52 protein-coding genes and 1 tRNA gene (2 of these 53 only partly in view) are annotated in these 55,749 nt (G+C 60.9%); 40 read left to right on the forward strand and 13 right to left on the reverse strand.

Annotated elements, in window-relative coordinates; translation table 11 throughout:
* Positions 1-9 carry the final stretch of a hypothetical protein gene (locus tag ACP6KB_RS00775; RefSeq protein ID WP_442111337.1) on the forward strand. The gene continues 885 nt to the left of window position 1, outside the view, so the window shows 9 of its 894 coding nt (coding positions 886-894); its start codon lies beyond the left edge, outside the window; the stop codon is at positions 7-9.
* 202 nt (positions 10-211) lie between these two features.
* On the opposite strand, the gene ACP6KB_RS00780 is transcribed toward ACP6KB_RS00775, so the two are convergent.
* Positions 212-288 (reverse strand) — tRNA-Arg (locus ACP6KB_RS00780).
* A 261-nt stretch (positions 289-549) separates the two neighbouring features.
* On the opposite strand from ACP6KB_RS00780, the gene gabD reads away from it, so the two are divergent.
* The 3 genes from gabD (at position 550) to ACP6KB_RS00795 (ending at position 4,805) form a co-directional block, all read left to right on the forward strand.
* On the forward strand, positions 550-1,992 hold the full coding sequence (gabD, locus tag ACP6KB_RS00785; RefSeq protein WP_133216358.1) for an NADP-dependent succinate-semialdehyde dehydrogenase: 1,443 nt from the start codon (positions 550-552) through the stop codon (positions 1,990-1,992).
* Positions 1,993-2,175: 183 nt separating this feature from the next.
* Positions 2,176-3,456, forward strand: a complete 1,281-nt coding sequence (gene gabT / locus ACP6KB_RS00790) for a 4-aminobutyrate--2-oxoglutarate transaminase (RefSeq protein WP_133216359.1) — start codon at positions 2,176-2,178, stop codon at positions 3,454-3,456.
* Between the two features lie 140 nt (positions 3,457-3,596).
* Positions 3,597-4,805: an HDOD domain-containing protein gene (locus tag ACP6KB_RS00795; protein WP_442111339.1), complete on the forward strand. Its 1,209-nt coding sequence runs from the start codon at positions 3,597-3,599 to the stop codon at positions 4,803-4,805.
* A 69-nt stretch (positions 4,806-4,874) separates the two neighbouring features.
* On the opposite strand, the gene ACP6KB_RS00800 is transcribed toward ACP6KB_RS00795, so the two are convergent.
* Positions 4,875-5,864 (reverse strand): GGDEF domain-containing protein, encoded by a 990-nt coding sequence (locus ACP6KB_RS00800; RefSeq protein ID WP_442111341.1) that lies wholly within the window; start codon positions 5,862-5,864, stop codon positions 4,875-4,877.
* 135 nt (positions 5,865-5,999) lie between these two features.
* A complete protein-coding gene (desA, locus tag ACP6KB_RS00805; RefSeq protein ID WP_442111343.1) occupies positions 6,000-7,184 on the reverse strand; it encodes a delta-9 fatty acid desaturase DesA in 1,185 nt (394 codons plus the stop codon).
* Between the two features lie 253 nt (positions 7,185-7,437).
* Between desA and ACP6KB_RS00810 the strand changes: the two genes are divergently transcribed.
* The 14 genes from ACP6KB_RS00810 to ACP6KB_RS00875 all read left to right on the forward strand — a co-directional run bounded on the left by ACP6KB_RS00810 (position 7,438) and on the right by ACP6KB_RS00875 (position 22,177).
* Positions 7,438-8,400, forward strand: a complete 963-nt coding sequence (locus ACP6KB_RS00810) for an IS30-like element ISPsme1 family transposase (protein ID WP_442107591.1) — start codon at positions 7,438-7,440, stop codon at positions 8,398-8,400.
* A 33-nt stretch (positions 8,401-8,433) separates the two neighbouring features.
* A complete protein-coding gene (dibA, locus tag ACP6KB_RS00815) occupies positions 8,434-10,293 on the forward strand; it encodes a phosphodiesterase DibA (protein WP_442114238.1) in 1,860 nt (619 codons plus the stop codon).
* 225 nt (positions 10,294-10,518) lie between these two features.
* Complete coding sequence (oscA, locus tag ACP6KB_RS00820; protein ID WP_442111345.1) at positions 10,519-10,701, forward strand: sulfur starvation response protein OscA; 183 nt, start codon at positions 10,519-10,521, stop codon at positions 10,699-10,701.
* 77 nt (positions 10,702-10,778) lie between these two features.
* Positions 10,779-11,786 (forward strand): sulfate ABC transporter substrate-binding protein, encoded by a 1,008-nt coding sequence (locus ACP6KB_RS00825; protein WP_442111347.1) that lies wholly within the window; start codon positions 10,779-10,781, stop codon positions 11,784-11,786.
* A gap of 87 nt (positions 11,787-11,873) precedes the next feature.
* On the forward strand, positions 11,874-12,692 hold the full coding sequence (cysT, locus tag ACP6KB_RS00830) for a sulfate ABC transporter permease subunit CysT (protein ID WP_133216366.1): 819 nt from the start codon (positions 11,874-11,876) through the stop codon (positions 12,690-12,692).
* A 14-nt stretch (positions 12,693-12,706) separates the two neighbouring features.
* A complete protein-coding gene (gene cysW / locus ACP6KB_RS00835; RefSeq protein WP_442111349.1) occupies positions 12,707-13,579 on the forward strand; it encodes a sulfate ABC transporter permease subunit CysW in 873 nt (290 codons plus the stop codon).
* Positions 13,580-13,582: 3 nt separating this feature from the next.
* A complete protein-coding gene (locus tag ACP6KB_RS00840; RefSeq protein WP_442111351.1) occupies positions 13,583-14,572 on the forward strand; it encodes a sulfate/molybdate ABC transporter ATP-binding protein in 990 nt (329 codons plus the stop codon).
* A gap of 261 nt (positions 14,573-14,833) precedes the next feature.
* Complete coding sequence (locus ACP6KB_RS00845; protein WP_442111353.1) at positions 14,834-17,176, forward strand: TonB-dependent receptor; 2,343 nt, start codon at positions 14,834-14,836, stop codon at positions 17,174-17,176.
* A 245-nt stretch (positions 17,177-17,421) separates the two neighbouring features.
* The gene (locus tag ACP6KB_RS00850; RefSeq protein WP_442111355.1) at positions 17,422-18,225 is read left to right on the forward strand and encodes an energy transducer TonB; all 804 of its coding nucleotides are present in this window, start codon (positions 17,422-17,424) and stop codon (positions 18,223-18,225) included.
* 27 nt (positions 18,226-18,252) lie between these two features.
* On the forward strand, positions 18,253-18,975 hold the full coding sequence (locus ACP6KB_RS00855; RefSeq protein ID WP_442111357.1) for a MotA/TolQ/ExbB proton channel family protein: 723 nt from the start codon (positions 18,253-18,255) through the stop codon (positions 18,973-18,975).
* A gap of 1 nt (position 18,976) precedes the next feature.
* Positions 18,977-19,378 (forward strand): ExbD/TolR family protein, encoded by a 402-nt coding sequence (locus ACP6KB_RS00860; protein WP_442111359.1) that lies wholly within the window; start codon positions 18,977-18,979, stop codon positions 19,376-19,378.
* A 285-nt stretch (positions 19,379-19,663) separates the two neighbouring features.
* Entirely contained in the window at positions 19,664-20,245 is a 582-nt protein-coding gene (locus ACP6KB_RS00865) for an alpha/beta hydrolase (RefSeq protein WP_442111361.1), read from the forward strand.
* A 65-nt stretch (positions 20,246-20,310) separates the two neighbouring features.
* Positions 20,311-21,246 (forward strand): sigma 54-interacting transcriptional regulator, encoded by a 936-nt coding sequence (locus ACP6KB_RS00870; RefSeq protein WP_442111363.1) that lies wholly within the window; start codon positions 20,311-20,313, stop codon positions 21,244-21,246.
* Between the two features lie 145 nt (positions 21,247-21,391).
* The gene (locus tag ACP6KB_RS00875; protein WP_442111365.1) at positions 21,392-22,177 is read left to right on the forward strand and encodes a MetQ/NlpA family ABC transporter substrate-binding protein; all 786 of its coding nucleotides are present in this window, start codon (positions 21,392-21,394) and stop codon (positions 22,175-22,177) included.
* A gap of 88 nt (positions 22,178-22,265) precedes the next feature.
* On the opposite strand, the gene ACP6KB_RS00880 is transcribed toward ACP6KB_RS00875, so the two are convergent.
* On the reverse strand, positions 22,266-24,629 hold the full coding sequence (locus ACP6KB_RS00880; RefSeq protein ID WP_442111367.1) for a penicillin acylase family protein: 2,364 nt from the start codon (positions 24,627-24,629) through the stop codon (positions 22,266-22,268).
* Positions 24,630-24,770: 141 nt separating this feature from the next.
* Positions 24,771-25,340, reverse strand: coding sequence for a DUF6436 domain-containing protein (locus tag ACP6KB_RS00885; protein WP_442111369.1), 570 nt, complete (start codon positions 25,338-25,340; stop codon positions 24,771-24,773).
* Between the two features lie 97 nt (positions 25,341-25,437).
* On the opposite strand from ACP6KB_RS00885, the gene ACP6KB_RS00890 reads away from it, so the two are divergent.
* Complete coding sequence (locus ACP6KB_RS00890; protein ID WP_442111371.1) at positions 25,438-26,379, forward strand: alpha/beta hydrolase; 942 nt, start codon at positions 25,438-25,440, stop codon at positions 26,377-26,379.
* Here ACP6KB_RS00890 and ACP6KB_RS00895 read toward each other — a convergent pair whose 3' ends face one another.
* The gene (locus ACP6KB_RS00895) at positions 26,380-27,129 is read right to left on the reverse strand and encodes a DUF2059 domain-containing protein (protein ID WP_442111373.1); all 750 of its coding nucleotides are present in this window, start codon (positions 27,127-27,129) and stop codon (positions 26,380-26,382) included.
* Between the two features lie 113 nt (positions 27,130-27,242).
* Here ACP6KB_RS00895 and ACP6KB_RS00900 point away from each other — a divergent pair, with 113 nt between their 5' ends.
* Both ACP6KB_RS00900 and ACP6KB_RS00905 read left to right on the forward strand, forming a co-directional pair.
* On the forward strand, positions 27,243-27,875 hold the full coding sequence (locus ACP6KB_RS00900; RefSeq protein WP_442111375.1) for a 2OG-Fe(II) oxygenase: 633 nt from the start codon (positions 27,243-27,245) through the stop codon (positions 27,873-27,875).
* The gene (locus ACP6KB_RS00905; RefSeq protein WP_442111377.1) at positions 27,856-28,359 is read left to right on the forward strand and encodes a DUF523 domain-containing protein; all 504 of its coding nucleotides are present in this window, start codon (positions 27,856-27,858) and stop codon (positions 28,357-28,359) included. Before ACP6KB_RS00900 ends, ACP6KB_RS00905 begins: the two co-directional genes overlap by 20 nt.
* A gap of 67 nt (positions 28,360-28,426) precedes the next feature.
* On the opposite strand, the gene ACP6KB_RS00910 is transcribed toward ACP6KB_RS00905, so the two are convergent.
* On the reverse strand, positions 28,427-29,194 hold the full coding sequence (locus ACP6KB_RS00910) for a transporter substrate-binding domain-containing protein (RefSeq protein WP_442111379.1): 768 nt from the start codon (positions 29,192-29,194) through the stop codon (positions 28,427-28,429).
* A gap of 239 nt (positions 29,195-29,433) precedes the next feature.
* Between ACP6KB_RS00910 and ACP6KB_RS00915 the strand changes: the two genes are divergently transcribed.
* Positions 29,434-29,910 (forward strand): DUF4399 domain-containing protein, encoded by a 477-nt coding sequence (locus ACP6KB_RS00915; protein WP_442111381.1) that lies wholly within the window; start codon positions 29,434-29,436, stop codon positions 29,908-29,910.
* An 82-nt stretch (positions 29,911-29,992) separates the two neighbouring features.
* Here the strand turns inward: ACP6KB_RS00915 and serA are convergent, their stop codons facing one another.
* Positions 29,993-31,222, reverse strand: coding sequence for a phosphoglycerate dehydrogenase (serA, locus tag ACP6KB_RS00920; protein WP_442111383.1), 1,230 nt, complete (start codon positions 31,220-31,222; stop codon positions 29,993-29,995).
* 172 nt (positions 31,223-31,394) lie between these two features.
* Between serA and ACP6KB_RS00925 the strand changes: the two genes are divergently transcribed.
* The 4 genes from ACP6KB_RS00925 (at position 31,395) to ACP6KB_RS00940 (ending at position 35,584) form a co-directional block, all read left to right on the forward strand.
* Positions 31,395-32,792: an FAD-binding oxidoreductase gene (locus ACP6KB_RS00925; protein WP_442111385.1), complete on the forward strand. Its 1,398-nt coding sequence runs from the start codon at positions 31,395-31,397 to the stop codon at positions 32,790-32,792.
* A gap of 41 nt (positions 32,793-32,833) precedes the next feature.
* A complete protein-coding gene (locus ACP6KB_RS00930; protein ID WP_442111387.1) occupies positions 32,834-33,499 on the forward strand; it encodes a fumarylacetoacetate hydrolase family protein in 666 nt (221 codons plus the stop codon).
* A 150-nt stretch (positions 33,500-33,649) separates the two neighbouring features.
* A complete protein-coding gene (locus ACP6KB_RS00935) occupies positions 33,650-34,582 on the forward strand; it encodes an SdiA-regulated domain-containing protein (protein ID WP_442111389.1) in 933 nt (310 codons plus the stop codon).
* A 90-nt stretch (positions 34,583-34,672) separates the two neighbouring features.
* Positions 34,673-35,584, forward strand: a complete 912-nt coding sequence (locus tag ACP6KB_RS00940; RefSeq protein WP_442111391.1) for an SdiA-regulated domain-containing protein — start codon at positions 34,673-34,675, stop codon at positions 35,582-35,584.
* Between the two features lie 68 nt (positions 35,585-35,652).
* Here ACP6KB_RS00940 and rpiA read toward each other — a convergent pair whose 3' ends face one another.
* The gene (rpiA, locus tag ACP6KB_RS00945; RefSeq protein ID WP_133216391.1) at positions 35,653-36,324 is read right to left on the reverse strand and encodes a ribose-5-phosphate isomerase RpiA; all 672 of its coding nucleotides are present in this window, start codon (positions 36,322-36,324) and stop codon (positions 35,653-35,655) included.
* 135 nt (positions 36,325-36,459) lie between these two features.
* Here rpiA and ilvA point away from each other — a divergent pair, with 135 nt between their 5' ends.
* Together ilvA and ACP6KB_RS00955 are read left to right on the forward strand one after the other, a co-directional pair.
* Positions 36,460-37,974 (forward strand): threonine ammonia-lyase, biosynthetic, encoded by a 1,515-nt coding sequence (ilvA, locus tag ACP6KB_RS00950; RefSeq protein WP_442111393.1) that lies wholly within the window; start codon positions 36,460-36,462, stop codon positions 37,972-37,974.
* Between the two features lie 38 nt (positions 37,975-38,012).
* Positions 38,013-38,441: a DUF2269 domain-containing protein gene (locus ACP6KB_RS00955; RefSeq protein ID WP_442111395.1), complete on the forward strand. Its 429-nt coding sequence runs from the start codon at positions 38,013-38,015 to the stop codon at positions 38,439-38,441.
* A gap of 89 nt (positions 38,442-38,530) precedes the next feature.
* Here the strand turns inward: ACP6KB_RS00955 and ACP6KB_RS00960 are convergent, their stop codons facing one another.
* Positions 38,531-39,187: an HAD family hydrolase gene (locus ACP6KB_RS00960; protein ID WP_442111397.1), complete on the reverse strand. Its 657-nt coding sequence runs from the start codon at positions 39,185-39,187 to the stop codon at positions 38,531-38,533.
* A 140-nt stretch (positions 39,188-39,327) separates the two neighbouring features.
* On the opposite strand from ACP6KB_RS00960, the gene ACP6KB_RS00965 reads away from it, so the two are divergent.
* Positions 39,328-39,807 (forward strand): RNA pyrophosphohydrolase, encoded by a 480-nt coding sequence (locus ACP6KB_RS00965; RefSeq protein WP_010222140.1) that lies wholly within the window; start codon positions 39,328-39,330, stop codon positions 39,805-39,807.
* Between the two features lie 22 nt (positions 39,808-39,829).
* On the forward strand, positions 39,830-42,109 hold the full coding sequence (gene ptsP / locus ACP6KB_RS00970; protein WP_442111400.1) for a phosphoenolpyruvate--protein phosphotransferase: 2,280 nt from the start codon (positions 39,830-39,832) through the stop codon (positions 42,107-42,109).
* Positions 42,110-42,204: 95 nt separating this feature from the next.
* On the opposite strand, the gene ACP6KB_RS00975 is transcribed toward ptsP, so the two are convergent.
* A complete protein-coding gene (locus tag ACP6KB_RS00975; RefSeq protein ID WP_442111402.1) occupies positions 42,205-42,951 on the reverse strand; it encodes an NRDE family protein in 747 nt (248 codons plus the stop codon).
* Positions 42,952-43,080: 129 nt separating this feature from the next.
* On the opposite strand from ACP6KB_RS00975, the gene ACP6KB_RS00980 reads away from it, so the two are divergent.
* Genes ACP6KB_RS00980 through ACP6KB_RS00990 form a run of 3 tightly spaced genes read left to right on the forward strand, consistent with a single transcriptional unit; the run spans position 43,081 to position 45,708 of the window.
* Complete coding sequence (locus tag ACP6KB_RS00980) at positions 43,081-43,863, forward strand: sulfite exporter TauE/SafE family protein (protein WP_442111404.1); 783 nt, start codon at positions 43,081-43,083, stop codon at positions 43,861-43,863.
* 14 nt (positions 43,864-43,877) lie between these two features.
* Positions 43,878-44,687 (forward strand): prolipoprotein diacylglyceryl transferase, encoded by an 810-nt coding sequence (lgt, locus tag ACP6KB_RS00985; RefSeq protein WP_128323223.1) that lies wholly within the window; start codon positions 43,878-43,880, stop codon positions 44,685-44,687.
* A gap of 49 nt (positions 44,688-44,736) precedes the next feature.
* The gene (locus ACP6KB_RS00990) at positions 44,737-45,708 is read left to right on the forward strand and encodes a thymidylate synthase (RefSeq protein WP_442111406.1); all 972 of its coding nucleotides are present in this window, start codon (positions 44,737-44,739) and stop codon (positions 45,706-45,708) included.
* Positions 45,709-45,828: 120 nt separating this feature from the next.
* Here the strand turns inward: ACP6KB_RS00990 and cadR are convergent, their stop codons facing one another.
* The gene (gene cadR, locus ACP6KB_RS00995) at positions 45,829-46,272 is read right to left on the reverse strand and encodes a Cd(II)/Pb(II)-responsive transcriptional regulator (RefSeq protein ID WP_442111408.1); all 444 of its coding nucleotides are present in this window, start codon (positions 46,270-46,272) and stop codon (positions 45,829-45,831) included.
* An 82-nt stretch (positions 46,273-46,354) separates the two neighbouring features.
* Between cadR and ACP6KB_RS01000 the strand changes: the two genes are divergently transcribed.
* The 7 genes from ACP6KB_RS01000 to ACP6KB_RS01030 all read left to right on the forward strand — a co-directional run bounded on the left by ACP6KB_RS01000 (position 46,355) and on the right by ACP6KB_RS01030 (position 55,207).
* The gene (locus ACP6KB_RS01000) at positions 46,355-48,598 is read left to right on the forward strand and encodes a heavy metal translocating P-type ATPase (RefSeq protein ID WP_442111410.1); all 2,244 of its coding nucleotides are present in this window, start codon (positions 46,355-46,357) and stop codon (positions 48,596-48,598) included.
* A 7-nt stretch (positions 48,599-48,605) separates the two neighbouring features.
* On the forward strand, positions 48,606-49,469 hold the full coding sequence (locus ACP6KB_RS01005) for a LysR family transcriptional regulator (protein WP_442111412.1): 864 nt from the start codon (positions 48,606-48,608) through the stop codon (positions 49,467-49,469).
* 116 nt (positions 49,470-49,585) lie between these two features.
* Positions 49,586-50,650 carry a putative 2-aminoethylphosphonate ABC transporter ATP-binding protein gene (locus ACP6KB_RS01010; protein WP_442111414.1) on the forward strand — a complete coding sequence of 355 codons (1,065 nt, stop codon included), beginning with the start codon at positions 49,586-49,588 and terminating at the stop codon, positions 50,648-50,650.
* A 1-nt stretch (position 50,651) separates the two neighbouring features.
* The gene (locus ACP6KB_RS01015; RefSeq protein WP_442111416.1) at positions 50,652-52,376 is read left to right on the forward strand and encodes a putative 2-aminoethylphosphonate ABC transporter permease subunit; all 1,725 of its coding nucleotides are present in this window, start codon (positions 50,652-50,654) and stop codon (positions 52,374-52,376) included.
* Positions 52,377-52,417: 41 nt separating this feature from the next.
* Positions 52,418-53,443 (forward strand): putative 2-aminoethylphosphonate ABC transporter substrate-binding protein, encoded by a 1,026-nt coding sequence (locus ACP6KB_RS01020; protein ID WP_442111418.1) that lies wholly within the window; start codon positions 52,418-52,420, stop codon positions 53,441-53,443.
* Positions 53,444-53,514: 71 nt separating this feature from the next.
* On the forward strand, positions 53,515-54,642 hold the full coding sequence (locus ACP6KB_RS01025) for a TIGR03364 family FAD-dependent oxidoreductase (protein ID WP_442111420.1): 1,128 nt from the start codon (positions 53,515-53,517) through the stop codon (positions 54,640-54,642).
* A gap of 10 nt (positions 54,643-54,652) precedes the next feature.
* Positions 54,653-55,207 carry a phosphonate degradation HD-domain oxygenase gene (locus ACP6KB_RS01030; protein WP_442111422.1) on the forward strand — a complete coding sequence of 185 codons (555 nt, stop codon included), beginning with the start codon at positions 54,653-54,655 and terminating at the stop codon, positions 55,205-55,207.
* A gap of 43 nt (positions 55,208-55,250) precedes the next feature.
* Here the strand turns inward: ACP6KB_RS01030 and ACP6KB_RS01035 are convergent, their stop codons facing one another.
* Positions 55,251-55,749, reverse strand: the final stretch of a protein-coding gene (locus ACP6KB_RS01035; protein ID WP_442111424.1) for a GTPase/DUF3482 domain-containing protein. It continues 866 nt past the right edge of the window; 499 of the gene's 1,365 nt are visible here — the last part of the coding sequence; its start codon lies off the right edge, out of view; its stop codon occupies positions 55,251-55,253.

Raw genomic sequence — 55,749 nt, forward strand, 5'->3', positions numbered from 1 at the left:
CTGGAATAGGCTTTCGGTGGGTGGGGGATGCAGTCTTGCACCACCTGTGGGAGCGGGCTTGCCCCGCGATGGCGGTGTGTCAGCCAACATCGCATCGCGGGGCAAGTCGGGTCGCCGCACCGCCGCTCCCACAGGATGATCAAGACAGTTGCTCCCACGGAGCAAGGCATAAAAAAAGGCCCAGGTTTTCACCTGGGCCTTTTCATCTATATGGCGCACTCGGCGGGATTCGAACCCACGACCCCTGCCTTCGGAGGGCAGTACTCTATCCAGCTGAGCTACGAGTGCAACGCGGGCGCCATGATACCCATCTAGACTGACGGCGTCCATCGCCACAAATGGCTGTGTTCGATTTTGCACACATAGGGACCTGGGAGTGACGCTGATCTGAAAAGAGGCGCCGTATAGCGCTTTTTGTTCTTTTTTTCGAACACCCTATTGTCCTTTTCTGTCGTAGCTCCTAGGATTCGTTTGAGATTTCAAACGCTCTCCTTTTTCTACAATCAATAATTCGCGCCGTGTCTGTACGGTGCCGTTAAGGAAGCCGACATGCAGCTTAAAGATGCCCAGTTGTTCCGCCAGCAAGCCTTCATTGATGGCGTGTGGTTGGACGCGGACAACGGTCAGACCATCAAGGTCAACAACCCGGCCACCGGCGAGATCATCGGCACTGTGCCGAAGATGGGTGCTGCCGAAACCCGTCGTGCTATCGAAGCCGCCGACAAGGCGCTGCCAGCCTGGCGCGCGCTGACCGCCAAAGAACGTGCGGGCAAGCTGCGTCGTTGGTTCGAATTGATGATTGAGCATCAGGACGACCTGGCGCGTCTGATGACCACCGAACAAGGCAAGCCTCTGGCCGAAGCCAAGGGCGAGATCGTTTACGCTGCTTCCTTCATCGAGTGGTTCGCTGAAGAAGCCAAGCGCGTTTACGGCGACACTATTCCTGGCCACCAGCCAGACAAGCGCCTGATCGTGATCAAGCAGCCTATCGGCGTTACCGCGGCCATCACCCCGTGGAACTTCCCGGCGGCGATGATCACCCGTAAAGCCGGCCCGGCCCTGGCCGCTGGCTGCACCATGGTGCTCAAGCCTGCTTCGCAAACCCCGTACTCGGCCCTGGCCCTGGTTGAGCTGGCCACCCGCGCCGGTATCCCGGCTGGCGTGCTGAGCGTGGTCACCGGTAGCGCTGGCGACATCGGCAGCGAGCTGACCGGCAACCCGATCGTGCGCAAGCTGTCGTTCACCGGCTCGACCGAAATCGGTCGCCAGCTGATGGCCGAATGCGCCAAAGACATCAAGAAGGTTTCCCTGGAGCTGGGCGGTAACGCGCCGTTCATCGTGTTCGACGACGCTGACCTGGATAAGGCCGTTGAAGGCGCGATCATCTCCAAGTACCGCAACAACGGCCAGACCTGCGTCTGCGCCAACCGTATCTACGTGCAAGACGGCGTTTACGATGCCTTCGCCGAGAAGCTCAAGGCAGCTGTTGCCAAGCTGAAAATCGGTAACGGCCTGGAAGACGGCACCACCACCGGTCCGCTGATCGATGGCAAAGCGGTCGCCAAGGTTCAGGAACACATCGCTGACGCTGTTGAAAAAGGCGCTCAGGTACTGACTGGCGGCAAGCTGATCGAAGGCAACTTCTTCGAGCCGACCGTACTGGTCAACGTGCCGAACAACGCTGCAGTGGCCAAGGAAGAAACCTTCGGCCCACTGGCTCCGCTGTTCCGTTTCAAGGACGAGGCAGAAGTGATTGCCATGTCCAACGACACCGAGTTTGGTCTGGCCTCGTACTTCTATGCCCGCGACATGAGCCGTGTGTTCCGTGTTGCTGAAGCGCTGGAGTACGGCATGGTCGGTATCAACACCGGTCTGATCTCCAACGAAGTCTCGCCGTTCGGCGGTATCAAGGCCTCGGGCCTGGGCCGCGAAGGTTCCAAGTACGGCATTGAGGACTACCTGGAAATCAAATACCTGTGCATCAGCATCTGATCGCAGCGTAAGGCTTTACCTCTGCCAGCGGGGCGCGAGAGCGACGTCTCGCTGGCCTTTTTTACACCGTACACCCAGTGGCCTGGGCCCCTGCAGCAGTCGATCAACGCATGCTGCCTGCAGTTGAATACCGGCCACCTGACTTGAATCGCGCCACCTTGTGTGTGGCGAATTGAGGACACTATGAGCAAGACCAACGAATCTTTGATGCAACGCCGTGTCGCCGCCGTTCCACGTGGTGTTGGCCAGATCCACCCGATCTTCGCCGACTCGGCAAAGAACGCCACCGTTACCGACGTTGAAGGCCGCGAGTTCATCGACTTCGCTGGCGGTATCGCGGTACTGAACACCGGTCACGTGCATCCAAAGGTTATCGCTGCCGTTGAAGCCCAACTGCACAAACTGACCCACACCTGCTTCCAGGTGCTGGCGTACGAACCGTACGTAGAAGTCTGCGAGAAGATCAACGCTCGCGTTCCAGGCGACTTCGCCAAGAAAACCCTGCTGGTTACCACCGGTTCCGAAGCTGTTGAAAACGCCATCAAGATCGCGCGTGCCGCTACCGGCCGTGCTGGCGTGATCGCCTTCACCGGCGCTTACCACGGCCGTACCATGATGACCCTGGGTCTGACCGGTAAAGTCGTTCCTTACTCGGCCGGCATGGGCCTGATGCCAGGCGGTATCTTCCGTGCGCTGTACCCGAACGCACTGCACGGCGTGAGCATTGACGATTCGATCGCTTCGATCGAGCGTATCTTCAAGAACGACGCTGAAGCCCGTGACATCGCGGCAATCATCCTCGAGCCAGTACAGGGCGAAGGTGGTTTCTACGTTGCTCCTAAAGAGTTCATGCAGCGTCTGCGCGCCCTGTGCGACCAGCACGGCATTCTGCTGATCGCTGACGAAGTACAGACTGGCGCTGGCCGTACCGGCACCTTCTTCGCCATGGAGCAGATGGGCGTTGCCCCAGACCTGACCACCTTCGCTAAATCCATCGCGGGTGGTTTCCCACTGGCCGGTGTGTGCGGCAAGGCTGAATACATGGACGCCATCGCACCAGGCGGCCTGGGCGGCACCTACGCCGGTAGCCCGATCGCTTGCGCCGCAGCCCTGGCTGTAATGGAAGTGTTCGAAGAAGAGAAACTGCTGGAGCGCAGCCAGGCTGTTGGCGAGCGTCTGGTCGCTGGCCTGAAGAAGATCCAGGACAAGCACCCGATCATCGGTGAAGTGCGTGCTCTGGGCTCGATGATCGCTGTTGAAGTCGTCGAGAAAGCCGGTTCCCTGACCCCTAACGCTGCAGCAGTAGCGTCGGTTGTGGCCAAGGCTCGCGACAAGGGCCTGATCCTGCTGTCGTGCGGCACCTACGGCAACGTCCTGCGTATCCTGGTTCCGCTGACCTCGCCTGATGAGCAACTGGACAAAGGTCTGGCCATCATCGAAGAGTGCTTCGCAGAACTTGCGTAAACTGTGACGCACTAGAAGAAAAACCCGCTTCGGCGGGTTTTTTTTCGACTTCAGGAAGGCAACAAGGCTAAGGTTGCCAGTAAGGAGACACCTTGGAAGGTGCGCGGGATTGCGTGTCGTGAATTATTGGAGAGGCAAGTATGAGCACTACCAACCCACCTACAGCACCTTGCGTGTTGATTGCCGAGGGCGATCCCTGGGTACGGGAGATGCTCAGTCAAATGCTGCTCAGCGTGCGTTGCGACGCGCGTGTGCAGGTGTGTGCCGATGGCTCGCAGGCACTGGCGGCGTTGTCGTGCCAACCTGATTTGATCATTGCTGCTCGCGAGTTGCCGGGCGGTGATGGCCTGGACTTGCTGCGCAAGGTGCGGGCCAAAGGCCGCGAGTCGGTGCTGCCGTTCATTCTGATGAGCAACCGCAGTGACAGCGCCAGTGTGCGTGAAGCGTTGCCATACGCGCCTACGGCGTACTTGAGCAAACCGTTGAACATGGACTCCCTGCGCCACCGTCTGGAGGAGTTGCTGGTCAAGGTCGGTGAGCAGATCGCCTGCCCGGTGCCACCGCTGCAGCCGGGTATGACCTTGTCGCGTTTTCTTGAAGGGCGTCGGGCCACCGCCGATGGTGGTCCGTTGTTGGCTGACGTGCAGCAAGCCATTAAACGCAGCCTGAACCCGCAAGGGCTCAACCTGAAAACCCTGGAAGAAGAAATCCGCAACGACCCGCAGATTACGGCGGTGTTGATTGCCGCTGCCAACAGCGCGGCGCTGCACCGTGACGGCGCGGTGCAAACCTTGTTGCAGGCGTTGAACAAGCTGGGCACCACGCAAAGCATGAACCTGATTCTGGGCTTGGCACTCAAGCGCAGCGCCAAGCTCAGTGACCCGCTGCTGGCGCAACGGGCCGAGCATTTCTGGACACTGTCGCTGCATGCCGCCGAATATGCGCGCACCCTGGCGCGCATGCTGGAACTGGATCAGGAGCGTTGTTACTGCGCCGGGTTGCTGCATTGTCTGGGAGATCTGGCGCTGCTGCGCTGCCTGCAGGAGTGGCGGTTGTCCGGTGGGGAACTGGATGAGGACAGTGTCGAGTTGTCGCTCAATGAGTTTGGCGCGGCGTTCGGTTCGGCGCTGCGCACGCGCTGGCGTTTGCCGCTGGAACTGCGCGAGCTGATTGCTGCGATCTACCAGTTGGGCGGCGGGGTGTATTCGCGTGAAGCGTTGGTGATGAACCTGGCCGGGCAACTGGCGCGCTTGCCGGCTGAGCAGGGGCTCGAAGCGCTGGCTGACAGTCGCACTGCGCGGTTGCTCAAGGTGGGGATGGCGGAGTTGGGTAAGTTGCGTAAGGGGTGAGATCGCATCGCGGGGCAAGCCCGCTCCCACCAGTCTGTAGGAGCGGGCTTGCCTCGCGATAAGGCCCGATCAGCCAACCACAATCTGATTCTTGCCTTGACGCTTGGCCTGATACATCGCCGCATCCGCGCGCGCAAACAGGCTGTCGAGCGCCTCATCCGCCTCGGTAATGCCCGTCAGCCCCTGGCTCACGGTGACGCTGAAAGACTGGTCGTCATGGCTGAATCCCAAGCGCTGAATCTCGCGCTGCAAGCGTTCGGCAATCTGCTGGGCAATCTGCGGTGTACACCCCGGAAATACGGCGGCGAACTCTTCACCGCCAATCCGCCCGAACAGGTCGCCACGGCGCAGTACGGCTTTGCCGGTGTCAGCAATGCGCTGCAAAACGTAATCGCCTTCCTGGTGCCCGTAGGTGTCGTTGATCTGTTTGAAATCATCGATATCCAGTAGCAAGAAGGCGAGCGGCGTCTGCTCACGCCGCGCGCTGTCGAACGCTTCCTGGGCGCAGTCGAAGAAGTGTCGGCGGTTGCTGCTCTGGGTCAGAACGTCGGTGGTGGCCAGGTGTTGTAACTCACCTTCGAGGCGTTTCTTCTCGGTGATGTCTTCCGCCATGCCGACCACGATGACCCGATGGTTGTTGTCGGCCTGTTGGTTGATGAAGCACTTGTCGCTGAGCCAGCGCACTTTGCCGTCGGCATCGATGATGCGGTACTCGCGGTCTTCTACTGCACCTTTGACCAGCACCTCAGCCAGGCTGCGTTCGGCGTAGTCCAGGTCGTCGGGGTAGATGCTGTCGCGCCACTCGTTGTAGTCCGCCAGCAGCAGGCCAGCCGGGCGGCCAAAAATGCGCTCATACGCGGGGCTGACATACAGCACCTGGCGCGATTCCCAATCGAACGCCCAGAGCACGGCGTTGACGCTGTCGAGCAACGAGCTGAACAGCTGTTCACGCTCGCTCAGGCGTGCAACTTCGCCTTGCGCGTGCATCAGCGCGAGGAGGGTTTGGGCCGCTTCCGGTGGCTCATTACAGGGTGGGGACGTCGGTTTCTTATTGACCATTTGCGCGGAACTTCTCACACAGAGGCGGGCGGCCACGACCCGGCCCGCCACGCGGGCGTTGTGCCAGTCAGAGTAAGAATAGGCGGTGAAGTTCCAGGCGGCGCGCCCCGGGGTAGAGCGCGCCGATCAACGGCATCAGTTCAGGGCGGGGCGCAGCGAGTAGGTTTTCAGCTGGGCGGCGAAGTCGCGCAGCGACTGGATGCCACTGGCTTCGGCTTCATGTACCCACTCTTTGATGGCCGCCAGCATGTCGTGGCCATTGGAGCTGGTACGCAACCAGATTTGCTGCAGGGCCAGGCGTTTTTCGTAGATGGTTTTCAGCGCCTGGCTGTGTTCCAGCATGGTTTGAATACGCAGGTGATGGCGGTCTTCAAGCAGGCTGGTTTCCCGCGACAACAAGCGTTTGGCGCGGCGGAACTGATGGCGCACCGAGTCATCGACGCGTGCCAGTTCCTGTTTGACCAGCGGCGCGATGACCAGCTTGCGGTACTGGGCCATGATCTGGAAGCGGTTGTTGAGGATCGCCATGGCGGTGTCCATGTCCAGCTGGCCTTTGCCTTCGACCCGGTGGGCGATAGGCGCAACACGCTGGACCTTGGCCAGGCGCAGGAAGCAGAACAGCTTGATCCAGGCCCAGCCCATGTCGAACTCCCAGCGCTTGACCGACAGCTTGGCCGAGTTCGGGTAGGTGTGATGGTTGTTATGCAGCTCTTCGCCGCCAACGATGATGCCCCACGGCACGAGGTTGGTGGCAGCGTCGCGGCACTCGAAATTGCGATAGCCGACGGCATGGCCAAGGCCATTGATGACGCCAGCGGCCCAGAACGGAATCCACATCATCTGCACGGCCCAGATGGTGATGCCAGCGGTGCCGAACAGCAGCAGGTCGATCACCGCCATCAGGGCAATACCGCCGAGTTTGTAGCGCGAGTAGAGGTTGCGCTCGATCCAGTCTTCCGGGCAGTTCTTGCCGTAAATCCGCAGGGTTTCCGGATTCTGCGCTTCTTCGCGGTACAGCTCGGCGCCTTTGCGCAGGACGGTGGACAGGCCCAGGATGACCGGGCTGTGCGGGTCGTCGACGGTTTCGCACTTGGCGTGGTGCTTGCGGTGGATGGCCGTCCACTCGCGGGTGTTCTGCGCGGTGGTCAGCCACAGCCAGAAACGGAAAAAGTGCTTGAGCCCGGCGTTCAATTCCAGCGAGCGGTGGGCGGAATAACGGTGCAGGTAGACCGTGACACTGACGATGGTCACGTGAGTCATGACCAGGGTAACTGCCAGCAGTTGCCAGGCCGACAAGTTCAGCAAACCTTGGTACCACATAGGCGAAAGGGCCCTCTAGAACATAAGGAACAGCGGCAGCATTATCCCTGTACACACACAAATAAAACCAGTCGGCCTTTTAGATAGGAGGTCACGGGATATTTCTACCCTATAATCCCCCAATATTTTTTGTGGGCTTGTCTGTAGCTTATGTCTGCCTGAATTCATAGAATAAGTGCAACGTTTGAAACGATAGGCAGAGAGTCAGCCACCGGTAGAATCCAGGCTCTCACACCGAAGGATTCAAGCGCAGATGACTACGCATTACCGGCAGCTGACTCAGGGCCAACGTTACCAGATTGAGGCCGGTCTGAGCGCCGGAAAAAGCCAGGCAAGCATCGCGAAACAGGTTGGCGTACATCCCTCGACGATCAGTCGTGAGGTTCGCCGCAACAGCTCCCAGAAGACCTACAAAGCGGTTGCTGCGACCCATGAAAGTGATGCCCGTCGAGCGCAGGCGCGCAAGCACTGCAAGCCATTAACGTGGTTCAGCCATTATCTGCCGCTCTGGCTAAAACACGGTATGAGCCCGGAGCAGATTGCTCAGCGCCTGAAGCAAGAGCAGCCGGAGCGCGCGGTCAGTCACGAGTGGATTTATCGGTTTATCGCCACCGACAAACACGCAGGTGGCGAGTTATACAAGTATTTGCGGCACCGCAGGAAGCTGTACCGAAAACGCTACGGAAGCCACGACCGGCGCGGACAGTTGCGTAATCGCGTATCGATAACCGAGCGCCCTGCTGAGGTCGAAGCCCGCGAGCGTCTAGGTGATTGGGAGGGTGACACGGTGCATGGCGTAGGCGGCAATCTGGTCACGCTGGTTGATCGTAAAAGCGGCTACCTGAGCGCCTATCCGGTCAAGCGCAGGACGCGCCGGCAGGTAACGCGGGCGATCAATCTGTTGCTCAAGGGGCATGCTGTTCACACGCTGACGCTGGATAACGGGAAGGAGTTTGCCGGGCATGAACGCATTGCGCATCGGAGCCAGTGCCAAGTCTTTTTTGCAGAACCCTATTCATCCTGGCAGCGAGGCACTAATGAAAATACCAACGGCCTGCTCCGGCAGTATTTTCCCAAGGGCGGCGACTTCAGCAAGCTGACCGTCGAGGCGGTCAGTCGCGTGGTAACGAAGATCAATTTACGCCCGCGAAAACGCCTGGGCTGGAAGACGCCGTACGAAGTTTATGCAGGGGCGAGCGTTGCACTTATGTGTTGAATTCAGGCTGCTTCAATCCGAGACGCCATGCGCATGGCTGCGCTGTACCTGGTTTTGTCTGTGCTGTGGCTGGCACTCTCTGATCAAATATTGAGCAGCCTTTTCGATAATCCCCAGCAGCTGGCGCGTTGGCAATTGCTCAGTGCCTATGTCTGGGTGCTGTGCAGCGCCATGCTGATTTTCACTTCCCGCGCGCGTTTGTTGAATTTCATCGGTGTTGGCGCGCGTCTGCGGCGCGAAGACCGCGAACGCCTGCGCATGGCCGCAGCGGTTTTCGACAGCACCCTCGAAGGCGTGCTGGTAACCGATCGGGACGGTGTGATCGTGCATGTGAACCGGGCGTTCATGCGCATCACCGGCTACGAGCAGGATGAAGTCATCGGCCAGCGACCGAACAAGTTCAAGTCCGGGCGCCATGGCCCTGAGTTCTATCAGCAGATCTACGCGGCCCTGGACGAGAAGGGTGAGTGGAGCGGTGAGATCTGGAACCGGCGCAAAAGCGGCGAGGTGTACCCGCAATGGCAGACCATTTGCTCGATCCGCGATGACAGCGGTGAGGTCAGTCACTATGTCGCGGTGTTCAGCGACATCAGCGTGATCAAGCACACCGAGCGCGAGCTGGCCTACCTGGCCCATCATGACCCGCTCACCGACCTGCCCAACCGTCTGCTGTTCAACGACCGCGCCGAGCAGGCGCTGGCCGCCGCTCAGGCCAACAAGCGTGGTTGTGCCTTGTTGCTGCTGGACCTGGATCACTTCCAGAGCATCAACGATGGCCTTGGCCACAATGTTGGTGACCAATTGCTCAAGGCGGTGGGCGAGCGCCTCAAGGATTTGCTGGACAATGGCATGACCCTGGCGCGGCTGGGTGGCGACGAATTTGCCGTGTTGACCGAGCAATGCCCGCAAGTCGGCCACGCTGCGGCGCTGGCGCAAAACATTATCGACGCCATGAAGCAGCCCTTCGAGATCGATAACCAGCGCTTGTTCGTGGGTGTCAGCATTGGCATCAGCCTGTTCCCCAGCGATGCCCTCAGTGCTGAGCAGTTGCTGCGCAATGCCGACTCTGCGTTGTTCACGGCCAAGGCTTCAGGGCGCGCGGTCTACGCCCTGTATACCGAAGAAATGACGGCACACGCCCAGCAGCGGGTTGAAACGGCGGCTGAGTTGCGTCGGGCGTTGGAGCAGGAAGAATTGCGGGTTTACTACCAGCCGGTACACGACCTCAGCAACGGCACCATGATCGGTGTCGAAGCCTTGGTGCGCTGGCAGCATCCGGAGCGCGGGCTGGTGCCGCCGGGTGAGTTCATTCCAATTGCCGAGCGCACCGGGCTGATTGCCGATATCGATAGCTGGGTGTTGCATCAGGCCTGCGCGCAGATGGTGCAGTGGCAGGCTGAAGGGCGGTCGTTGCAGTACGTGGCGGTGAACATCTCCAGCCGCCTGTTTGGCCATCGTGAGTTGTTCCAGAAGGTTGCCAAGGTGCTGCACGACACCGGGCTGGACCCGGCGATGCTGGAGCTGGAAGTGACCGAAAGTGCGGTGATGGACGACCCGGAAATCGCCCTGGAACAGCTGCACCGTTTGCGTGAGCTGGGGCTACGCCTGGCCATCGATGACTTTGGGACGGGCTATTCGTCGCTGCTGCGACTCAAGCGTTTGCCGGTGCAGAAACTCAAGATCGACCAGGGTTTTGTCGCCGGTTTGCCGTGGGACGAAGACGATGTGGCGATTGTTCGGGTGATCATCGCCCTGGGCAACAGCATGGGCATGCAGGTACTTGCCGAAGGCATCGAGCAGGCGGAGCAAGCGCGGTTCTTGCTCGAACATGGCTGCCAGCTGGGTCAGGGCTACTGGTTCGGGCGGCCGGTTCCGGTGCATCAGCTGGGCTGATCACCACACAACGGTAGGAGCGGGCTTGCCCCGCGATAGCGGTTTGTCAGGTACACCGCTATCGCGGGGCAAGCCCGCTCCCACAGTAGTAGGTTTTGGTTATATAAAAATTCTTAAATAGTATTTTTAAGAATATTCAAGCCCCCCTAAGATTGCTCTCAAGCCAGGTGCAGTCTTTCCCCTTCGCGCAACTGCACGGCACCTTTTATTCACAGGAGCACGAGCATGAGCGCATCTCTGCGTAGCGTTGACGGTCAGGACGAAGCAACCATTCTGCGCGAAATCCAGAGCGCCTTGCGCGACCTGCGTTTTGGCGCGGTGGAGATCACCGTGCACAACGCTCAGGTTGTGCAGATCGAACGCAAGGAAAAGTTCCGCCTGCAGAACCCAGGCCACAAGCCCGCCTGACCCTCTGTTGGAGCGGGCTTGCCCCGCGATGAATACGCCACCGAATTAGAAAAAAATAGCCAATCGGGAGCTTCACCATGTCCATCCGCCGTTATGCCCTGGCAGCACTCGCCAGCGCCGTTTTTGCCGGTTCCGCCATCGCCAAGGACTACGAGTTGTTGAACGTGTCCTACGATCCGACCCGCGAGCTGTACCAGCAATACAACGCCGAGTTCATCAAACACTGGCAGCAGGCTCACCCGGACGACAAGGTGAAGATCCAGCAGTCCCACGGTGGCTCGGGCAAGCAGGCCCGGGCGGTGATCGACGGTCTGCGCGCCGACGTGGTGACCCTGGCCCTGGCCGGTGACATCGACGAAGTGGCCAAGCTCGGCAAAACCCTGCCGGACAACTGGCAGGCCCGCCTGCCGGACGCCAGCACGCCGTACACCTCGACCATCGTGTTCCTGGTGCGCAAAGGCAACCCCAAAGGCATCAAGGACTGGGGCGATCTGGTCAAAAATGACGTATCGGTAATTACCCCGAACCCGAAAACCTCCGGCGGTGCGCGCTGGAACTTCCTCGCCGCCTGGGCCTATGGCCTGAAAACCGGTGGCAGTGAAGCCAAGGCCCAGGAGTACGTGAAGGAACTGTTCAAGCGTGTACCGGTGCTGGATACCGGTGCCCGTGGCTCGACCATTACCTTCGTCAACAACGGTCAGGGTGACGTGTTGCTGGCCTGGGAAAACGAAGCCTTCCTGGCCCTCAAGGAAGAGGGTGGTGCCGACAAATTCGACATCGTTGTGCCGTCGCTGTCGATTCTCGCCGAGCCGCCAGTGGCCGTGGTCGACAAGAATGCGCAAAAGAAAGGCAACGAGAAAATCGCCGAGGAATACCTCAAGTACCTGTACAGCCCAGCCGGGCAGAAGATCGCGGCAGAGAACTTCTACCGTCCACGTGATGAGAAAGTGGCCGCCGAATACGCCAAACAGTTCCCGAAACTGGACCTGGTAACTATCGACAAAGACTTCGGTGGCTGGAAGACTGCGCAGCCCAAGTTCTTTAACGATGGTGGTGTGTTCGACCAGATCTACACGGCTCAGTAATTTGCAGCCGTCAGGATAATCGCCGTTCAGTAGCCAGCATGGGCCCGGGATTTGTCCCGGGCTTCGTGCGTTCAACCAGGGACCTTTATGTCACGTCGTATCTCCCCCGTCATACCCGGCTTCGGGCTGACGCTGGGCTACACCTTGGTGTACCTCAGTCTGATTGTGCTCATACCGCTGGCGGCCATGTTCATACATGCCTCCCAGCTCACCTGGGAGCAGTTCTGGGCCATTGTCAGTGCGCCGCGTGTCCTCGCCGCATTGAAACTGAGCTTCGGTACTGCCCTTTTCGCCGCCATCATCAACGGTATCATCGGCACACTGCTGGCCTGGGTGCTGGTGCGCTACACCTTCCCGGGGCGCAAGATCATCGAGGCGATGATCGACCTGCCGTTCGCCCTGCCTACCGCGGTAGCGGGTATCGCCCTGACGGCGTTGTATGCGCCAGCGGGTCTGGTCGGGCAGTTCGCAACCGATCTGGGCTTCAAGATCGCCTACACCCCCCTGGGTATTACCCTGGCGTTGACCTTCGTGACGCTGCCCTTTGTGGTGCGGACCGTGCAGCCGGTACTGGCCGACATCCCCCGGGAAGTCGAAGAAGCCGCCGCCTGCCTGGGCGCCAAGCCGCTGCAGGTGTTCCGCTATGTGCTGTTGCCAGCCCTGTTGCCGGCCTGGCTGACCGGTTTTGCCCTGGCCTTCGCTCGGGGGGTGGGCGAGTACGGTTCGGTGATTTTCATCGCCGGTAACATGCCGATGAAAACCGAGATCCTGCCGCTGCTGATCATGGTCAAGCTCGACCAATACGACTACACCGGCGCTACTGCCATCGGCGTGTTGATGCTGGTGGTTTCCTTCATCCTGTTGCTGCTGATCAACCTGCTGCAGCGGCGCATTGAAACCCCTTGAAGGAGGCCAAAACCATGTCTGCAACGTCTATTGGTGCGGCCGCTTCGGCCAACGCTGCCCGCCGCGGCAGTGCTACTTCACGGCGAATTCTGATCAGCCTTGCCTGGCTGATCTTTGCCTTGTTTCTGTTGTTGCCGCTGGTCATCGTGGTGTCTCAGGGCCTGAAAATGGGCCTGGGCACTTTCTTTGAGGCGATCTTCGAGCCCGATGCCCTGTCGGCCCTGAAGCTGACCCTGGTTGCCGTGGCCATCTCGGTGCCGCTGAACCTGGTGTTTGGTGTCAGCGCAGCCTGGTGTGTGAGCAAGTACAACTTCCGCGGCAAAAGTATTCTGGTGACGCTGATCGACTTGCCGTTCTCGGTGTCGCCAGTGATTGCCGGTCTGGTCTATGTCTTGATGTTCGGTGCCCAGGGGCTGTTCGGCCCGTGGCTGCAGGATCACGATATCCAGATCGTCTTCGCCTTGCCGGGGATTGTGCTGGCGACCATCTTCGTCACCGTGCCCTTTGTGGCCCGCGAACTGATCCCGCTGATGCAAGAGCAGGGCACTCAGGAAGAGGAGGCGGCGCGCTTGCTCGGCGCCAACGGCTGGCAGATGTTCTGGCACGTGACACTGCCCAACATCAAATGGGGCCTGATCTACGGCGTGGTGCTGTGTACGGCGCGGGCGATGGGTGAGTTTGGTGCGGTGTCGGTGGTTTCCGGGCATATTCGCGGGGTGACCAACACCTTGCCGTTGCACGTCGAGATCCTCTACAACGAATACAACCACGTCGCGGCCTTCAGTGTGGCCAGCCTGTTGCTGATCCTGGCGCTCTTCATCCTGCTGCTCAAGCAGTGGAGCGAGTCTCGCATTAACCGCCTGCGCCACAGCGCCGCGGAGGAATAATTCATGTCGATCGAAGTTCGTAATGTCAGCAAGCGCTTCAACGCTTTCCAGGCCCTGGACAGCATCAACCTGGATATCCACAGCGGTGAGCTGGTCGCACTGTTGGGTCCGTCCGGCTGCGGCAAAACCACCCTGTTGCGGATTATTGCCGGCCTGGAGACCCCAGATCAGGGCAGCATCGTGTTCCACGGCGAAGATGTGTCGGGTCACGATGTGCGTGATCGCAACGTCGGTTTCGTGTTCCAGCACTACGCGCTGTTCCGCCACATGAGCGTGTTCGACAACGTCGCCTTCGGCTTGCGCATGAAGCCCAAGGGCGAGCGCCCGAGCGAAAGCAAAATTGCCGAGAAAGTCCACGAGCTGCTGAACATGGTGCAGCTCGACTGGCTCAGCGATCGCTACCCGGAGCAGCTGTCTGGTGGTCAGCGCCAGCGTATCGCCCTGGCTCGTGCCCTGGCAGTGGAGCCCAAGGTGCTGCTGCTCGATGAGCCGTTTGGAGCATTGGATGCCAAGGTGCGTAAAGAGCTGCGCCGCTGGCTGGCGCGCCTGCACGAAGACATCAACCTGACCTCGGTATTCGTGACCCACGACCAGGAAGAGGCGATGGAAGTCGCTGACCGCATTGTGGTGATGAACAAGGGCGTGATCGAGCAGATCGGTTCGCCGGGCGAGGTTTACGAGAACCCGGCCAGTGATTTCGTTTACCACTTCCTCGGCGACTCCAACCGCCTACACTTGAGCGAAGATCATCACGTGCTGTTCCGTCCGCACGAAGTGTCGTTGTCGCGTCATGAAGTGGAAGGCCACCATGCTGCGGAAGTGCGTGACATCCGGCCACTGGGAGCGACTACGCGGGTGACCCTGAAGGTAGAAGGGCAAAGCGAGCTGATCGAGGCTGAGGTGGTCAAGGACCACGACAGCCTGAGCGGCCTGGCGCGGGGTGAAACCCTGTTCTTCAAACCTAAGGTTTGGCAGAAAGTCGCCAACATCTGATGCACTGATCGCGGGGCAAGCCCGCTCCCACCTGGTTTATATACCACCGGTGGGAGCGGGCTTGCCCCGCGATGCGTTTACCCCTCCAGCACCTCCCTCCCTGCACACACATATGCTTTTTTCTCATTAAAAGTATCGGGCAAATGCATTTGCTCTAGCTCTGCCGCACTCCTTATAAATGCAGTTACTTATTCGCTAAATATCTTTCAAAAGATAAATAAATAACTAGCAGGAATATGTATTCCTGATCAGGAGCCGCTCATGAGTCCGACCCTTCGCGTTGCCCCTCTCTCTTCACGACGGCTCAAGCGCCTGCCTCTGGCCATGCTGCTGGCTGGCAGTGCGCAGTGGTTGCCGGTGCAGGCTGCCGAGCCGCAACAAGCGGCGGTGAAAGCCAGCGAGAGCCAGCTTAAAACCGTGACGGTGACGGCACGACGCCGTGAGGAGAGTGCCCAGGACGTGCCGACCCCGATCAGCGTGCTCGATGGCCAGACCCTGGAAACCCAGCGGGTGTATCGCATCCAGGACCTGCAGCAACTGGTGCCCAGTGTCAACGTGGCGTACATGCATGCGCGCCAGTCCAGCGTGTCGATTCGCGGTCTGGGCAACAACCCGGCCAGTGATGGCCTGGAAGGCAGCGTTGGCCTGTATCTGGACAACGTCTACCTCGGCCGCCCAGGCATGGCAGTATTCGATCTGATGGACATCGAACAACTGGAAGTCTTGCGCGGCCCGCAAGGCACCTTGTTCGGCAAGAACACCACCGCCGGGGTGATCAACATCAGCACCCGGGCGCCGAGCTTTACCCCGGAGCGCAGCATCGAGACCTCGGTGGGCGAAGACGGTTACTTCCAGACCAAGGGCACCTTGTCTGGCCCGTTGAACGAAACCCTGGCCGGGCGTATTTCCGCCTACCGCACCCGTAGCGACGGTGACATCAAGAACGAATTTGACGGCAATACCCTCAACGGCGGTTCGCGCCAGGGCTTTCGTGGGCAATTGCTGTACAAGCCCAACGAGCAGTTCAACCTGCGCTGGATCGGCGACTACAACGAAGAGGACTCCAGCGCCGGGACCCGCTTGCTGTACAGCACCGGGCCGACCATCAATGGCGTCAACCGTTACGAAGCACGCGCCAAGGCCGCGGGTGCCACGCTGATCGATGGCGACAAGCGCAAGGTCAACCTCGACACCGACCAGCAGGTAACGGTGTTCCAGGGCGGCACCTCGCTGGAGGCCAACTGGACCCTGGACAACGATTTCACCCTGACCTCGGTCACCGCCTACCGCTGGTGGGATTTCACCCCGCGCAACGATGAGGGCCTGAACGTGCCTGCGGCGTACAACTCCGGGGTTTCGGTGCGCGATAAGCAGTACTCGCAGGAGTTTCGCCTGGCCTCACCCACCGGTGGCTTCTTCGACTATGTGTTGGGTGCCTATTACTTCGGCTCCGACCTGGATAACAAATCCTTCGTGTACTACGGCCCCCAGGCCGATATCTGGAACGGTACGCCCGCGGGCGCCCTGGCCAACGTCACTACCTTGGGCAAAGGCCACATCGAAACCGACAGCTTTGCCCTGTTCGGCCAAGGCACCTGGCACCTGAGCGAGCGCCTGGACTTTACCGCCGGTATACGCGGCACCTATGAAGAAAAAAGTGCCTGGGTAAACCGCGACGCGCCTGTGGGTGGGGCTGACGTCACCGGGGCCGCCGCCGCTGTTCGCCAGGGGCGTACCGGCGCTTACGACTCGGGCGACCTCAACCAGTACACCTTCAGTCCTTCGGGCCTGCTCAACCTGAGTTATCACTTTACCGATGACCTGCTGGGCTACGCCACCGTGTCCCACGGGGAGAAGTCCGGCGGGGTCAACCTGGCCGTGGCAACTGCACCGGTGGCCGGTGCCGATTCGCTGCTGGTAGGTACCGAGCGCGCCAACAACGCTGAGCTGGGCTTGAAAAGCACGCTCTGGGACCGCCGCCTGCAGCTCAACGCCAACCTGTTCTGGACCGAGGTGCACGGCTACCAGACCAACGCCTATGACGAAGCCAACCGCGTGCAGTACCTGACCAACGCCGGTTCCGTGCGTTCACGCGGGGTAGAAGTGGAGAGCACGCTGGTGCCGGTGCGTGGCCTGACCTTGAACCTCAATGGCTCGTACAACGATGTGCGCTACCTGTCCTACAAAGATGCCCCTTGCGCGCCGGAAGTCGCCCTGCGCCCCGGTGCACCGGCCTCCTGCGATCTCACTGGCCATCAGGTGGTCGGCGCCTCGAAGTGGATCGCCAATGCCAACGGCCAGTACCAATGGGACCTGGACAACGGCCTGCAGCCGTATGTCACCGCCAGCTACGCCTTCCGCTCCAAAGCCGTCGGTACCGTCGAAGACTCCGACTTCGCGCAGATCCCCAGCTACGCCGTGGTCAACCTGTCCACAGGCCTGCGCGGCGATCTCGGCCAAGGGCAGTGGGATGTCTCGCTGTGGCTGAAAAACGCCTTCGACAAAACCTACTACACCACCCTCTGGAGCGCAGCCAACGGTGGCTATGAAGGGCTGGCGGGCACCCCGCGAACCCTCGGGCTGACTGGTCGTTACGACTTCTGAAGGCGGTTTCTCCATGCCTGCCTTGAATACTTTCAATGCGCGGCAGGCATGGCTTTTCCAACACCTGTCTGCAGGCCTCGAACCACGGGGCTTTGAGGAAAACGCCGGTTTTATATATTCGTTTTGGTTCTATTTTTAACTTTAAAAATTACTTTATGAACTAAGCAGTGTGCATCAATGATTCAGGCAACGCAGGCCATTGACGGGCTTGCGATGAAACACACAGAGACTCCAGGAGCTGATCAATGGGTAATGTCCAGACCGCCGCCGCGCTCAATGTGCTTTGGCGCCAGACGCCAAGTGCGGAGCTGGTTGATCTTGGTCGAGCGCACCGCTTGCCCTTGGCGCAGCAGCGTTTGCAGCGCACGCCGCGCAGTGCCCTGGGGCGTCAGGAAAAAATCCTCCTGGGGCTGTTCGCCCTGGCCTTGCATGGCGCTGTCGCCTATTGGCTCAGTCAGGCGCCTACGCCGGTGCTGCCGGTGGTACCGCCGCAAATCCCCCCGATGACCATTGAGTTTTCCCAACCTGCACCACCGGCCGTTGAACCGCCGCCACCCGCGCCGCCACCGGCCGTGGTCGAGCCACCGCCGCCAGTGGTTGATGAACTGGCGGCCAAACCTGCGCCTAAGCCGGTGCCTAAACCCAAGCCGCAGCCCAAACCAAAGCCGGCGCCCAAGCCTGCGCCAACGCCCGCGCCCAAGGCGGTCGAACCAGCGCCTGCGCCCACGCCAGCGGTTGCCGCACCGGCGCCGCCCGCACCGGCACCGATCACGCCAGCCTCGGCCAGCGCCGGGTACCTGAAGAACCCGGCGCCGGAGTACCCGGCACTGGCCCATCGGCGTGGCTGGGAAGGCACGGTGTTGTTGCGAGTGCATGTGCTGGCCAGCGGCAAGCCGGGGGAGATTCAGCTGCAAAGCAGTAGCGGTCGCCAACAGCTCGACGATGCCGCGTTGGCGGCGGTCAAGCGCTGGAGTTTCGCTCCGGCCAAGCAGGGTGCAGTGGCCGTGGACGGCTGGGTCAGCGTGCCAATCGAATTCAAGATCCACTAATTCGCGCTAACAGAGAGAGTACTGATCATGACGTTATTGGCATCCCCCCTCGAATCCATTGAAAGCGCGGTGATCTGGCTGCTGGTGGGCTTTTCGGTGATCACCTGGGGCCTGGCTTTGGTCAAGGGTGTGCAGTTTGTACGCCTGAAAAACCAGGACAAGCGTTTTCACAAGCACTTCTGGGCGGCGTCCAGCCTGGATGCCGCAGCCGAACTGAGCGAGAGCCAACCCGGTGCAGCGGCACGGGTGGCGCAGGCCGGTTACGCGGCGATTGCGGTGGGCGAACCTGGCCAGGCCAGTGACCTGAGCCAGGCCATCAACCATCAAGACCGCCTGGAACGTGCCTTGCGCCAGCAAATCGTGCGTGAACGGCGCTCGCTGGAAACCGGCCTGGCAGTGGTTGCCAGTATCGGCAGCACCTCGCCCTTCATCGGCCTGTTCGGCACGGTCTGGGGCATCATGGAAGCCCTCAAGGGCATCAGCGCGGCGGGCTCGGCGAGCCTGGAAACCGTGGCCGGGCCGATTGGTGCGGCGCTGGTCGCCACCGGCGTGGGGATTGCCGTCGCGGTGCCTGCGGTGCTGGTTTACAACTATTTTCTGCGGCGCTTGAAGCTCACCGCTGCCGACCTCGATGACTTCGCCCACGACTTCTACAGCCTGGCGCAGAAGAGTGCCTTCCGCGTACTGGTGCACCCCACTGCCTACAAGCCATCCGGCAGTGCCGCGCAAAAAGTGAAGGAGGCTTCCTGACATGGCCTTCTCGACCCAGGACAGCGACGAAGTACTCAGCGAAATCAACGTAACGCCACTGGTGGATGTGATGTTGGTGTTGCTGGTGGTGTTTATCGTCACCGCGCCGTTACTGACCAACGCCATCCCGATCAACTTGCCCAAGACCGAAGCCGTGGCCCCGGTGGAGCAGAAAGACCCGCTGGTGGTGAGCATCGATGGTGGCGGCAAGTTGTTCATCAACAAGGATGAAATCCAGCCCGACACACTGGAAACCAGCCTTCAGGCAGCCAAAGTCAAAGACCCGGAATTGCGCGTGCAACTGCAGGCCGATGATGGCGTGAATTATGGGGAAGTGGCGCGTGCCATGGCCTCGATCGAACGTGCGGGCATCACCAAGTTGTCGGTGATTACCGCTCGCTGAGCAACACACCTCAGGCAGGACTTCGGGGGTCATTCCTAGGCAGGGGGTGACCCCTTTTTTTTAAGAAAACCACCTTGGTCACCCCTTATGGGCAACTGTCTTGCACCCTCTGTGGGAGCGGGCTTGCCCCGCGATGCGAGGGTGGCTGACACACCGCTATCGCGGGGCAAGCCCGCTCCTACAGTTGTAATTTGGTTATTAATAAATAGCTTCTTATTCCTTTACGAATATAAACGCCTCCCTATACTTGACCTCAAGCACGCAAACCCAGCAGGAGGCGTCCCCATGCGCAACACGTCGATCCGTTACCTGATTGTGCCGGGCTGGCAAGGTTCGCCAGAGGATCATTGGCAGAGTCATTGGCAGCAAGTGCTGCCCAACAGCGCGCGGGTCGAGCAACGCGATTGGTTGACGCCGCAGCGCCAGGATTGGGTCGCGGCCCTGGAACAGGCGGTCGCGGCTGACGAATCTCCGGTGATCCTGATTGCCCACAGCCTGGGTTGCATCACCGTTGCCCATTGGGCGGCGCAAGCCAGTGCCAGCCTGCTGCGCCGCGTACGCGGTGCATTGTTGGTGGCGCCTGCCGATGTCGAGCGCCCCACCTGTGCCCCGGCGCTGCGTAACTTCGCACCGATTGCAGAGCAGCTGCTGCCGTTTCCCAGCCAGGTCGTCAGCTCCGACAACGACCCTGCCGTCAGTGCGCCGCGCGCCATGCAACTGGCGCGGGCCTGGGGCGCGGAGGTCGGCTTTCTCGCCGGTGCCGGGCATATCAACGTCAAGTCCGGACATCGCCGCTGGGAGCAGGGCTTCGCCTACCTGTACCGCCTGCAGAACCGCCTGGAACAGCACGCACTTCGCCGCGCCTGAGTTCAGGCGCTCACTGACTTTCAAGACCAACGCCCGGCCCCGGTAGCTGCGGGCGGGAGTTTGCCATGAGTATTCACGACACGTTCGGTCAGCCGCTGTTGACCTTTCCCGAGCAGGACAAGAGCCCCCTGAGCATCCGCGCCAAGGCGCTGGTGTTCGTCGACCCGCGTTCGCGGCAACTGCGCGAGGAGCTGGAGCTACTGGCGCCGTTGGCGCTGCCGGTATTGATCCGTGGCGAGACCGGCACCGGCAAGGAACTGCTGGCCCGGCAGATTCACCGCGCCAGTGATCGCGGCGGGCTGTTCGTTTCGGTCAACTGTGCCGCAATCAGCCCGACCTACGCCGATGCCGAGCTGTTCGGTTACAGCGCCGGTGCCCACAGTGGTACCGCCAGCAGCCGCGCGGGCTGGTTTGGTTCGGCCAATGGCGGCACGCTGTACCTGGACGAAATCGCCGACCTGCCGCTGGCGATCCAGGTCAAATTGCTGGCTGCGCTGGAAAACCGTGAAGTCACCCGGGTCGGTGCCCAGCAACCCAACCCGGTCGATGTGCGGCTGGTTGCGGCGTCGAGTATTGACCTTGGCGAGGCGGTGGCAGCGGGCAAGTTTCATGAGCGGCTTTACCACTATTTGCATGAAGGGCAGCTGGAGCTCCCAGCCCTGCGCGAGCGGGTTGGCGATATTCTGCCGTTGGCCGAGTATTTCGTCGGCATCTACAGCCCGCGGCTGAACCTGCCGGTGCCATTGATCAGTGAGGCCGCCCAGCGCGTGCTGGAGCTGCACAGCTGGCCAGGCAACACCCGCGAGCTGGAAAACGTTATCCACTTTGCCTTGCTGGTCAGCAGTGGCGAGGAAATTTTGCCGCAGCATCTGAACTTGCCTACCCCCCTGCAAGCACTGAGCAGCCAGCTCGATCAACTGTGCCAGCGCGCGGTCGCTGGTGAGCGCAGCGCCTTGCAGAAGGTGTTGGAACAAGCCTTGGTACGCCTGCAAACGCAATAATTACTAAATGGAATAAGCGTCAAAATAAAAGATATTGTTGCGGCATAAAGAATCTCGGTATTGTCCGCTCCAAGCCAGCGATTAACGTGCTGGCAGCCTAATTTTGCCGTCGACCGATGGCCCTGTATTCGAATAAGGACTGCACATGAAAAAGGCCCTGTTGTTCACCGCTCTGGCAGCCGCTCTGTCGGTTGCAGGTTTCGCCAACGCTGGCGAAAAGCTGGTGGTTGCAGCCACTCCGGTTCCTCACGCTGAAATCCTTGAGCTGATCAAGCCAACCCTGGCCAAAGAGGGCGTGGATCTGGAGATCAAGGTGTTCACCGACTATGTGCAGCCTAACGTTCAGGTCGATCAGAAGCGCCTGGATGCCAACTACTTCCAGACCCTGCCGTACCTGAAGAACTTCAACGAAGGCAAAGGCACCCACCTGGAGACGGTGATCGGCGTACACGTCGAGCCTTTCGGTGGTTACTCGAAGAAAGTCAAAAGCCTGAGCGAACTCAAAGATGGCGCCACCGTTGCCATTCCTAACGAAGGCAGCAACAGCGGCCGTGCCTTGCTGCTATTGCAGAAAGCGGGCTTGATCACCCTGAAGGATCCGAAGAACGCCCTGGCCACGCCAAAAGACATCGCCCAGAACCCGAAGAACCTGAAATTCCGCGAGCTTGAGTCGGCCATGCTGCCGCGCGTACTGGATCAGGTAGACCTGGACATGATCAACACCAACTATGCGCTGGAAGCGGGCCTGAACCCGGCCAAAGACGCACTGGTGATTGAAGGTTCCGACTCGCCTTACGTGAACTTCCTGGTGGCCCGTCCAGACAACAAGGACAGCGAAGCGATCCAGAAACTGGCCAAAGCCCTGACCAGCCCGGAAGTGAAAACCTTCATCGAGAAGAAGTACAGCGGCGCCGTCCTGCCAGCATTCTGATCCTCGGTAGGAGCGGGCTTGCCCCGCGATAGCGGTATACCTGACACAACGCTATCGCAGGGCAAGCCAAGTCGCCCCACCGCCGCCCCTACGGTACCAGGCGCAAAGTGCTTTGCGCCGGTATCACCCCCATCTGTGCCCTGTGGTACTGCCCCTCGATATAGTCTTTGGCTTGATCGGCGTAATGCCGGTCGAACAGCACGCCACTTTGCCCAACCGGATTGATGGTCAGCGCCTGTGCGGCATCGGCGAAGTCGATCAAGCGCCGGGTCGAAGGGCCATAGGTCACCGGCCAAGGCGCCGGACCGATCTTCGCCGACAAATTGTTCGGCACTTCATGAGTACCCGGTGCAGCGAATGGGCCGACGTTGAACAACAGATTCAGCGGTTTCTGCAGCCCCAACGGATGGTTGTGGGTCAAGGTGTGGGCCTTGCCCCATTGCCAGGCGCTCGGGTCATTGCCCAAGGTTTCACGCAAATGTTTCAGGCTGGCCTGCCAGGCGCGTTTGACCGCTTCGCTGCGCGTGCCGCGTTCACTGCTGCCGTGCAGCCCCCACCACGGCGAATCGGCATCAGCGGCCAGGCGTGGCAAGGCCGCGTCGATGGCGCGGGTACTGATCATGGTCTGGAACCAGGTGTCACCCAGCTCGTCGTGCATGGCCGCGTACGCCAGGTCGTAGAGGAACTGGTTGAACAGCGTGGCATTGACCGAGTCCAGCGGGTAGTCACCGCTCCAGCTTGCTAGTTGCTCGACCAGCTCTTGCTCCTGTTCGCCGGTAGCCACTTCACGCAAGGTCTTGAGCAACGGTGCCAAGGTCCGTGGGCCATAGCCGCTGGCTGTATCGAGCTGCAGCGCCCGGCTGTTTTGTGTATCCCATTTGATCTGTGGGTCGGCCAGGTGGCGGTCTAGCTGTTGGCCACGGTCGGCGAGGTTGTAGTAACCGGGAATGGGCATGGCTGCAGGCGGCTGGTAGTTGGCCGAGACGATATAGCCGCTGGCAGGGTTTTCTTGCTGCGGGTTGGCGCTGAAGGGGTAGAAGCCAAGCTTGTCGGCCTGGGCTGTGCTGCCGTCGAGGATGAACGTCGGGTTCACCCCGTCCGGGCGGATCGGCAGTTGTGCGGCGGCCCACCAGCCAATGTCGCCACTGGCATTGGCCCACACCAGGTTGAGCCCGGGCGCTTGAACCTTTTCTGCAGCGCTACGCATCTTGTCCAGGGTATTGGCGCGGTTGATCTGGTAGAAGCCATCGAGAATCGGATTATCGCTTTCCAGGAACGCCCACCACATGGCAATCGGTGTGGGCCCGGCGTTGGTGCCGATCACGTCGTTGACGATCGGGCCATGCGGTGAGCGGCGCAGCGTGATGCTGACTGGCTCCTCGCCTTTAACCGCAATGCTGTCCTGGGTGATGGTCAGCGGCTGCCATTGGCCATTGATGCGCACTTGCTCGGGGTTGGCCGGGTTGACCTGCTCGGCGATCAGGTCGACATCGTCGTTCTGGAACATGGTCAGGCTCCAACCGAATTCACGGTTGTGCCCCAACGATGCAAACGGGTTGAGCGCCTGGTGATAGCCGTAGAGATTGAAACCGGGCGCCGACAGTTCGGCCTCGTACCAGACAGAGGGCACGGCAAAGCTGATATGCGGATCGCCCGCCAGCAACGGTTTGCCACTGCGTGTACGGCTGCCGGACACCGCCCAGGCGTTGCTGCCTTCGTATTGCGGGATGCCTGCCTCACTCAAGGCCTGCTGGCTGACGCGGGCCAAGTGCTTCAGGCTGCTCCAGTCGGCAGCTGCCAGAGGCGGTCGGCTGTGCAGCGCGCCCTCGGGGTTCCAGTCGAGGTCGAAGACCTTCAGGTACTCGCTGCCGAGTTGGTCGCGGACAAAGGTCATGGCTGGTTCTGTGCGAAATGCCGCAGCAAAGCTGTAGGCCATGTACCCGGCGATGCTCAGGGTGTCTTGCGCGGTAAAGGGCCGTGGAGTAATACCCAGCGCATCGAATTCCATCGGCTTGGGATGGCTGGCCTGCCAGGCGTTGACGCCATCGAGGTAGGCCTGCAGGGCAAGCCAGGCGGGTGATTGCTTGTCCTGGCGTTCAACGTAGCGTTCGGCCTGTTCACGAATGCGCAGATTGCGGAACAAGGTATCGGTGGGCAGCAGCTTGCGACCGAGGATTTCCGCCAACTCGCCACGTGCCAGGCGGCGGATGATCTCCATCTGGAACAAGCGGTCCTGGGCATGCACATAGCCCAGCGCGCGGTACAGGTCGGTTTCGTTGGCGGCCTCGATATGCGGCACGCCGCGGGCGTCGTAACGCACACTGACCGGCGCTTGCAGGCTGGACAGGGTGACTTCGCCCTCGCGCTGCGGCAACTTGCCGTGCACATACCAATACCCACCGCCTGCTGCTGCGGCAATGACCACAGCGAGGAATGTCAGGCTGCGTTTCATTGGGACTCCTTGTGCTTTTTATTGGATGTTGTGGTCCGATCTTCGAGCAAATTCGCACACAGAATAGCCCCAAAGAGGGGCGCATGGACTGTGGTGCTCAACAGAACATGACTGCCGCTGAGGGCACCCCGCGCGCCTGCGTCAAGGGCTCCAGGGGCAGTAGCAACCCACGGCCATCGTGTGGGTTGCGCTGACTGCGCGGCCTTGGCTCAAGGCCAGCAATATCGGCTCGATGAAGCTGTTGCTCGAATTGCAGGTTGCGCCTTCGCTGTAGGGGCCAAAGTAGGCCAACTGGCCCTGGCGGTCCCAGATCGCCACGCCGGGGCTGGCGGGCAGGTGCTCTGCGCCGGGCAGTTCGGGCAGGGGTTTGAGTGCGCTGAGGGTGCTGGGCAACTGTCCGTGGCTGCCGGGCTTTTGCACCACGTAAAACTCAACGCCCTGAGGGCTGAAGTGCTCGATCAGTTCGGCCAGGTGCTGCTGGTTGCCGACGTTGCACGGGCAGGCCGGGTCCCAGAAGTGCACCAGGCGGATCGGGCCGGGGCCAGCGATGTCTGCTGGTAGCTGCAGACGATCGCCGGAGAACAGCGCGGTTTGCTCGTCGAAGGTGCGCAGGTAGCGACTCTGGAAACTGTCATAGGCCCACCATAAGCCGACGGCGCAAAGCGCAGCGATTATCAGGCCAAGCAAGGTTCGGGTGGCAGGCGCAAGCATCGGGCAAATTCCAGAAAAAGTTGCCTAGCTTGCCATGCTGCCGACGACAGCTGAATATCACAGGTCAATATCCGGCTTTTGCTGTGTGGAATTTTCTATGCCTGCGTCTTTTCAACCCGACTCGTTACGCGCCAGCCTGTCTGCAATGACGGCGCGTCAGCCGTTGTCGACCGAGGCCCAGGCCTATCAACGCTACTACGGGCTGGACCTGTCGGCGCGCAAGGTTGCCCCGCAGCGCTGGCTGGGCCGTTTCCAGGCGGCGGGTTTCGAGGTGGTCGGGCAGGTCTGGTTGCCGCCTGCGCCAGTGGCGACGCTGGTGTTGCTGCATGGCTTTTACGACCACATGGGGTTGTACCGTCATGTCATCGACTGGGCACTGGACCAGGACTACGCCGTGCTCGCCTGTGACCTGCCGGGGCACGGTTTGTCCAGCGGTGAGCGGGCCAGCATCGACGATTTCGGCACTTACCAGCAGGTGCTACAGGCCTTGTTCGAGCAAGGCCGGGCCCTGGATCTGCCACAGCCCTGGCACCTGTGCGGGCAAAGTACCGGCGGCGCGATTGTCATCGATCACCTGCTGCACGGCGGTGCGCAAAGCCCGGCCCAGGGCGAGGTGATCCTGCTGGCACCCCTGGTGCGGCCACGTGCATGGCGTTGGTCAAAGCTCAGCTATCACCTGTTGCGACCGTTTGTGAAAGGCATCGAGCGGCGCTTCAGCGAGAACAGCAACGATCCGACCTTCTTGCCGTTCCTGCAGGCTGACCCGCTGCAACCACGGCGCTTGCCCACCGCCTGGGTTGGCGCGCTGGTGGAGTGGGTCAAGCGTATCGAGGCGGCGCCTGTCAGTGCGCGGCAGCCGTTGATCATTCAGGGAGAGTCCGACATGACTGTGGACTGGCCGCATAACCTCAAGGTGCTGCAGGAGAAGTTCGCCACGCCGGAGATTCTGTTGATCCCCGAGGCGCGGCATCACTTGGCCAATGAGTTGCCGGCGATTCGCCAGCGCTATTTCGACTTCATCGACCAGCGTTTGGGCTGATCACTTCAGGTCCGAAGTGTTCTGCCCAACGGCCAGCCCGGCGCGAATGGCAGCCAGGGCAGCCTTGTAGTACGCCTGGCCTTCGGCCGATTCGGCGAAGGTGGCGAACTCATCGAGCTCGGCATCCGACAGGTCGCGATACACATACAGCAGGGTGTTGTTCAGCTCGCTGCCGATTTGCTGCATCAGCCGCTGGCGCTGGCCATCGAGCAGGCTTTGCGCCTGGCCACCACCGAGCAGGCCAGGAATCATCTGGCTGAGGCTGTCGGCGGCAACCCCGGCAATCGCCAGGCTGACTTCGGCGCCGGCTTCGCGGGCAGGCAGGGCCTGGGCCAGGTGGCCGATAATCAGCAAGCGGTTGTCGCTGGCTTCAATCTTCGGCAAGCCCTTGGCATTTTTCGCCAACTGGTCGCGGCGCGTGGCCAACAGCTCGGCGGCGACGATCTTGCGCCCGAGCGGCGACTGGAAGAACGCCAGCGCAGGGGCAGGATTGCTCAGGTTGGCGCGCAATTGCGCCTGGGCACGCTTATCCACCGCCTGGGCTTGAAAGCGCTGGTTACTGTTATTGACCAGGGCCTGAAAAACTGCGGGCGGCAGACTATTGCGATAGCGCTGCTGAGCGGCATCGAGGGCATCGGTAAAGTGGGCGCGCTGCTCGGGCCAGCCAGCCACCTTGTACAGTTGGTCGAGGCTGTCTGCCCAGACAGGCGTGGTGCAGATCATCATCAGCAAAAAAAACAAACGGCGCATTCAGGACTCCTGTCGGCAGGGCGCTATTGTCTTGGCCTTGCCGGGCTTTGTCGAGAAGCCATTGCATACTCTCAGCCAAGTGGCGCTGTCGGTTTTCCTGGTAGATCGATACTATGCGCGCCATGCCCCTATCTTCTGATCACCCACTGCTGTTGCGCATTGTCGACGACCTGGCCACCCACGGCTGGTCACAGCAGGACATCTTTCTTCCAGCGTCGCTGACGCTGGCGCTGGCGGCTGAGTGCCGTAATCGTGCTGCCGAGGGCGAACTGGCGCCTGCAGCGGTAGGGCGAGGGTCTGCTCAAGGGGTTCGCGAGGGCATTCGTGGTGATCACATCCAATGGCTCGAGCCCGGCCAGGCGGAGTGCTGCGACCAGTACCTCGAGTTGATGGACAGCCTGCGTGAAGCGCTCAACCGCGGCTTGTACCTGGGCCTTGAAGACTTCGAGTGCCACTTTGCCCTGTACCCGCCGGGGGCTTTTTACCGCAAGCACCTGGACCGTTTTCGCGATGACGACCGACGCACCGTGTCGGCAGTGATCTACCTCAATCCGGACTGGCTACCCGAGGACGGCGGCCAGTTGCGCATGAGCTTGAAAAACGGCGAGGAACACGACGTGCAGCCGGTAGGTGGTTGCCTGGTGGTGTTCCTGTCGGGCGATATTCCCCATGAAGTGTTGCCGGCCAACCGTGAGCGTCTGTCGGTGACCGGCTGGTTCCGCCGTCGTGGCAACGAACCCTTCTGACCTACCCAAGGTGCTGGTCAGCGCCTGCCTGCTAGGGCAAGCGGTGCGCTATGACGGGCGCAGCAGTGGTCATCCTGATCTGCTCCAGCGTTGGCAGGCTGAAGGCCGGGTTGTGCCATTGTGCCCGGAAGTCGCTGGCGGGCTGCCAACACCGCGGCCTCCTGCGGAAATTCCCGGTGGTCAGGGCCGTGCGGTGCTTGATGGTGAGGCCCAGGTGATTACTGTCAGCGGCGAGGATGTCAGCGCGCAGTTTCTGGCCGGGGCGCAGTTGGCGCTGGAGCTGGTGCGGCGTCACGGCATTCGCATTGCGGTGCTGAAATCGGGCAGCCCTTCGTGCGGCAACCTGTTGACCTATGACGGCACCTTCAGTGGCAACAAAGTCACTGGCGAAGGGGTGACAGCTGCGTTGCTGCGCCGCGAAGGGGTGCTGGTATTCAGCGAGCTGGAGCTTGAGGCGGCAGAGCTGGCGATTGCGCAACTGTAAAAAATCGCGGGGCAAGCCCGCTCCTACAGGGATCTGTGGGAGCGGGCTTGCCCCGCGATAGGTGTGCTTACTTCGGTGGCTTGCTGGCGTCCATCCCGAACCATTTCTGCGACAGGGTGTTGAGCCGGCCATCGGCCTTGATGCGCTGCAGGGCTTTATCCACAGCGCTATGGAACGCCGGATTACCCTTCTGGAATGGAATCGCCAGGCTCAGGATCGGCCCAACGGTGGCGCCCTCGGTCACCGCTTGCTGGCTGTCGCGTATGGCGTACGGCACCAGCAGGCGGTCGCTGATCGCCGCGTCGATCTGGTCGTTGGCCACATCCTTGATCGGCTGGGTGGCGTCTGGATAGCTACGCAGGTCGACCCCTTCAACGCCACGCGCCTGCTCGGCGAACTGGCTGCCCTGGACCACGCCAAGGCTGTGGCCCTTGAGCGCCTGGAGGGTACTCAGCGGGCGCTTCTCCTCTTTGCGCACAATCAGTTGTGCGCTGGAATAGCTGTAGGGTTCGCTGAAATCCAGGCGTTCTTTGAGTTCGGGGGTGGCGGCGATCTGGTTCAGGGCAATGTCGTATTTGCCGCTTTCAACACCCGGCAGCACGTCGTCGCGGGTGGTGACGATGAATTCGGCGCGCACATCCAGTTCATCGGCAAGCGCCTGGCCAAGTTCGATTTCAAAGCCGGCCAGTTTGCCGTCATCTTTGAAGTTGAACGGCGCCATATTGGCTTCCACGGCAATGCGCAGCTCGCCGCGGTCGTTCATATCGTCAATCAGTTCGGCATGTGCCCATGGGCTGAGCAGGGTGCAAAGAAGTATCCCTGTGGTCAAACGCATCGAAGTCCCTTGAAAATATTGGCAGTGAAGAAGATCGCCGTGGCTTTCTGATAATGCCACGGTCGAGCGTAAGTTAGGACAGCATCAGCAGTAGGATGTTAGGCGCAGGGAACAAATTTTTCTGTGAGAATATTCGGATATGTTCTGAATCAATTGATCTATGGTTACAAGCCATTGCCTTTTGTTTCACTGGCAAGGTTATCGAAAGCTACTGAAGAACAGAATCACAGGAGAAGTGAATGAAAAGCCTAGTTTCGCGTGCAGCCGTCGTCGGCCTGTTGATGGGGGTGTCGGCTTTTGCCGCAGCCGCCGAAGGCCTGAAGAGCCAAGAGCCGCCGAAAGACGCCAAGGTCTTCATCGTTTCCCCGGCCGATGGCGCGACGGTTGATAAGACCTTCACCGTCAAGTTCGGCATTGAGGGCATGGAGCTGAAACCGGCGGGCGACCAGACCCCGCATACCGGTCATCACCACTTGCTGGTAGATGTCGACAAGGAACCGGCTGCCGATCAGGTGTTGCCGACCAGCCTGCTGCCGGAAAACAAGGCGCCATTGCCTGCCGGTCCACAGGTATTGCACTTCGGCAAGGCGCAGACTGAAGTTGAGCTGACGTTGACCCCGGGCAAGCACACCCTGCAACTGGTGCTGGGTGACAAGTTCCACGTGCCGTTCAAGCCAAGCGTTGAATCGAAGAAGATTACCGTTACGGTTAAGTAAGGGTTGAAAGCATCGCGGGGCAAGCCCGCTCCTACACGATCTGTAGGAGCGGGCTTGCCCCGCGATATAGCACTGAAAAAACTTAGAACAGCACGCGGGAACGGATAGTGCCCTTGACGTGTTGCAGTTTTTCTTGCGCCAGGTCCGAGTACTCGGCGTCAACATCGATTACCACGTAACCGACTTTCTCGTTGGTCTGCAGGAACTGACCGGAGATGTTGATAGCGTTTTCGGCGAAGACTTTGTTGATCTCGCTGAGTACGCCCGGAATGTTTTCGTGGATGTGCAGCAGGCGGTGCTTGCCTGGGTGAGCCGGCAGGGCCACTTCAGGGAAGTTGACCGACGATACGGACGTACCGTTGTCGCTGTACTTGACCAGTTTCTCGGCCACTTCCAGACCAATGTTGGCCTGTGCTTCAGCGGTGGAACCGCCGATGTGCGGGGTCAGGATCACGTTGTCCAGGCCACGCAGCGGGCTTTCGAACTGCTCGTCGTTGGAGCGTGGCTCAACCGGGAACACGTCGATGGCAGCGCCGATCAGGTGCTTGTCCTTGATCGCTGCAGCCAGGTGGTCCAGCTCGACCACGGTACCGCGGGCGGCGTTGATCAGGATCGAGCCTTTCTTCATCGCACGGATTTCTTTCTCGCCGATCATCCACTGAGTGGACGGCAGCTCAGGCACGTGCAGCGAAACGATGTCGGCCAGGCCCAGCAGTTCGTGCAGGCTGGCAACCTGGGTGGCGTTACCCAGTGGCAGCTTGGTCAGCGGGTCGAAGAAGAACACCTGCATGCCCAGGCTTTCAGCCAGAACCGACAGTTGCGTACCGATCGAGCCGTAACCGACGATACCCAGCTTTTTGCCGCGGATTTCGAAGGAGTTGGCCGCGCTTTTGATCCAGCCACCACGGTGGCAGGAAGCGTTCTTCTCCGGGATGCCGCGCAGCAGCAGGATCGCTTCGGCCAGCACCAGCTCGGCAACCGAACGGGTGTTGGAGTACGGCGCGTTGAACACCGCGATACCGCGCTCGCGGGCCGCGTCCAGGTCGACCTGGTTGGTACCGATGCAGAAACAGCCGACAGCGACCAGTTTCTTGGCGCAGTCGAAAACCTCTTCGGTCAGTTGAGTGCGCGAGCGAATGCCGATGAAGTGGGCATCAGCGATCTTTTCTTTCAGCTCAGCGTCGGGCAGAGAACCGGTGAGGTACTCGATGTTGGTATACCCGGCGGCCTTGAGGACGTCCACGGCCGATTGGTGGACGCCTTCGAGAAGAAGGAACTTGATCTTGCTCTTATCGAGAGAAGTCTTGCTCATCTGCGTAAACCTGTGTCCCGGAGAAAAATGGCAGGGAAGTGAAGCTCTCGCAGCATCGGCCTAAAGCACGATCAGCGGGGGGCGTATGCTAGCATGAGTACCCCCCGATACGCCCATCCCTGGCACGTGAAGAGTGCTCAGGGTGACTATGAATAGTTCGAGAGTTCTGTCGATGACCGATTCTGCGTTGCTTGATGAGCTGATGACCCTGGTTGAGCCTGGCAAGGTGCTGACCGATGCTGCATCCCTGGAGGCATACGGCAAGGACTGGACCAAGCATTTCGCCCCGGCACCGCAGGCGATCGTGTTTCCCAAGAGCACCGAACAGGTCCAGGCCATCGTGCGCTGGGCCAACCGGAACAAGGTCGCGCTGGTGCCGTCCGGCGGGCGCACCGGGCTCTCGGCGGCGGCAGTGGCGGCCAATGGCGAAGTGGTGGTGTCGTTCGACTACATGAACCAGATCCTGGCTTTCGATGAGTTCGACCGTACCGTGGTGTGCCAGCCAGGGGTGGTGACCGAGCAACTGCAGAACTTTGCCGAAGACAAGGGACTGTACTACCCGGTGGACTTCGCTTCTGCAGGTTCAAGCCAGATTGGCGGCAATATTGGTACAAATGCTGGCGGAATCAAGGTTATTCGCTACGGTATGACCCGCAATTGGGTGGCTGGTCTGAAAGTGGTGACCGGCGCTGGCGACCTGCTGGAACTGAACAAGGACCTGATCAAGAACGCCACCGGCTACGACCTGCGCCAGCTGTTCATCGGTGCTGAAGGCACCCTGGGCTTTGTGGTGGAAGCGACCATGCGTCTGGACCGCGCACCGAACAACCTCACGGCGATGGTGCTGGGCACGCCGGATTTCGACTCGATCATGCCGGTGCTGCACGCCTTCCGCGACAAGCTCGACCTGACCGCCTTCGAATTTTTCTCCGACAAGGCGCTGGCCAAGATCATGGGCCGCGGCGATGTACCGGCACCGTTCGAAACCCCATGCCCGTTCTATGCCCTGCTGGAGTTCGAAGCGAGCACCGAAGAGGTGGCCAATGCCGCCCTGGCCACCTTCGAACACTGCGTGGAACAAGGCTGGGTGCTCGATGGGGTGATGAGCCAGAGCGAGCAGCAGCTGCAAAACCTGTGGAAGCTGCGCGAGTACATCTCCGAGACTATCTCGCACTGGACGCCCTACAAGAACGATATCTCGGTTACCGTTTCAAAAGTTCCGGCATTCTTGCGGGATATCGATGCGATCGTCGCAGAAAACTATCCGGACTTCGAAGTGGTCTGGTACGGCCACATCGGCGACGGCAACCTGCACCTGAACATTCTCAAACCTGACGACCTGAGCAAGGACGAGTTCTTTGCCAAGTGCGCTACGGTGAATAAATGGGTATTTGAAATCGTCCAGCAGTACAACGGCTCGATTTCTGCAGAACACGGCGTGGGCATGACCAAGCGTGATTACCTCACCTACAGCCGCTCGCCCGTGGAGATTCAATACATGAAAGCGGTGAAGGCGGTGTTCGATCCTAACGGGATCATGAACCCGGGCAAAATCTTCGCGATCGAGTAAGTCAAAGGCATAAGAGCTTCCAATAGCGCCAGGAGTCGGTAATGAGCTATCAGCACCAGTATGTAGACGGCACGCGTATTCACTTTCCTCTGGGCAAAGTGGTGTGCATCGGGCGCAACTATGCCGAGCACGCCAAGGAACTGGACAACCCGATTCCGAGCGAGCCGTTGCTGTTCATCAAGCCAGGCAGCTGTGTGGTGCCGATCAACAGTGGCTTCAAGATCCCGGCTGAGCGTGGATCGGTGCACTATGAGGCGGAAATTGCCGTGTTGCTGGGCAAGTCGTTGTCGCCGGCACCTAGCGAAGAGGAAGTCCTCGACGCCATTTCCGGTTTTGCCCCGGCGCTGGACCTGACCCTGCGTGACCTGCAGGCCGAGCTCAAGGCCAAAGGCCTGCCGTGGGAGCGTGCCAAATGCTTCGATGGCGCCTGCGTGCTGGCGCCGTTCGTCGCTGGCAGCACCTTCGAAGACCTGGCCGATATCGGTATTCGCCTGAGCATTAACGGCGACGTGCGCCAGGACGGCAGCAGCGCGCTGATGCTCAACCCGATTGTGCCGATGATCCAGCACATGGCTTCGCAGTTCAGCCTGCAGGCCGGCGATGTCATCCTCACCGGCACACCTGCAGGCGTTGGCCCGCTTGAGCCGGGCGACGAGCTGGTACTGGAATTGCCAGGTGTCAGCCGTTTCGAAAGCACAGTGCTGTAACCCCCTGGGGCAGCCAGCCACTCTGGCTGCCCTGCATGCTGTCGGCTTTTGTCATTTTTTTCACACTTGATCCGGATAATGCTTGCCGGTCTGGCTCTACCAACGTGCCAGTAATGTGTTATTAACTGGCAAAAAAGAGCACCGACCCCCATGGCCACTCCCGTTCCTTCCAGTAAAACTGTGCCCGCTGCGCGCAAGCGTGGGCTCGCCTTGCGTTGGTCTACCTGGTTGGCTGCGGCAGCAATCATTGGCTATGGCGTGGCTATCGCCATGCACTGGGATGATCGCGGCGCGTTGTGGATAAAAGAGGGCTTTGAAAGCCCGGTCGAGCAGCAAGCCAGCATCTGGTTGCCGGATTACGTGGTCGATATCGATGCCAAGGTGTTGCCGGGCATGGAAGACGACGAAGCCTCCGACCTGACCTACAACCCTGAAAGCAAAACCCTGTTCGCAGTGATGGGCAAGAACCCGTTCCTGGTCGAGCTGACCCTTGATGGCGATGTAGTGCGCAAGATGCCGCTGGTGGGCTGGAGCAACCCGGAAGGCGTCGCCGCACTTGAAGGCGGGCGCCTGGCGATCGTTGACGAGCGTGATCACAAAATGACCATCGTCACCCTCACTGCCGATACCCGTTCGCTGAACATTGCGGACTTCCCGCAATACGACCTCGGCCCTTCGGAAAACCAGAACAAGGCGTTTGAAGCGGTTGCCTGGGACCCTCGGCAGCAACGCATCGTCCTTGGCGAAGAACGCCCGCCTGCCTTGTTTACCTGGAAAAGCGATGGCAAGAGCCCGTTGACTGGTGACAAGCAGTCGCTGCCCAGCGACGAACTGGATTTGCGCAACCTCTCGGCACTGGGCATTGATCCGCGCACCGGGCATATGCTGGTGCTGTCCGCCGACTCCAACATGCTGCTGGAACTCAACGAGAACGGCGAGCAGGTCAGTTTCATGACCCTGCTGGGTGGCTTCAATGGTTTGAACAAGCGTATTCCGCGTGCCGAAGGCGTGGCAATGGACGAACACGGCACGCTGTACATCGTCAGCGAGCCGGATCTGTTCTATCGTTTCCGTAAACCCTGAGCCACATTAAGAATCGTCCTGCACGAAGATTAAGTTTGGCTTCAGTTGGATATGGTTAGATTCAGGCTGTCCTTTGTTGAGTCCTCCTGAATGCGTCGTTACATCCGTCTGCCACTGATTTTCCTGGTTGTAAGCCTTCTTGCCCTGCTGCTGGCCGCAGTTGCAGGGCAGCAATACCGTTTGTTCGAACGCGGCTGGTTCAACATCAAGACCTGGTGGCAGCCCTTCGAGCAGAGCATTGGCCTGGACCAATACCGGGTCGAGCTTGAAGCCAAAGTAATTGAAGGCCTGGACGACGACATCTCGGCGCTGACCTTCGATCCCGACCGTAAAAGCCTGTTTACCGTGACCAACAAGCGCTCCGAGCTGATCGAGCTGTCGCTCGACGGGCGGATTCTGCGTCGCGTGCCGCTGACTGGGTTCGGTGATCCGGAGGCGGTGGAGTACGTGGGGCCGGGCAGCTATGTCATCACCGACGAGCGTGAACAGCGTCTGATTCGTGTACACCTGCAAGACAACACGCTGTTCCTCGATGCCAAAGATGCCGAGCAACTGACCCTGGGGATCGGCCTGAACGGCAACAAGGGCTTTGAAGGGCTGGCCTATGACTCGGCTGGCAAGCGTCTGTTCGTGGCCAAGGAGCGCGACCCGATGTTGATCTATGAGGTGCATGGCTTCCCCCATGAAAACCCGGAGCAGCCTTATGCCGTGCATGTCGTGCAGGACCAGAAGCGCGATTCGCGGTTGTTCGTGAGGGATCTGTCGAGTTTGCAGTTCGATGAGCGCAGCGGCCACTTGCTGGCGCTGTCGGATGAGTCGCAATTGGTGGTGGAGCTGGATGTGAAGGGCAAGCCCTTGAGTACGCTGTCGTTGCGCAAAGGCTTTCAGGGTTTGAAGCAGAGTGTGCCGCAGGCTGAAGGGATCGCCATGGACGATGCCGGGACCATTTACCTGGTCAGCGAGCCGAACCTGTTTTATGTGTTCAAGAAGCAGGGCGAGTAATTATCTTCGCGGGGCAAGCCCGCTCCCACAGCTGTTGCTGGTGGGAGCGGGCTTGCCCCGCGATGCTTTTAAGCTTTAAGCGTTTTCACACCTTCAGACGTCCCCAGCAACAGCAAATCCGCCGGCCGCGCCGCGAACAGGCCATTGGTAACCACGCCCACAATGGCATTGATCTGGCTTTCCAGCTCAACCGGGTTGGTGATCTGCAGGTTGTGCACATCAAGGATGATGTTGCCGTTGTCGGTGATCACGCCTTCACGATAAACCGGGTCGCCGCCCAGCTTCACCAGCTGACGGGCCACATGGCTGCGGGCCATCGGAATGACTTCGACCGGCAGCGGGAAAGCGCCCAGCACTGGCACCAGCTTGCTGGCGTCGGCGATGCAGATGAAGGTTTTGGCCACCGCGGCAACGATCTTCTCGCGGGTCAGGGCTGCGCCGCCGCCTTTGATCAGGTTCAGGTGCTCGTCGCTCTCGTCGGCGCCGTCTACATAGAACTCCAGGTCGCTGACCGTGTTCAGCTCATACACCGGAATACCATGGCCTTTCAGGCGTGCAGCGGTGGCTTCGGAGCTGGCCACAGCGCCATCGAAGGCGGTCTTGTGTTTGGCCAGGGCGTCGATGAAGCAGTTGGCGGTCGAGCCAGTGCCGACGCCGACGATGCTCTTGTCGTCAAGCTTGGGCAAAATGAAATCGACAGCGGCCTGGGCGACAGCCTGTTTGAGTTGATCCTGGGTCATGCGGGCTCCGAAGCGGGGAGGAGTATCGTGAAGGCGCGTAGTATAGCGGCTAAATCCTGGGTCTTGCTGTGGTCGCCCGACAAGGCGCTGCGGTAGACTGCCAGGCCCGCCCAACCGCTCAGTGATGCTTTCCCGATGCTCGAACAGTACGTCAAAAAGATCCTCACCTCGCGCGTTTACGACGTTGCGGTCGAAACCCCGTTGCAGACCGCCGGTCAGCTGAGCAAGCGCTTGGGCAACAACATTCTGCTCAAGCGTGAAGACTTGCAGCCGGTGTTTTCCTTCAAGATTCGCGGCGCCTACAACAAGCTGGCGCAGCTGACCGCTGAAGAACTGGCCCGTGGCGTGGTAACCGCCTCGGCTGGCAACCATGCCCAGGGCGTGGCGCTGGCAGCGCGGGAGTTGGGCATCAAGGCGACCATCGTCATGCCCAAGACCACCCCGGAGATCAAGGTTGAAGGCGTGCGCTCGCGCGGCGGCAAGGTTGTACTGCATGGCGATTCGTTTCCCGAGGCGCTGGCGTACTCGCTGAAGCTGGTCGAGGAAAAGGGCTTCGTCTATATCCACCCTTACGACGACCCGCACACCATTGCCGGGCAGGGCACCGTGGCCATGGAGATCCTGCGCCAGCACCCGGGCCAGCTGGATGCGATCTTCGTTCCGGTCGGCGGCGGTGGCTTGATCGCCGGTATCGCTGCGTATGTGAAATACCTGCGCCCGGAGATCAAAGTGATCGGCGTCGAGCCAGACGACTCGAACTGCCTGCAGGCGGCCATGGCCGCTGGTGAGCGGGTGGTGCTGCCGCAGGTCGGTCTGTTTGCAGACGGCGTTGCCGTGGCGCAGATCGGCCAGCACACCTTCGATATCTGCAAGACGTATGTGGATGAAGTGGTGACGGTCAGTACTGACGAAATTTGTGCGGCGATCAAGGATATCTACGACGATACCCGCTCGATCACTGAACCTGCCGGTGCCTTGGGTGTGGCCGGGATCAAGAAATACGTTGAACTCAAGGGCGTCAGCGGCCAGACCCTGGTAGCCATCGACTCCGGTGCCAACGTCAACTTCGACCGCCTGCGTCATGTTGCCGAGCGTGCCGAATTGGGCGAAGGCCGTGAGGCGATCATTGCCGTCACCATCCCTGAGAAGCCGGGCAGTTTCAAGGCGTTCTGCGAGGCCATCGGCAAACGTCAGATCACCGAATTCAACTACCGCTACCATGCTGATGGTGAGGCGCACATCTTTGTCGGTGTGCAGACCCACCCCGACACCGACCCGCGCAGCGCCCTGATCCAGAGCCTGAGCGAGCAGGGCTTCCCGGTGCTGGACATGACCGACAACGAACTGGCCAAGCTGCATATCCGCCACATGGTCGGTGGCCATGCCGCGCGGGTCAGCGATGAACTGGTGCTGCGCTTCGAGTTTCCTGAGCGGCCGGGGGCGTTGTTCAACTTCCTCAACAAGCTTGGCGGGCGCTGGAACATCTCGATGTTCCACTACCGCAACCACGGCGCGGCCGATGGTCGCGTGGTCGCCGGCCTGCAAGTCCCGGATGATGAGCGCCACCTGGTGCCCGCGGCGCTGGCCAAGATCGGCTATCCGTACTGGGACGAAACCGACAACCCGGCGTACCGGCTGTTTCTGGGCTGAGCAGCTAAGCTCAGGACAGTTCACAAGGAAGCAATGACATGGAATACCTGACGACGCTCAAGGTCCTGCACATCTCGGCCACGGTAGTGCTGCTGGGCAGCGCTCTGGGGCTGGCGATCTGGACCTGGTTGGCGCGGCACAAAGGCGACACGGCTGCGGCTAGCCGCCTGACCCAGCGGCCGCTGGTGTTTGTCTGGCTGTTGATGGGCATTTGCCTGGTGAGCATGCCGTTCACCGGCTGGTGGCTGGTCCACCTGATTGGCTGGCCGTTGGGCCAGACCTGGGTGCTGGGCTCCAGCGTGATCTACACCTTCGGTGCATTCAGCTGGTTCTGGCTATTGGCGCGGGTTAACCGCCTGCGCACGGCGCCGACTGTGGGTAATGCCAAATTCACCCTGGCATTGGCGTTGTTCAGCGGCGTGTGCTTCATCGCCATCGCCGGCCTGATGGGCGCCAAACCGGTCTGAACACAACACCTGTGGGAGCGGGCTTGCCCCGCGATAGCGATCTGTCAGTCACATCGCATCGCGGGGCAAGCCCGCTCCTACCAGGTTGATCAGTCGCGCAGGCTGATCACCGGCCAGCCGCGTTTTTCAGCTTCGGCACGCAGCTTCGGATCCGGGTCTACCGCCACTGGATTGACCACTTGCTCCAGCAGCGGCAAGTCGTTCATCGAGTCGCTGTAGAAATGGCTGCCTTCCAGGTTCAGGCCGTTTTCTTCCAGCCAGCGGTTCAGGCGGGTCACCTTGCCTTCACGGAAGCACGGTACATCGGTGCTGCGGCCGGTATAGCGGCCGTCGGCCATTTCGCATTCGGTAGCCAGCAGGGTGTCGACGCCCAGGCGTTTGGCAATCGGCCCGGTAATGAAACGGTTGGTGGCGGTGATGATCACCAGCTTGTCGCCAGCATCGCGGTGCTTTTGCAGCAGCGCCAGGGCCTTGGGCTGGATGATCGGTTCAACGCAGTCACGCATGAAGTCTGCATGCCATTCGTCGAGCTGGGCCATTTCGGTGTTGGCCAGGATCTCCAGGGTGAATTCCAGGTAGGCGTTGAGGTCCAGCTTGCCGGCCAGGTAGTCCTGATAGAACTCGTCATTACGGTTCTTGTAGGCCACCGGGTCGAGAATACCGCGCTCGCACAGGTAGTCTCCCCAGGCGTGGTCGCTGTCGCCGCCGAGGAGGGTATTGTCCAGATCGAATAAAGCCAGGCGCATTTAAGTCACTCGCATAACATCTGAAAAGTCCCACAGAATACGGACTTTTCACATCGGTGCACATAAGGTAAACAGGCGCGTTGCTGGTCTTGTTCCCTTTGTGGAACAATGCCCCAACATGCGTTTGCGAGGTTGCTGCCGTGATCGACCCCGATGGTTTTCGCCCCAATGTCGGGATCATTCTGACGAATGATCTTGGGCAGGTGCTATGGGCTCGCCGGATCAACCAGGATGCCTGGCAGTTTCCCCAGGGTGGTATCAACCCTGAAGAGACGCCAGAGGATGCCTTGTACCGCGAGCTGAACGAAGAAGTAGGGCTGGAACGCGACGATGTTGAAATTCTTGCCTGCACGCGCGGCTGGTTGCGTTATCGTTTACCCCAACGTCTGGTTCGTACCCACAGCCAACCGCTGTGCATAGGCCAGAAGCAGAAATGGTTTCTCCTGCGCCTTGTCTCTAACGAGCAACGGGTGCGGATGGATTTGACCGGGAAACCGGAGTTCGATGGTTGGCGCTGGGTCAGCTATTGGTATCCGCTTGGCCAGGTGGTGACATTCAAGCGCGAGGTTTACCGCCGCGCTCTCAAAGAGCTTGCCCCGCGCCTGCTGGCGCGCGACTGACGACGGAGTTCGACCCCGAGCCATGCTCAATACGCTGCGCAAGATCGTCCAGGAAGTTAACTCCGCCAAGGATCTCAAGACGGCGTTGGGGATCATTGTGTTGCGCGTCAAAGAGGCCATGGGCAGTCAGGTCTGCTCGGTCTACCTGCTCGACCCCGAGACCAACCGCTTCGTATTGATGGCCACCGAAGGCCTGAACAAGCGCTCGATCGGCAAGGTCAGCATGGCTCCCAACGAGGGTCTGGTTGGCCTGGTCGGCACGCGGGAAGAGCCGCTCAACCTGGAAAACGCCGCCGACCACCCGCGCTACCGCTACTTTGCCGAAACCGGTGAAGAGCGCTTTGCCTCGTTTCTGGGCGCGCCGATCATCCACCACCGGCGTGTGGTCGGGGTGCTGGTTATTCAGCAGAAAGAGCGGCGCCAGTTCGATGAGGGCGAAGAAGCCTTCCTGGTGACCATGAGCGCCCAGCTCGCCGGCGTAATTGCGCATGCCGAGGCAACCGGCTCGATTCGTGGCCTCGGCCGTCAGGGCAAGGGCATCCAGGAAGCCAAGTTCGTCGGCGTACCGGGTTCGCCTGGCGCTGCCGTGGGCAAGGCGGTGGTCATGTTGCCACCGGCTGACCTCGATGTAGTGCCGGACAAAAGCGTCGATGACATCGACGCCGAGCTGAAACTGTTCAATAACGCCCTGGAAGGTGTGCGCGCCGATATGCGCAGCCTGTCCGCCAAACTTGCCACCCAGCTGCGCCCGGAAGAGCGCGCGTTGTTCGACGTCTACCTGATGATGCTCGAAGACGCGGCCCTGGGCGGCGAAGTGGTGCAGGTGATCAAAACCGGGCAGTGGGCGCAGGGCGCCTTGCGCCAGGTGGTGGGCGAGCACGTCAATCGCTTCGAGCTGATGGACGACGCCTACCTGCGGGAGAGGGCTTCGGACGTGAAGGATTTGGGCCGGCGTCTGCTGGCCTACCTGCAAGAAGCCAGGCAGCAGACGCTGGTCTACCCCGATAACACCATTCTGGTCAGTGAAGAGCTGACCCCCGCCATGCTCGGCGAAGTACCTGAAGGCAAACTGGTTGGCCTGGTTTCGGTACTGGGTTCGGGCAACTCCCACGTAGCGATCCTGGCCCGCGCCATGGGCATTCCTACCGTGATGGGCCTGGTTGACCTGCCGTATTCGAAGGTCGACGGCATCGACATGATCGTCGATGGCTACAAGGGCGATGTCTACACCAACCCCAGTGATGTGCTGCGCAAGCAGTATGCCGATGTCGTTGAAGAAGAACGCCAGCTGGCCCAGGGCCTGGATGCCCTGCGTGAGCTACCGTGTATCACCCTCGATGGTCACCGCATGCCGCTGTGGGTCAACACCGGCCTGCTCGCCGATGTTGCCCGCGCCCAGCAGCGTGGCGCCGAAGGGGTTGGCCTGTACCGCACCGAAGTACCGTTCATGATCAACCAGCGCTTCCCCAGCGAAAAGGAGCAGCTGGCGATCTACCGTGAGCAGCTGGCGGCGTTCCATCCTTTGCCAGTGACCATGCGCAGCCTGGACATCGGCGGTGACAAAGCGCTGTCTTACTTCCCGATCAAGGAAGACAACCCCTTCCTTGGCTGGCGCGGTATCCGCGTGACCCTCGACCACCCGGAAATCTTCCTGGTGCAGACCCGCGCCATGCTCAAGGCCAGCGAAGGCCTGAACAACCTGCGTATTCTGCTGCCGATGATTTCCGGTATCCACGAACTGGAAGAAGCCCTGCACCTGATCCACCGTGCCTGGGGCGAAGTGCGTGACGAAGGCACCGATGTGCCGATGCCGCCAGTCGGGGTGATGATCGAGATCCCGGCGGCGGTGTACCAGACCCGTGAGCTGGCCCGTCAGGTGGACTTCCTGTCGGTCGGCTCCAACGACCTGACCCAGTATTTGCTGGCGGTAGACCGCAACAACCCGCGGGTTGCCGACCTTTATGACTACCTGCACCCGGCCGTGCTGCAAGCGTTGCAAACGGTGGTGCGTGACGCCCATGCCGAAGGCAAGCCGGTGAGTATCTGCGGCGAGATGGCCGGTGATCCGGCGGCGGCAGTGCTGTTGATGGCCATGGGTTTTGACAGCCTGTCGATGAACGCCACCAACTTGCCGAAAGTGAAATGGATGCTGCGTCAGGTCAGCCTGAGCAAATCCCAGGAACTGCTGGCGCAGGCCATGGGCATCGACAACCCGCAAGTTATCCACAGCTCGTTGCAACTGGCCCTGAAGAACCTCGGGTTGGCGCGGATGATCAATCCCGGGGCGGCGAAGAACCTGTAAACCTATCGCGCGGCCGGTGGGAGCGGGCTTGCCCCGCGATTGCGGTTTGTCTGCCACACCGCAATCGCGGGGCAAGCCCGCTCCTACAGACAGCGTCAAACCTGCAAATCCACCTCCCCCAAATGCCCCCCAAACGGCCCAAAACTGCGCTCCACCAGGCGGCGCCGACCATCCGCTTCGACAATCAACACCGTACTGGCCCGCGTCCCATAGTTCTGGCTGGCGATAAACACACTCGACAGCAAGCGCTCGGTACTCAGCCCTACGCCGGTTTCCGGCAGTTCGCTGTCTGCCGCTTGCAGGTTATCCCCAAGCAGCTCCAGCAAGGTGCCGGGCTGCGGGTCGGATAACTGCTGGGCCAGTCCGGCACGCGCCTTGACCAGTTTTGGCCAGGGCGTATCCAGCCCGGCATTGGACAAACCATAGACACCTTCGCCCAGCAGCCGCACCTGCGCCTCACGGGCGTTCAGGTAACCCAGCGAGTGGCTATCGCCCACCAGCAGGTTGAAGCCTGAATACTGCTGGCTGCGGCTGGCAACGCTATCCAGATAGGCTTCGACGCCTGATTCACCGCGCAGGAAGGCCGCCACCAGCTCGCCCCGTGAGCGGGCGCCCTGGGCCTGCTGTGGGTCGCGAATATTGGTCAATGCAGCAAAGCGCCCCGCCGGACCGACACCCAGCCAGGTGCCACCGGCTTCCAGGTCGCGTCCGGCGTAGACGCCGGGCGCATCGTCCCAGGCGCCGAGCATGCGGCTGGGGCGGGCATAGAATTCATCGCGGTTGGCCGCGACGATCAACGGCTGGGCATGCCCGGGCCGCCAGGCGAAGACGATCAGACACATAGCGGGTTCTCTGCGTTTTTGCTCACTCTACCCATAGCGCCTGGACTGTTCCATCGACTTAATGTGTCTTCACTAGAGCCACAGGCCTCGCTTCCGTTACCATGCCGGACTGAATTTACGGGGGCGACAATGGAATTCGTGCTCTATTTGCTGCTGGGCGCCTGCGCAGGCGTGCTGGCCGGGCTGTTCGGCGTAGGCGGTGGGATCATCATCGTGCCGGTGCTGGTGTTCAGTTTCACCTTGCAGGGCTTCGACGCCTCGGTGCTTACCCACCTGGCGGTGGGGACGTCGTTGGCGACCATTGTCTTCACCTCGATCAATGCCATTCGCGAGCACCACCGCAAAGGCGCCGTGCAGTGGCCGATCTTCATCTGGATGACCCTGGGTATCCTGGTCGGTGCCGGTATTGGTGCCAAGACCGCCTCGGCGATCCAGGGCCCCATGCTGCAAAAGATCATCGGCGTCTTCGCCCTGGTGATTGCCGTGCAGATGGCGCTCGACCTCAAGCCCAAGGCCAGCCGCAGCATTCCCGGTAAGCCTGGGCTGACTGCCGCCGGTGGTGTGATTGGCTGGGCCTCGGCGATTTTCGGCATTGGCGGCGGCTCGTTGACCGTACCGTTCCTGACCTGGCGCAGCCTGCCGATGCAGCAAGCGGTGGCCACGTCGTCGGCCTGCGGTTTTCCGATTGCTGTGGCCAGTGCCCTGAGTTTCATCTGGCTCGGCTGGCACGATCCGCATTTGCCCGCGCACAGCCTGGGTTTTGTCTATTTGCCGGCGCTGGTGGGGATTGCCCTGACCAGCATGTTCTTTGCCCGCTATGGCGCACGTCTGGCACACAAACTGTCGCCCCGCGTGCTCAAGCGCTTGTTCGCGGCGCTGCTGTTTTGCGTCGGCCTTAGCTTTTTGCTTTAACGAGAGGAGTCACCATGCTGCCTTACCCGCAGATAGATCCCGTGGCCGTTGCCCTGGGACCGCTGAAAATCCATTGGTACGGCCTGATGTACCTGGTCGGCATCGGCGGCGCCTGGCTGCTGGCCTCGCGTCGATTGAACCGCTTCGACCCGACCTGGAGCCGCGAAAAGCTCTCGGACCTGGTGTTCTGGCTGTCCATGGGCGTGATCGTCGGCGGGCGCCTGGGTTATGTGCTGTTCTACGACCTGCATGCGTACCTGGCCAACCCAGCGCTGATTTTCGAAGTGTGGAAAGGCGGCATGTCGTTCCATGGCGGTTTTATCGGCGTCATGCTTGCCGCCTTGTGGTTCGGCAAGCGCAACAACAAGTCGTTCTTTGAGCTGATGGACTTCGTCGCCCCGCTGGTACCGATCGGTCTGGGTGCCGGGCGCATCGGCAACTTCATCAACGCCGAACTGTGGGGCAAGGCTACCGATGTGCCGTGGGCCATGGTCTTCCCGCCGTTCAGTGATCCGGCACAGTTGCCACGTCACCCGTCGCAGCTGTACCAGTTCGCCCTGGAAGGTGTGGCATTATTCCTGATTCTCTGGCTGTACTCGCGCAAGCCACGCCCGACCATGGCCGTTTCCGGCATGTTCGCGCTGTTCTACGGCATTTTCCGCTTTATCGTGGAGTTCGTGCGGGTACCCGACGCCCAGCTTGGCTACATTGCTTTTGGCTGGTTGACCATGGGTCAGTTGCTGTGCGTACCGATGATTGTCGGTGGCATCTTCCTGATCTGGTGGGCCTACAACCGTAAACCCACGGCCAAGGCCGCCGTTTGATTTTCCACGGCAGGGGCGATCCCCCTGCCGTCTTTGTTACAGGTAAGCCATGAAACAGTATCTAGATCTGGTCCGCGACGTCATCGAAAACGGCACCCTGCAGGGTAACCGTACCGGGATCCGCACCATCAGCCTGCCCGGCGCCATGCTGCGCTTTGACCTGCAGAAAGGCTTCCCGGCCATCACCACGCGCAAGCTGGCGTTCAAGTCGGCGATCGGCGAAATGGTCGGTTTTCTGCGCGGCGTGAAGAATGCCGGCGAGTTCCGCGAGCTGGGCTGCAAGGTCTGGGACCAGAACGCTAACGAAAACGCCCAGTGGCTGGCCAACCCGTTCCGCCAGGGTCACGACGACCTCGGTGAAATCTACGGTGTGCAGTGGCGCCAGTGGCCAGCTTACAAGCGTATTCCGCTGAGCAACCCGGCCGCCATCGAGCTGGCGCAGAGCCAGGGCTTCCAGAAAATCGCCGAAGCGCAAGAAGACGGCGAAGCCTTTGTGGTGCTGTACAAGGCCATCGACCAGATCCGCCAGTGCATCGACACCATCCACAAAGACCCGGGCAGCCGCCGTATCCTGTTCCACGGCTGGAACTGTGCCCAGCTTGACGAAATGGCCCTGCCGCCGTGCCACCTGCTGTACCAGTTCCACCCCAATGTCGAGACCAAGGAAATCTCTCTGACTCTCTACATTCGCTCCAACGACCTGGGTCTGGGTACACCGTTCAACCTCACCGAAGGTGCGGCGCTGCTGTCGCTGGTTGGCCGCCTGACTGGCTACACACCGCGTTGGTTCACCTACTTCATCGGTGATGCGCACGTGTATGAAAACCACCTGGACATGCTCAACGAACAGCTCAAGCGCGAACCGTTGGCCGCGCCAAAGCTGGTGATCAATGAGCGTGTGCCGGAATACGCCAAGACCGGGGTGTACGAGCCGGAGTGGCTGGAGAAGGTCGAACCGAGCGACTTCAGCCTGGAAGGTTACGAGCACCACGCGCCAATGACCGCGCCAATGGCGGTCTGACACCAAACGCTGTGGGAGCGGGCTTGCCCCGCGATGCGGTGTGGCAGACGAACCGCAATCGCGGGGCAAGCCCGCTCCCACAGACAGGTGGTGCAAGACAGTTGCCGCCAGATCAGTAGGTCAGTGGCCGTGGCTTCGGCCTACGTGTGAGTGCTCCGCCTCGGGGGCAGTCACCGCGCCATTGACCTCCAGGTGCTGCAGGATCGAGCACTGCACCTCTTTGGGGTGACAGTGCTGACGCAGCTCCAGCAGTTGCGCCTGCAAGGCCTGCAAACCATCGATCCGCGCCTGTACATGCTCGATGTGCTCGTCGATCAAGGCGTTGACGCTTTCACACTGGTCATCCGGGCTGTCGCGCAGGCGCAACAGGCTGCGGATCTCTTCCAGGGTCATGTCCAGGGTACGGCAGTTGCGGATGAAGGTCAGGCGTTCGACATGGGCCTGGGTGTACATCCGGTAGTTACCTTCACTGCGCGCAGGCTCCGGCAGCAGGGCTTCGCGCTCGTAGTAACGGATGGTTTCCACGGCGCAATCGGTGGCTTTGGCCAGTTCTCCGATCTTCATCTGAAAATTCCTCGCCAGGTTGCTTGACCCTATAGTGGCTACAGGGTGTTCACTTGGCAACAGGACATTTAAGGATGAGCCCATGAACCAGCCTGTTAGCCATACGCCGGGTAAAGACCCCCACGACCACGCCAGTCATGACCATGCCAAGCATGCGCACAGCTGCTGCGCTCACGATGCTGCACCGGCTTTGGTGCAATTGAGTGAAGCCGCCAGTGGCAACGCACGTTTGAGCCGCTTTCGCATCGAGGCCATGGATTGCCCGACCGAACAGACGCTGATCCAGAACAAGCTGGGCAAGCTGGCGGGCGTCGAGCAACTGGAATTCAACCTGATCAACCGTGTCCTCGGGGTGCACCATACCCATGCCGACACTTCGGCCATCGAGCAGGCCGTTGCCTCGCTGGGGATGCAGGCCGAGCCTCTGGCCGAGCACAGCGAGGAACCTGCAGACGCAGCGAAACCTGCGAAAAAGCACTGGTGGCCGTTGGCGTTGTCCGGGGTTGCCGCCTTGGCAGCCGAGGGCATTCACTTCGCCGAGCTGGCGCCGTCGTGGGTCGTGGCGCTGGTGGCGCTGGTGTCGATCCTCAGTTGTGGCCTGGGTACTTACAAGAAGGGCTGGATCGCCCTGAAGAACCGCAACCTGAACATCAATGCGCTGATGAGCATTGCTGTGACCGGCGCGGTGCTGATTGGCCAGTGGCCGGAAGCGGCCATGGTGATGTTCCTGTTTACCGTCGCCGAGTTGATCGAGGCGCGCTCGCTGGATCGTGCCCGCAATGCGATCAGCGGCTTGATGCAGTTGAGCCCGGACATGGCCACGGTGCAACAGGCCGATGGCCAATGGCGTGACGTCGAGGTCAAGGACGTGGCACTCGGCGCGCGGGTGCGGGTGCGTCCTGGTGAGCGCATCGGCCTGGATGGCGAGGTGGTCAGCGGCCAGTCGAGTATCGACCAGGCGCCGATTACCGGTGAAAGCCTGCCGGTAGAAAAAGGCCCGGGCGACAAGGTGTTCGCCGGTACCATCAACCAGGCCGGGGCGCTGGAGTACCGGGTGACTGCGGCGGCCGGGCAGTCGACGCTGGCACGTATCATCAAGGCGGTGGAGGAAGCCCAGGGCGCCCGCGCCCCGACCCAACGCTTCGTCGATCAGTTCTCGCGCATTTACACCCCTGCGGTGTTTGCCTTTGCCCTGGCCGTTGCCGTGATTCCACCGCTGTTCATGGCCGGTGCCTGGTTCGACTGGATTTACCGCGCCCTGGTGCTGCTGGTGGTGGCCTGCCCGTGTGCGCTGGTGATTTCCACCCCGGTAACGATCGTCAGCGGCCTGGCAGCGGCAGCGCGCAAAGGCATTCTGGTCAAGGGCGGCGTGTACCTGGAGGGTGGGCGTAAGCTCGATTTCCTGGCCTTGGACAAGACCGGCACCATCACCCACGGCAAGCCGGTACAGACCGACTACGTGCTGCTCGAGCCGTTGTTCGAAGGTCGCGCCCAGGCGCTGGCGGCCAGCCTTGCCGACCGCTCTGACCACCCGGTGTCGCGGGCCATTGCGGTATTGGCCAAAGAGCAGGGCGTGCCGCTGAGTGAAGTCATGGCCTTCGAAGCCCTTGGCGGTCGTGGTGTGCGTGGCGAAATCGATGGCCAGTTGTACCACTTGGGCAACCATCGTCTGGTCGAAGAGCTGGGCCTGTGCTCGCCAGCGCTTGAAGCACAGCTCGATGCCCTGGAGCGTCAGGGCAAAACCGTGGTGCTGCTGCTCGACAAGTCCGGCCCACTGGCACTGTTCGCGGTGGCCGATACCGTCAAAGACAGCAGCCGTGAAGCGATTGCCGAGCTGCATGAACTGGGTATCAAAACGGTCATGCTCACCGGCGACAATCCACACACGGCTCAGGCCATCGCCGCCCAGGTGGGCATCGATCAGGCGCATGGCAACCTGCTGCCAGCTGACAAGCTCAAAACCATCGAGGCGCTGTACGCCGACGGGCATCGGGTCGGCATGGTCGGAGACGGGATCAATGATGCGCCCGCTTTGGCCCGCGCCGAGGTTGGATTTGCCATGGCCGCTGCTGGCACCGACACCGCCATCGAAACGGCCGACGTGGCCTTGATGGATGATGACTTGCGCAAAATCCCGGCCTTCGTCAGGCTTTCGCGTCAGACTGCTACGATCCTGACCCAGAACATTGTGCTGGCGTTGGGCATCAAGGCGATTTTTCTGGCGATCACCTTCGCCGGGATGGCCACCATGTGGATGGCAGTGTTTGCCGATATGGGCGTGAGCTTGCTGGTGGTCTTCAACGGCCTGCGCCTACTGCGAAAATAGAGGATGTATGTTGAGCTCCGAGTTGAAAGCCTTCTACATGGTTGCCCGCCTGGGCAGCATCACTTTAGCGGCGAAGAAACTCGGGCTCAGCCAGCCGACGGTGACCACGCAGATCCGCAACCTGGAAAGCCAGTATGCGGTGGAGCTGTTCTACCGTGGCGGGCGCCGTCTGACCCTCAGCGACGACGGCGCGCGCCTGCTGCCGATGGTCAAGACGCTGTTGCAGCAAGAGGCGGACATTGAGTTCTTCTTGCGCAACAGCGGCCAGGCCCAGGGCAGTTTGCGCATTGCCGCGACCGCGCCGTACTACATTCTTGATCTGGTGAAGATCTTTCGCGAGCGTTTGCCGCAGGTCGAGGTGTCGGTCGAAATCGGCAACTCCCAGCAGGTGCTGGAGTTGCTGGAAGACTATCGCGTCGACATCGCCGCCTCTTCGCAACTGCTCGAAGACGCACGCCTGATTCGCCGGGTGCTGGGCACCGACCCGCTGGTGGTGGCGGTACACCGCAACCATCCGCTGGCCAATCGTGACTCACTGCCGTTGTCGGCGCTGGCCGGGCACTGCCTGCTGGTGCGTGAGCAAGGTTCCAGCACACGCAAACTGACTGAGCAGATGCTTGAGGATGCTGGGGTCAAAGTGGGTTCGATACTGGAGATTGGCAGTCGTGAGTCGATTCGCGAAGCGGTGTTGCGCAACATCGGCATCAGCATCATTGCCCGCCATGAAGTACCGCATAACCCGGAGCTGCGGGTGCTGAGCCTGGAAGGTGCGCCGGTGATGCATGAGTATCTGTACTGCCTGAAAGAGCGGCGTCAAGCACGTTTGCCAGCGGCGTTTCTCGGCCTCGCCCAGGAAGTCTCAGCCCTGTAGGAGCGGCGGTAGACCCAAATCTGCCTATACCACTATCAGCATCTTTTGCTTCCCCGCCACAGAACCTTCGCATTCGCCTCCTAGCATGACCCTCATTCGTTCGATGAGGTCTTGCCATGAACACTCCGGTCGCAAACCCAGGCGCACAGATGAAAGTGCGCGGTATCCACAAGCGCTTCGGCGCCTTTACCGCTCTGCAGGATGTCTCGCTCGACATCGCCGCCGGTGAACTGGTGTGCCTGCTCGGCCCGTCCGGTTGTGGCAAGACTACGCTGCTGCGCTGCATCGCTGGCCTTGAGCGCCAGGACCGCGGCACCTTGTACATCGGCGACCGCGACATCTCCGAATTGCCGCCGCAAGCCCGTGATTACGGCATCTTGTTCCAATCCTATGCGCTGTTTCCAAACCTGACGGTCGAAGCCAATATCGCCTACGGCCTGGCGGGCAGCGGTCGTGATGAAGTGCGCCAACGCGTGGCGCAGATGCTGGAACTGGTCGGTCTGGCCGGCAGTGAGAAGAAGTACCCGGGCCAGCTGTCTGGCGGCCAGCAGCAACGGGTCGCGCTGGCCCGCGCCCTGGCCCCGGCACCGTCGTTGTTGCTGCTCGACGAACCGATGTCGGCCCTCGATGCCCGGGTTCGCGAGCACCTGTGCACCGAGCTTCGCCAGTTGCAGCGTCAACTGGGTATTACCACCCTGATGGTGACGCACAACCAGGACGAAGCGATGTTGATGGCCGACCGCATTGCGGTGATGAACAACGGTCAGGTCGAACAGTACGCAACGCCGCAGGAAATCTACGATCAGCCGGCCACCCCGTTCGTCGCCGAGTTCGTCGGCCAAGGCAACTGGCTGCCGTTCCAGCGCCACAGTGACAGCCACGCTCAGGTCGGCGCGCTGAACATGCGCCTGGCCGACGGTGCCGGACAGGCCCGCAGCGGCCGTTTGTTCTGCCGCCCGGAAGCCATCAGCGTCAACCCGCCGGTGCATGAAGAAAACCTGTTCCCGGCGCGGGTGCGCGAGATCACCTTCCTCGGCAATCGCTGCCGGATGAGTTTCGAGTTCAATGAACTGCCAGGCCATGCGCTGTTGGCCGAAGTCGCTCCGGAGTCGATGCCGCGCCTGGGTTCCCAGGACATCTGGGTCGCCTTGCCGCCACGTAGCCTGCAGGTGTTTGCCTGAGATGGCCGCGCCAATGACCATGCCGATCGCGCAGGCGAAGGCAACACAGCGCTCCGGCGTGTCCCTCGGTGATCGACTGTTCGTGGTCGGCGGTAAATGGTTGCTGCTGCTGTTGCTGACAGTTGCGGTATTGATGCCGTTGCTGGCGATCTTCTGGCGTGGTTTCAGCAGTGATGCCGGGCAGGGCGGTGGGCTGCTGGCGGCGCGTGAGCTGTTTGCCAGCGCCAACTTTCACTGGTTGCTCGGCAACAGCCTGAAGGTGTCGATCAGTGTGGCGGCGATTGTTGTGCCGCTGGCTTACCTGTTTGCTTACGCCTTGCAGCGTACGTTGATCCCCGGCAAACGCATCTGGCGCGGTATCTCGTTGCTGCCCTTGCTGGCGCCGTCGATGCTGCCAGCCATTGCTCTGGTCTACCTGTTCGGTAACCAGGGGCTGCTGCGCGGGCTGCTGAGCGACAACATCTACGGTTTCTGGGGCATTGTGCTCGGCGAGGCCATCTACACCTTTCCGCACGCGCTGATGATCTTGCTGTCGGCGCTGTCGCTGGCAGATGCACGCTTGTTCGATGCTGCGTCGAGCATGGGTGCCAGCCCCTGGCGCGCGTTTCACAGCATTACCTGGCCGGCGACCCGTCAGGCGGTGTTTGCTGCGTTCTGCCTGGTGTTCACCCTGACCATCACCGATTTTGGTGTGCCGGTCGTGGTGGGTGGCGATTATCAGGTGCTGGCGCTTGAAGCCTACAAGGCAGTGGTAGGGCAACAGCAATTCGGTCGCGGCGCGTTGATTGGCATGGTCTTGCTGGTACCGGCACTGCTTAGCTTTACTGTCGATGCCTGGCTGCGCCGTCGCCAGGGCGATGCCATGAGCGGTCGCGCTCAGGTGTTCGAGCCGCAGCCATCACGGCGTCGCGATGCCTGCTTCCTGGCTGTGGTGCTGGCGGTGTGTGCGGTGCTGTTGCTGGTGGTCGGTATGGCCGTGTACTCGTCGCTGGTGACGTTCTGGCCGTACAACATGACCTTGTCGCTCAAGCACTATCAGTTCGATGAAACCGCGGGCGGTGGCTGGCTGGCCTACCGCAACAGCCTGACCATGGCCCTGGGAACTGCATTGATCGGCAGCGCGGTGATCTTCACCGGTGCCTATCTGATGGAAAAAACCAAAGGCCAGCGCGCACTCAACCTGGTGCTGCGTTTGCTCAGCTTCGTGCCGATGGCGGTGCCAGGCTTGGTGCTGGGTCTGGGCTACGTGTTCTTCTTCAACCTGACCAGCAACCCGCTGCATGTGTTCTACGGCAGCATGGCGTTGCTCGTGGTGTGCACCATTGCCCACTACCTGACCACTGCACAAATGACCGCCACCACCGCCCTGCGCCAGCTCGACGGTGAGTTCGAAGCCGCAGCGCTGTCGCTCAAGGCGCCGCTGTACCGTCACTACCTGCGGGTCACCGTACCGATCTGCCTGCCGGCATTGCTGGACATCGTCCGCTATCTGTTCGTCTCGGCGATGACCACGGTATCGGCGGCGATCTTTCTCTACAGCCCCGACACCATCCTCGCCGCCGTCGCCGTGTTGAACATGGACGATGCCGGCAACGTTGGCGGCGCGGCGGCTATGTCGACCCTGATTCTGCTGACCAGCGCCAGCGTCTCGCTGCTGCTGGCCTGGGCCTCGCGCGGCCTGCTGCAGCGTTCCCAAGCCTGGCGCCAGCGCGCGCCGGGTCACTGATTGCACTACCCAACCCTCGTACCGTTCAAAGGAACCGCATCATGTTCAAGCCACTTGCTCTTGCCGCTGCCGTCCTCACTGCGTTCAGCCTGCAGGCCACTGCTGCCGACACTCAGCTGACGGTCTATACCGCGCTCGAAGCCGAACAGCTCAAGAGCTACAAGCAGGCCTTCGAAAAGGCCAACCCGGATATCGAGATCAAGTGGGTACGTGACTCTACCGGCATCATCACCGCCAAACTGCTGGCTGAAAAAGACCGCCCGCAGGCCGATGCGGTATGGGGGCTGGCGGCTTCCAGCCTGGCGATTCTCGATCAGCAGGGCATGCTGCAGAGCTATGCGCCGAAAGACCTCGACAAGATCGGCAACAACTACCGCGACAGCGCCAACCCACCGGCCTGGGTCGGTATGGACGTGTGGGCAGCAACCATTTGCTTCAACACCATCGAAGCGGAGAAACAGGGTCTGACCAAGCCGGTGAGCTGGCAAGACCTGACCAAGCCTGAGTACAAAGGCAAGATCGTCATGCCTAACCCGGCCTCCTCGGGAACCGGCTTCCTCGACGTCAGCGCCTGGCTGCAGACCTTTGGCGAGAAGCAGGGCTGGCAGTACATGGATGACCTGCACCAGAACATCGGCCAATACGTTCACTCCGGCTCCAAGCCGTGCAAGCTGGCGGCCGCCGGTGAGTTCCCGATTGGTATCTCGTTCGAATACCCGGCAGTACAGCTCAAGCGCCAGGGCGCGCCGCTGGACATCGTCTTGCCGAAAGAAGGCCTGGGCTGGGAAATCGAAGCCACTGCGGTATTGAAAGGCAGCAAGAACGAAGCGGCGGCCAAGCGCCTGGCCGACTTCTCGGCCAGCCCGGCGGCCATGGACCTGTACAAGGAAAACTTCGCTGTGCTCGCTCAGCCAGGTATTGCCAAGCCGCAAACCGAACTGCCGGCTGACTACGAACAGCGCTTGATCAAGAACGACTTCAACTGGGCCTCGCAGAACCGCGACACCATCCTCGCCGAATGGCGCAAGCGCTATGACGGTAAGTCGGAGAAGGTGGCGCAGCAGTAAGACCGCATCGCGGGGCAAGCCCGCTCCTACAGTGGGAGCGGGCTTGCCCCGCGATCTTCAAGGAAATCCAAATGACCGATCTAATCATCGTCGGCGCCGGCATTCTCGGCCTGTCCCACGCTTACGCCGCCGCCCGCCGAGGCCTCAAGGTGCGGGTGTTCGAGCGCACTGCCACACCGCTGGGCGCTTCGGTGCGCAACTTTGGCCAGGCACTGGTCACCGGTCAGCCGCCGGGTGAAATGCATGAACTGGCCAAGGCCAGCCGCAACATCTGGGCGCATTGGGCGCGCCAGGCCGGTTTTCAACTGAAAAGCAATGGCTCGCTGTTGTTCGCGCGCAATACCCTTGAGCAGGAGCTACTTGAAGCATTCTGTGCAGAGCGGGCCGTTGAGCAGGGCTATCGGGTCGAGCTGCTCAGTGGTGCTGCGCTTAACGACCTGTACGGCGGCCAATTCAGTCACCACCGCGCCGCCTTGCGCGGGCTGGACGATCAACAGCTGTACTCGCGTGAGGCCATTCCCACGCTGATCCGCTTTCTTCAGCAAGCGCTGGAGGTTAGCTTCCATTTCTCCACCCTGGTGCGCGATATCCAGCCTGGCAAGGTATTCACCACTGCAGGCGAATTCAGTGCCGAGCAGATCGTGGTCTGTTCTGGTCACGACTACCAGACCCTGCTCGCCGAACCCATCGCCACCTTGCAACCGCAGATCTGCCGTTTGCAGATGCTCCGTGCGCGCCCGCGTTTCGACCTCGACCTGCAGCACGCCGTGCTGACCGGGCTCAGTTGTGTGCACTACGGCGCCTTCGCCGACTTGCCGCAAGCCCAGGCACTCAAAGCGCAGCTACTCAATGACAGCCCACACCTGATGCAACACGGCATTCACCTGCTGATCAGCCCCACGCCACATGGCGAGCTGATCATCGGCGACTCGCATGCCTACGGCAGTGATGCTTCGCCGTTCAACGCCGAGCAGGTCGATAACTGGATGATCGAACTGGCCGAGGACACGCTCGGTGGTCGTATCGAGGTGGTCGAACGTTGGCAAGGCGTCTATGGTTCTGGCGGGCCCGCGCCGTTTTCGCTGCTGCAGGTGGCACCGGGTGTCAGTGCTGCGCTGATGCACAGCGGGGTCGGCATGAGCGTAGGTCCGGCCTTGGCCGAGCGGCATATGGCGCGCTTGCTTAATGAAACCGTGTGAGGGGATAACAATGAGAACGGCCGAACAGGTTGTCAGCGAAATCTTCGCCCTGTACCAGCAGCATGGCGATGACGATTACATCGGCGAGCCGGTGTCGCAGTTGGAGCATATGTCTCAGGCCGCGCAATTGGCTCTGGATGAAGGTTTTGACGATGAAGTGGTGCTGGCGGCGTTCTTCCACGACATCGGCCATATCTGCGGTGGCGCCGAAGGCGACATGGGCGGCTACGGCGTGGTCAGCCACGAGCAGGTGGGTGCCAACTACCTGCGCCGCTGTGGGTTCAGCGAACGTCTGGCGACACTGGTGCAATACCACGTTGAAGCCAAGCGCTACCTGACGCTGCGTAAACCGGGCTATTACGACCGTCTAAGTGAAGCCAGCCGGCGCACCCTGGAGTATCAGGGCGGGGTCATGAGTGAAGCTGAAGCCGATGCCTTCGAGCGCGATCCGCTGTGCACGGTGAGCCTGCGGATGCGTGAGTGGGACGAGCTGGCCAAGGAAATGAATGTGCCGGTGATTGACCTTGAGGTGCTCAAGGGCAAGGCGCTGGCGTTGTTGCATTAAAGAACGCACACCGGTGGGAGCGGGCTTGCCCCGCGATGAGCCCCTAAAGCTCCAACACCAAAGCATCAATCTGCTCCTGTCGCTCAGCCTGATTCAACCGCGCCCCCGGGTTGAGCGACGACCACTGCGGATGCGCCCGCGCTTTGCTCAAGGCCTCCGGCAGCTTGCCTTCGCGCCAGCTTTGTTCCTGCGGTGGCGCCAGCTTGATCCGCTCCATCGCCGCATGACCGCGACTGTCCAGCGCCTGGATCAACTGATGCTGACGCAACGCCAACAGGCGCAACACGCTGTCATCCACCGTCAATTCACGCTGCCCTTTGAGCTTGCCCAACAGGCGTGAGCCGTAGCTGCGCGCGGTCTGCAGTGCACCACCGGCAATCGCCCCGGCCAGCGCAGCGGCGCCCAGGGTCAAACCACCGACCAGCAGATCGACCCCAGCCCCCGCTGCAGCCCCGGCAGCGACCCCACTGCCAAGGCGCACGCCCAGCAGTTTCAGGGTTTCCGGGTTGAACAGGTCATCACCCCAGCGGCCGTCCAGCAAC

This window comes from Pseudomonas sp. NUPR-001, assembly GCF_052147955.1.
GTDB lineage: Bacteria > Pseudomonadota > Gammaproteobacteria > Pseudomonadales > Pseudomonadaceae > Aquipseudomonas.

What these genes read in the sequence shown, in the direction of transcription:
- ACP6KB_RS00880 (WP_442111367.1), bottom strand. Translation starts at nt 24,629, where the DNA reads ATGAAACGCAGCCTGACATTCCTCGCTGTGGTCATTGCCGCAGCAGCA.
- ACP6KB_RS00885 (WP_442111369.1), bottom strand. Translation starts at nt 25,340, where the DNA reads ATGCTTGCGCCTGCCACCCGAACCTTGCTTGGCCTGATAATCGCTGCG.
- ACP6KB_RS00900 (WP_442111375.1), top strand. Translation starts at nt 27,243, where the DNA reads ATGCGCGCCATGCCCCTATCTTCTGATCACCCACTGCTGTTGCGCATT.
- ACP6KB_RS00960 (WP_442111397.1), bottom strand. Translation starts at nt 39,187, where the DNA reads ATGCGCCTGGCTTTATTCGATCTGGACAATACCCTCCTCGGCGGCGAC.
- ACP6KB_RS00990 (WP_442111406.1), top strand. Translation starts at nt 44,737, where the DNA reads ATGAAACAGTATCTAGATCTGGTCCGCGACGTCATCGAAAACGGCACC.
- ACP6KB_RS00825 (WP_442111347.1), top strand. Translation starts at nt 10,779, where the DNA reads ATGTCCATCCGCCGTTATGCCCTGGCAGCACTCGCCAGCGCCGTTTTT.
- ACP6KB_RS00800 (WP_442111341.1), bottom strand. Translation starts at nt 5,864, where the DNA reads ATGGTCAATAAGAAACCGACGTCCCCACCCTGTAATGAGCCACCGGAA.
- ACP6KB_RS00850 (WP_442111355.1), top strand. Translation starts at nt 17,422, where the DNA reads ATGGGTAATGTCCAGACCGCCGCCGCGCTCAATGTGCTTTGGCGCCAG.
- ACP6KB_RS00865 (WP_442111361.1), top strand. Translation starts at nt 19,664, where the DNA reads ATGCGCAACACGTCGATCCGTTACCTGATTGTGCCGGGCTGGCAAGGT.
- ACP6KB_RS01020 (WP_442111418.1), top strand. Translation starts at nt 52,418, where the DNA reads ATGTTCAAGCCACTTGCTCTTGCCGCTGCCGTCCTCACTGCGTTCAGC.
- ACP6KB_RS00795 (WP_442111339.1), top strand. Translation starts at nt 3,597, where the DNA reads ATGAGCACTACCAACCCACCTACAGCACCTTGCGTGTTGATTGCCGAG.
- ACP6KB_RS00980 (WP_442111404.1), top strand. Translation starts at nt 43,081, where the DNA reads ATGGAATTCGTGCTCTATTTGCTGCTGGGCGCCTGCGCAGGCGTGCTG.
- ACP6KB_RS00975 (WP_442111402.1), bottom strand. Translation starts at nt 42,951, where the DNA reads ATGTGTCTGATCGTCTTCGCCTGGCGGCCCGGGCATGCCCAGCCGTTG.
- ACP6KB_RS01010 (WP_442111414.1), top strand. Translation starts at nt 49,586, where the DNA reads ATGAACACTCCGGTCGCAAACCCAGGCGCACAGATGAAAGTGCGCGGT.
- ACP6KB_RS00840 (WP_442111351.1), top strand. Translation starts at nt 13,583, where the DNA reads ATGTCGATCGAAGTTCGTAATGTCAGCAAGCGCTTCAACGCTTTCCAG.
- dibA (WP_442114238.1), top strand. Translation starts at nt 8,434, where the DNA reads ATGGCTGCGCTGTACCTGGTTTTGTCTGTGCTGTGGCTGGCACTCTCT.
- ptsP (WP_442111400.1), top strand. Translation starts at nt 39,830, where the DNA reads ATGCTCAATACGCTGCGCAAGATCGTCCAGGAAGTTAACTCCGCCAAG.
- ACP6KB_RS00870 (WP_442111363.1), top strand. Translation starts at nt 20,311, where the DNA reads ATGAGTATTCACGACACGTTCGGTCAGCCGCTGTTGACCTTTCCCGAG.
- ACP6KB_RS01025 (WP_442111420.1), top strand. Translation starts at nt 53,515, where the DNA reads ATGACCGATCTAATCATCGTCGGCGCCGGCATTCTCGGCCTGTCCCAC.
- ACP6KB_RS00940 (WP_442111391.1), top strand. Translation starts at nt 34,673, where the DNA reads ATGCGTCGTTACATCCGTCTGCCACTGATTTTCCTGGTTGTAAGCCTT.
- ACP6KB_RS01005 (WP_442111412.1), top strand. Translation starts at nt 48,606, where the DNA reads ATGTTGAGCTCCGAGTTGAAAGCCTTCTACATGGTTGCCCGCCTGGGC.
- oscA (WP_442111345.1), top strand. Translation starts at nt 10,519, where the DNA reads ATGAGCGCATCTCTGCGTAGCGTTGACGGTCAGGACGAAGCAACCATT.
- desA (WP_442111343.1), bottom strand. Translation starts at nt 7,184, where the DNA reads ATGTGGTACCAAGGTTTGCTGAACTTGTCGGCCTGGCAACTGCTGGCA.
- ACP6KB_RS01030 (WP_442111422.1), top strand. Translation starts at nt 54,653, where the DNA reads ATGAGAACGGCCGAACAGGTTGTCAGCGAAATCTTCGCCCTGTACCAG.
- ACP6KB_RS00875 (WP_442111365.1), top strand. Translation starts at nt 21,392, where the DNA reads ATGAAAAAGGCCCTGTTGTTCACCGCTCTGGCAGCCGCTCTGTCGGTT.
- ACP6KB_RS00925 (WP_442111385.1), top strand. Translation starts at nt 31,395, where the DNA reads ATGACCGATTCTGCGTTGCTTGATGAGCTGATGACCCTGGTTGAGCCT.
- serA (WP_442111383.1), bottom strand. Translation starts at nt 31,222, where the DNA reads ATGAGCAAGACTTCTCTCGATAAGAGCAAGATCAAGTTCCTTCTTCTC.
- ACP6KB_RS00895 (WP_442111373.1), bottom strand. Translation starts at nt 27,129, where the DNA reads ATGCGCCGTTTGTTTTTTTTGCTGATGATGATCTGCACCACGCCTGTC.
- rpiA (WP_133216391.1), bottom strand. Translation starts at nt 36,324, where the DNA reads ATGACCCAGGATCAACTCAAACAGGCTGTCGCCCAGGCCGCTGTCGAT.
- ACP6KB_RS00915 (WP_442111381.1), top strand. Translation starts at nt 29,434, where the DNA reads ATGAAAAGCCTAGTTTCGCGTGCAGCCGTCGTCGGCCTGTTGATGGGG.
- ACP6KB_RS00910 (WP_442111379.1), bottom strand. Translation starts at nt 29,194, where the DNA reads ATGCGTTTGACCACAGGGATACTTCTTTGCACCCTGCTCAGCCCATGG.
- lgt (WP_128323223.1), top strand. Translation starts at nt 43,878, where the DNA reads ATGCTGCCTTACCCGCAGATAGATCCCGTGGCCGTTGCCCTGGGACCG.
- cysT (WP_133216366.1), top strand. Translation starts at nt 11,874, where the DNA reads ATGTCACGTCGTATCTCCCCCGTCATACCCGGCTTCGGGCTGACGCTG.
- ACP6KB_RS00810 (WP_442107591.1), top strand. Translation starts at nt 7,438, where the DNA reads ATGACTACGCATTACCGGCAGCTGACTCAGGGCCAACGTTACCAGATT.
- ACP6KB_RS00935 (WP_442111389.1), top strand. Translation starts at nt 33,650, where the DNA reads ATGGCCACTCCCGTTCCTTCCAGTAAAACTGTGCCCGCTGCGCGCAAG.
- ACP6KB_RS01000 (WP_442111410.1), top strand. Translation starts at nt 46,355, where the DNA reads ATGAACCAGCCTGTTAGCCATACGCCGGGTAAAGACCCCCACGACCAC.
- ilvA (WP_442111393.1), top strand. Translation starts at nt 36,460, where the DNA reads ATGCTCGAACAGTACGTCAAAAAGATCCTCACCTCGCGCGTTTACGAC.
- gabT (WP_133216359.1), top strand. Translation starts at nt 2,176, where the DNA reads ATGAGCAAGACCAACGAATCTTTGATGCAACGCCGTGTCGCCGCCGTT.
- ACP6KB_RS00890 (WP_442111371.1), top strand. Translation starts at nt 25,438, where the DNA reads ATGCCTGCGTCTTTTCAACCCGACTCGTTACGCGCCAGCCTGTCTGCA.
- ACP6KB_RS00845 (WP_442111353.1), top strand. Translation starts at nt 14,834, where the DNA reads ATGAGTCCGACCCTTCGCGTTGCCCCTCTCTCTTCACGACGGCTCAAG.
- cysW (WP_442111349.1), top strand. Translation starts at nt 12,707, where the DNA reads ATGTCTGCAACGTCTATTGGTGCGGCCGCTTCGGCCAACGCTGCCCGC.
- ACP6KB_RS00930 (WP_442111387.1), top strand. Translation starts at nt 32,834, where the DNA reads ATGAGCTATCAGCACCAGTATGTAGACGGCACGCGTATTCACTTTCCT.
- ACP6KB_RS00855 (WP_442111357.1), top strand. Translation starts at nt 18,253, where the DNA reads ATGACGTTATTGGCATCCCCCCTCGAATCCATTGAAAGCGCGGTGATC.
- cadR (WP_442111408.1), bottom strand. Translation starts at nt 46,272, where the DNA reads ATGAAGATCGGAGAACTGGCCAAAGCCACCGATTGCGCCGTGGAAACC.
- gabD (WP_133216358.1), top strand. Translation starts at nt 550, where the DNA reads ATGCAGCTTAAAGATGCCCAGTTGTTCCGCCAGCAAGCCTTCATTGAT.
- ACP6KB_RS01015 (WP_442111416.1), top strand. Translation starts at nt 50,652, where the DNA reads ATGGCCGCGCCAATGACCATGCCGATCGCGCAGGCGAAGGCAACACAG.
- ACP6KB_RS00860 (WP_442111359.1), top strand. Translation starts at nt 18,977, where the DNA reads ATGGCCTTCTCGACCCAGGACAGCGACGAAGTACTCAGCGAAATCAAC.
- ACP6KB_RS00955 (WP_442111395.1), top strand. Translation starts at nt 38,013, where the DNA reads ATGGAATACCTGACGACGCTCAAGGTCCTGCACATCTCGGCCACGGTA.